52 protein-coding genes and 1 riboswitch (1 of these 53 running past the window's edge) are annotated in these 56,387 nt (G+C 72.4%); of the genes, 25 read left to right on the forward strand and 27 right to left on the reverse strand.

Annotation, left to right across the window (positions count from 1 at the left end):
- Positions 1–276: 276 nt before the first annotated feature.
- Entirely contained in the window at positions 277–909 is a 633-nt protein-coding gene (locus tag ACFV8T_RS31765; RefSeq protein ID WP_385334548.1) for a response regulator, read from the forward strand.
- A gap of 82 nt (positions 910–991) precedes the next feature.
- Here ACFV8T_RS31765 and ACFV8T_RS31770 read toward each other — a convergent pair whose 3' ends face one another.
- The 4 genes from ACFV8T_RS31770 to ACFV8T_RS31785 form a co-directional block, all read right to left on the reverse strand.
- Positions 992–2,422, reverse strand: a complete 1,431-nt coding sequence (locus ACFV8T_RS31770) for an MFS transporter (protein ID WP_385334338.1) — start codon at positions 2,420–2,422, stop codon at positions 992–994.
- Positions 2,423–2,462: 40 nt separating this feature from the next.
- Positions 2,463–3,659, reverse strand: coding sequence for a lipid-transfer protein (locus ACFV8T_RS31775; protein WP_385334550.1), 1,197 nt, complete (start codon positions 3,657–3,659; stop codon positions 2,463–2,465).
- A gap of 47 nt (positions 3,660–3,706) precedes the next feature.
- Positions 3,707–5,887: an acyl-CoA dehydrogenase gene (locus ACFV8T_RS31780; protein WP_385334340.1), complete on the reverse strand. Its 2,181-nt coding sequence runs from the start codon at positions 5,885–5,887 to the stop codon at positions 3,707–3,709.
- Between the two features lie 247 nt (positions 5,888–6,134).
- Complete coding sequence (locus ACFV8T_RS31785; protein WP_385334342.1) at positions 6,135–7,580, reverse strand: DUF4157 domain-containing protein; 1,446 nt, start codon at positions 7,578–7,580, stop codon at positions 6,135–6,137.
- A 561-nt stretch (positions 7,581–8,141) separates the two neighbouring features.
- On the opposite strand from ACFV8T_RS31785, the gene ACFV8T_RS31790 reads away from it, so the two are divergent.
- Positions 8,142–9,938 carry an MFS transporter gene (locus ACFV8T_RS31790; protein WP_385334344.1) on the forward strand — a complete coding sequence of 599 codons (1,797 nt, stop codon included), beginning with the start codon at positions 8,142–8,144 and terminating at the stop codon, positions 9,936–9,938.
- Here the strand turns inward: ACFV8T_RS31790 and pepE are convergent.
- Positions 9,901–10,629, reverse strand: a complete 729-nt coding sequence (pepE, locus tag ACFV8T_RS31795; protein ID WP_385334346.1) for a dipeptidase PepE — start codon at positions 10,627–10,629, stop codon at positions 9,901–9,903. The two genes, ACFV8T_RS31790 and pepE, sit on opposite strands and share 38 nt — an antisense overlap.
- Positions 10,630–10,655: 26 nt before the next feature.
- A complete protein-coding gene (locus ACFV8T_RS31800) occupies positions 10,656–11,486 on the reverse strand; it encodes an IclR family transcriptional regulator (protein WP_385334348.1) in 831 nt (276 codons plus the stop codon).
- Between the two features lie 149 nt (positions 11,487–11,635).
- Here ACFV8T_RS31800 and ACFV8T_RS31805 point away from each other — a divergent pair, with 149 nt between their 5' ends.
- From ACFV8T_RS31805 to ACFV8T_RS31835, 7 genes are all read left to right on the forward strand, one after another.
- Complete coding sequence (locus ACFV8T_RS31805) at positions 11,636–12,589, forward strand: DUF1177 domain-containing protein (RefSeq protein WP_385334350.1); 954 nt, start codon at positions 11,636–11,638, stop codon at positions 12,587–12,589.
- A complete protein-coding gene (locus ACFV8T_RS31810) occupies positions 12,589–13,965 on the forward strand; it encodes a cytosine permease (RefSeq protein ID WP_385334352.1) in 1,377 nt (458 codons plus the stop codon). Before ACFV8T_RS31805 ends, ACFV8T_RS31810 begins: the two co-directional genes overlap by 1 nt.
- Entirely contained in the window at positions 13,962–15,293 is a 1,332-nt protein-coding gene (locus ACFV8T_RS31815) for a M20/M25/M40 family metallo-hydrolase (RefSeq protein WP_385334354.1), read from the forward strand. The genes ACFV8T_RS31810 and ACFV8T_RS31815 overlap by 4 nt, the downstream gene beginning before the upstream one ends.
- A 145-nt stretch (positions 15,294–15,438) precedes the next feature.
- The gene (locus ACFV8T_RS31820; RefSeq protein ID WP_385334356.1) at positions 15,439–16,095 is read left to right on the forward strand and encodes a class I SAM-dependent methyltransferase; all 657 of its coding nucleotides are present in this window, start codon (positions 15,439–15,441) and stop codon (positions 16,093–16,095) included.
- Positions 16,096–16,130: 35 nt separating this feature from the next.
- Positions 16,131–17,072, forward strand: a complete 942-nt coding sequence (locus tag ACFV8T_RS31825) for an N-acetylmuramoyl-L-alanine amidase (protein ID WP_385334358.1) — start codon at positions 16,131–16,133, stop codon at positions 17,070–17,072.
- A 194-nt stretch (positions 17,073–17,266) separates the two neighbouring features.
- Positions 17,267–18,112, forward strand: a complete 846-nt coding sequence (locus ACFV8T_RS31830) for a DUF5336 domain-containing protein (RefSeq protein ID WP_385334360.1) — start codon at positions 17,267–17,269, stop codon at positions 18,110–18,112.
- 119 nt (positions 18,113–18,231) lie between these two features.
- On the forward strand, positions 18,232–19,239 hold the full coding sequence (locus tag ACFV8T_RS31835; protein ID WP_385334362.1) for an LLM class F420-dependent oxidoreductase: 1,008 nt from the start codon (positions 18,232–18,234) through the stop codon (positions 19,237–19,239).
- On the opposite strand, the gene ACFV8T_RS31840 is transcribed toward ACFV8T_RS31835, so the two are convergent.
- From ACFV8T_RS31840 to ACFV8T_RS31870, 7 genes are all read right to left on the reverse strand, one after another.
- Positions 19,232–19,810, reverse strand: a complete 579-nt coding sequence (locus tag ACFV8T_RS31840) for a VOC family protein (protein ID WP_385334364.1) — start codon at positions 19,808–19,810, stop codon at positions 19,232–19,234. The two genes, ACFV8T_RS31835 and ACFV8T_RS31840, sit on opposite strands and share 8 nt — an antisense overlap.
- 4 nt (positions 19,811–19,814) lie before the next feature.
- On the reverse strand, positions 19,815–20,891 hold the full coding sequence (locus tag ACFV8T_RS31845) for a PHP domain-containing protein (RefSeq protein ID WP_385334552.1): 1,077 nt from the start codon (positions 20,889–20,891) through the stop codon (positions 19,815–19,817).
- Positions 20,892–21,026: 135 nt separating this feature from the next.
- The gene (locus tag ACFV8T_RS31850) at positions 21,027–21,803 is read right to left on the reverse strand and encodes a maleylpyruvate isomerase family mycothiol-dependent enzyme (protein WP_385334366.1); all 777 of its coding nucleotides are present in this window, start codon (positions 21,801–21,803) and stop codon (positions 21,027–21,029) included.
- A 40-nt stretch (positions 21,804–21,843) separates the two neighbouring features.
- Positions 21,844–22,395, reverse strand: coding sequence for a hypothetical protein (locus ACFV8T_RS31855; protein WP_385334554.1), 552 nt, complete (start codon positions 22,393–22,395; stop codon positions 21,844–21,846).
- Positions 22,396–22,550: 155 nt separating this feature from the next.
- Positions 22,551–23,624, reverse strand: coding sequence for a prenyltransferase (locus tag ACFV8T_RS31860; protein ID WP_385334368.1), 1,074 nt, complete (start codon positions 23,622–23,624; stop codon positions 22,551–22,553).
- Positions 23,621–24,376, reverse strand: coding sequence for a class I SAM-dependent methyltransferase (locus ACFV8T_RS31865; RefSeq protein ID WP_266419810.1), 756 nt, complete (start codon positions 24,374–24,376; stop codon positions 23,621–23,623). The genes ACFV8T_RS31860 and ACFV8T_RS31865 overlap by 4 nt, the downstream gene beginning before the upstream one ends.
- 62 nt (positions 24,377–24,438) lie before the next feature.
- Complete coding sequence (locus tag ACFV8T_RS31870; RefSeq protein WP_385334370.1) at positions 24,439–25,770, reverse strand: glycosyltransferase family 4 protein; 1,332 nt, start codon at positions 25,768–25,770, stop codon at positions 24,439–24,441.
- A 230-nt stretch (positions 25,771–26,000) separates the two neighbouring features.
- Between ACFV8T_RS31870 and ACFV8T_RS31875 the strand changes: the two genes are divergently transcribed.
- From ACFV8T_RS31875 to ACFV8T_RS31910, 8 genes are all read left to right on the forward strand, one after another.
- Complete coding sequence (locus ACFV8T_RS31875) at positions 26,001–26,612, forward strand: TetR family transcriptional regulator (RefSeq protein WP_385334372.1); 612 nt, start codon at positions 26,001–26,003, stop codon at positions 26,610–26,612.
- A 114-nt stretch (positions 26,613–26,726) separates the two neighbouring features.
- Entirely contained in the window at positions 26,727–27,077 is a 351-nt protein-coding gene (locus tag ACFV8T_RS31880) for a DUF4190 domain-containing protein (RefSeq protein ID WP_385334374.1), read from the forward strand.
- Between the two features lie 212 nt (positions 27,078–27,289).
- Entirely contained in the window at positions 27,290–28,531 is a 1,242-nt protein-coding gene (locus tag ACFV8T_RS31885; RefSeq protein ID WP_385334376.1) for a substrate-binding domain-containing protein, read from the forward strand.
- 3 nt (positions 28,532–28,534) lie between these two features.
- Positions 28,535–29,326: an ABC transporter ATP-binding protein gene (locus tag ACFV8T_RS31890; protein ID WP_385334378.1), complete on the forward strand. Its 792-nt coding sequence runs from the start codon at positions 28,535–28,537 to the stop codon at positions 29,324–29,326.
- Positions 29,323–30,069, forward strand: a complete 747-nt coding sequence (locus ACFV8T_RS31895) for an ABC transporter ATP-binding protein (protein WP_385334380.1) — start codon at positions 29,323–29,325, stop codon at positions 30,067–30,069. Before ACFV8T_RS31890 ends, ACFV8T_RS31895 begins: the two co-directional genes overlap by 4 nt.
- Complete coding sequence (locus ACFV8T_RS31900) at positions 30,069–30,956, forward strand: branched-chain amino acid ABC transporter permease (RefSeq protein ID WP_385334382.1); 888 nt, start codon at positions 30,069–30,071, stop codon at positions 30,954–30,956. Before ACFV8T_RS31895 ends, ACFV8T_RS31900 begins: the two co-directional genes overlap by 1 nt.
- Positions 30,953–32,107 (forward strand): branched-chain amino acid ABC transporter permease, encoded by a 1,155-nt coding sequence (locus ACFV8T_RS31905; RefSeq protein WP_385334384.1) that lies wholly within the window; start codon positions 30,953–30,955, stop codon positions 32,105–32,107. Before ACFV8T_RS31900 ends, ACFV8T_RS31905 begins: the two co-directional genes overlap by 4 nt.
- Positions 32,104–32,988, forward strand: a complete 885-nt coding sequence (locus ACFV8T_RS31910; RefSeq protein WP_385334386.1) for an alpha/beta hydrolase — start codon at positions 32,104–32,106, stop codon at positions 32,986–32,988. Before ACFV8T_RS31905 ends, ACFV8T_RS31910 begins: the two co-directional genes overlap by 4 nt.
- 33 nt (positions 32,989–33,021) lie before the next feature.
- Here the strand turns inward: ACFV8T_RS31910 and ACFV8T_RS31915 are convergent, their stop codons facing one another.
- From ACFV8T_RS31915 to ACFV8T_RS31925, 3 genes are all read right to left on the reverse strand, one after another.
- Positions 33,022–34,998: a helix-turn-helix domain-containing protein gene (locus ACFV8T_RS31915; protein WP_385334388.1), complete on the reverse strand. Its 1,977-nt coding sequence runs from the start codon at positions 34,996–34,998 to the stop codon at positions 33,022–33,024.
- A 30-nt stretch (positions 34,999–35,028) separates the two neighbouring features.
- Positions 35,029–35,838: a 3-hydroxybutyrate dehydrogenase gene (locus ACFV8T_RS31920; RefSeq protein WP_385334390.1), complete on the reverse strand. Its 810-nt coding sequence runs from the start codon at positions 35,836–35,838 to the stop codon at positions 35,029–35,031.
- Positions 35,839–35,946: 108 nt separating this feature from the next.
- A complete protein-coding gene (locus ACFV8T_RS31925; RefSeq protein ID WP_385334392.1) occupies positions 35,947–36,933 on the reverse strand; it encodes an aldo/keto reductase in 987 nt (328 codons plus the stop codon).
- A gap of 234 nt (positions 36,934–37,167) precedes the next feature.
- Here ACFV8T_RS31925 and ACFV8T_RS31930 point away from each other — a divergent pair, with 234 nt between their 5' ends.
- Entirely contained in the window at positions 37,168–38,637 is a 1,470-nt protein-coding gene (locus tag ACFV8T_RS31930) for a PHB depolymerase family esterase (protein WP_385334394.1), read from the forward strand.
- A gap of 123 nt (positions 38,638–38,760) precedes the next feature.
- On the opposite strand, the gene ACFV8T_RS31935 is transcribed toward ACFV8T_RS31930, so the two are convergent.
- The 9 genes from ACFV8T_RS31935 to ACFV8T_RS31975 all read right to left on the reverse strand — a co-directional run bounded on the left by ACFV8T_RS31935 (position 38,761) and on the right by ACFV8T_RS31975 (position 46,852).
- Positions 38,761–39,702, reverse strand: a complete 942-nt coding sequence (locus ACFV8T_RS31935) for an urease accessory protein UreD (RefSeq protein ID WP_385334396.1) — start codon at positions 39,700–39,702, stop codon at positions 38,761–38,763.
- On the reverse strand, positions 39,699–40,340 hold the full coding sequence (ureG, locus tag ACFV8T_RS31940) for an urease accessory protein UreG (protein ID WP_385334556.1): 642 nt from the start codon (positions 40,338–40,340) through the stop codon (positions 39,699–39,701). Before ureG ends, ACFV8T_RS31935 begins: the two co-directional genes overlap by 4 nt.
- Positions 40,341–40,445: 105 nt before the next feature.
- The gene (locus ACFV8T_RS31945) at positions 40,446–41,144 is read right to left on the reverse strand and encodes an urease accessory protein UreF (RefSeq protein WP_385334398.1); all 699 of its coding nucleotides are present in this window, start codon (positions 41,142–41,144) and stop codon (positions 40,446–40,448) included.
- Positions 41,145–41,199: 55 nt separating this feature from the next.
- A complete protein-coding gene (ureC, locus tag ACFV8T_RS31950) occupies positions 41,200–42,924 on the reverse strand; it encodes an urease subunit alpha (protein ID WP_385334400.1) in 1,725 nt (574 codons plus the stop codon).
- Positions 42,924–43,337 (reverse strand): urease subunit beta, encoded by a 414-nt coding sequence (locus ACFV8T_RS31955; protein WP_385334402.1) that lies wholly within the window; start codon positions 43,335–43,337, stop codon positions 42,924–42,926. Before ACFV8T_RS31955 ends, ureC begins: the two co-directional genes overlap by 1 nt.
- Before the next feature lie 18 nt (positions 43,338–43,355).
- A complete protein-coding gene (locus tag ACFV8T_RS31960; RefSeq protein WP_385334404.1) occupies positions 43,356–43,661 on the reverse strand; it encodes an urease subunit gamma in 306 nt (101 codons plus the stop codon).
- A gap of 4 nt (positions 43,662–43,665) precedes the next feature.
- Positions 43,666–44,652, reverse strand: coding sequence for an urea transporter (locus tag ACFV8T_RS31965; RefSeq protein ID WP_385334406.1), 987 nt, complete (start codon positions 44,650–44,652; stop codon positions 43,666–43,668).
- Positions 44,653–45,158: 506 nt separating this feature from the next.
- Positions 45,159–45,392, reverse strand: coding sequence for a ferredoxin (locus ACFV8T_RS31970; RefSeq protein WP_385334408.1), 234 nt, complete (start codon positions 45,390–45,392; stop codon positions 45,159–45,161).
- Positions 45,392–46,852, reverse strand: a complete 1,461-nt coding sequence (locus ACFV8T_RS31975) for an aldehyde dehydrogenase (RefSeq protein ID WP_385334410.1) — start codon at positions 46,850–46,852, stop codon at positions 45,392–45,394. Before ACFV8T_RS31975 ends, ACFV8T_RS31970 begins: the two co-directional genes overlap by 1 nt.
- 225 nt (positions 46,853–47,077) lie before the next feature.
- On the opposite strand from ACFV8T_RS31975, the gene ACFV8T_RS31980 reads away from it, so the two are divergent.
- A complete protein-coding gene (locus tag ACFV8T_RS31980; protein ID WP_385334412.1) occupies positions 47,078–48,118 on the forward strand; it encodes an MBL fold metallo-hydrolase in 1,041 nt (346 codons plus the stop codon).
- A 48-nt stretch (positions 48,119–48,166) separates the two neighbouring features.
- On the opposite strand, the gene ACFV8T_RS31985 is transcribed toward ACFV8T_RS31980, so the two are convergent.
- Positions 48,167–48,736: a DinB family protein gene (locus ACFV8T_RS31985; protein WP_385334414.1), complete on the reverse strand. Its 570-nt coding sequence runs from the start codon at positions 48,734–48,736 to the stop codon at positions 48,167–48,169.
- 105 nt (positions 48,737–48,841) lie between these two features.
- A riboswitch (cobalamin riboswitch) is annotated at positions 48,842–48,977 on the forward strand.
- 109 nt (positions 48,978–49,086) lie between these two features.
- Between ACFV8T_RS31985 and ACFV8T_RS31990 the strand changes: the two genes are divergently transcribed.
- From ACFV8T_RS31990 to ACFV8T_RS32015, 6 genes are all read left to right on the forward strand, one after another.
- Positions 49,087–50,361 carry a prenyltransferase/squalene oxidase repeat-containing protein gene (locus tag ACFV8T_RS31990; protein WP_385334416.1) on the forward strand — a complete coding sequence of 425 codons (1,275 nt, stop codon included), beginning with the start codon at positions 49,087–49,089 and terminating at the stop codon, positions 50,359–50,361.
- Positions 50,358–51,041, forward strand: a complete 684-nt coding sequence (locus tag ACFV8T_RS31995; protein WP_385334418.1) for an SCO2322 family protein — start codon at positions 50,358–50,360, stop codon at positions 51,039–51,041. The genes ACFV8T_RS31990 and ACFV8T_RS31995 overlap by 4 nt, the downstream gene beginning before the upstream one ends.
- Positions 51,038–52,195 (forward strand): energy-coupling factor transporter transmembrane protein EcfT, encoded by a 1,158-nt coding sequence (locus ACFV8T_RS32000; protein WP_385334420.1) that lies wholly within the window; start codon positions 51,038–51,040, stop codon positions 52,193–52,195. The genes ACFV8T_RS31995 and ACFV8T_RS32000 overlap by 4 nt, the downstream gene beginning before the upstream one ends.
- Positions 52,192–53,904 (forward strand): ABC transporter ATP-binding protein, encoded by a 1,713-nt coding sequence (locus tag ACFV8T_RS32005; protein ID WP_385334422.1) that lies wholly within the window; start codon positions 52,192–52,194, stop codon positions 53,902–53,904. The genes ACFV8T_RS32000 and ACFV8T_RS32005 overlap by 4 nt, the downstream gene beginning before the upstream one ends.
- Entirely contained in the window at positions 53,901–54,719 is an 819-nt protein-coding gene (locus ACFV8T_RS32010) for an ECF transporter S component (RefSeq protein WP_385334424.1), read from the forward strand. Before ACFV8T_RS32005 ends, ACFV8T_RS32010 begins: the two co-directional genes overlap by 4 nt.
- 494 nt (positions 54,720–55,213) lie before the next feature.
- Positions 55,214–55,963 (forward strand): hypothetical protein, encoded by a 750-nt coding sequence (locus tag ACFV8T_RS32015; RefSeq protein WP_385334426.1) that lies wholly within the window; start codon positions 55,214–55,216, stop codon positions 55,961–55,963.
- Between the two features lie 99 nt (positions 55,964–56,062).
- Here the strand turns inward: ACFV8T_RS32015 and ACFV8T_RS32020 are convergent, their stop codons facing one another.
- Positions 56,063–56,387, reverse strand: the 3' portion of a protein-coding gene (locus ACFV8T_RS32020; RefSeq protein ID WP_385334428.1) for an alpha/beta hydrolase. The gene runs 953 nt beyond the window's last position; only the last 325 of its 1,278 coding nucleotides appear in the window; its start codon lies off the right edge, out of view; the stop codon is at positions 56,063–56,065.

Here is a 56,387-nt window from a genome sequence, read left to right on the forward strand (position 1 = left end):
GTCCACACAGTCGGCAAACCAGGCCCCTCGAAGCGACGGACGAAGAAGTCAACGACCCCACGTCCACGCCGCACAGGTTAAAGACCAAGCTAAGGGCTGTCCCATAATCCCTGGTGGATCAGCGTGCGGCGTCGGATGCGGTGCGTCGCAAGGCGGAGGGACGCCCGAATACTGGATGTATTCGGGCGTTCCGACAACGCGGCGAGGTGCCGTAGCTGACGTCGCACGCCCGCCAGGGATTACGGGACAGCCCTTAGTCTGTTCTCCGTGAACGAGATGCCGCAGGATCATCGTCCGACCAAGTCCGTACGGGTCCTGCTCGCCGAGGACCAGGGCATGATGCGCGGTGCGCTGGCCCTGCTGCTCGGTCTTGAGCCGGACATCGAGGTCGTGGCGCAGGTGGCCGCCGGGGACGGGATCGTGGACGCCGCGCTGGCGTCCCGCCCCGATGTGGCGCTCCTGGACATCGAACTCCCGGGCCGCAGCGGGCTGGACGCCGCCGCCGATCTGCGCGAGGAGGTGCCGGACTGCCGGGTGCTGATCCTCACCACGTTCGGCCGCCCCGGCTATCTGCGCCGGGCGATGGAGGCCGGGGCGGCGGGGTTCCTGGTCAAGGACGGTCCCGTCGAGGAGCTCGCCACCGCGATCCGCCGGGTGCTCGGGGGCGAGACGGTGATCGACCCGGCGTTGGCCGCCGCCGCGCTCAGCGCCGGGCCGAGCCCGCTGACCGCGCGGGAACGGGACGCGCTGAACGCCTCGGTGGACGGGGCGACGGTCGCCGACATCGCGGCGAAGCTGCATCTGTCCGAGTCGACGGTGCGGAACTATCTGTCGTCGGCCATCGGCAAGACGGGCACCCGCAACCGGATGGAAGCGGTCCGGGCGGCGCGGCAACAGGGGTGGCTGTAAGGCCTTTCGCCCGGATCGGGCCGGACCCCGCGCGCCCGGCACGACCCGGGCGAGGGGCCCTGCGTCCCGCGGGCCGTGCGCCTCAGCGCCGGTCCGACCGGTGGCGGGGCAGCCAGAGCGCCATCAGCAGCAGTCCGCCCAGCAGTACCGTGCCGGCCGTCCGGAAGGCGAGTGCGAAGCCGGCCGTGAGCTCCTCCGGTCCGGTGCCGCCCGCGGTGCGGGCCGCCGCGACGGTGGAGAGCACGGCGAGACCGAGCGCACCGCCCATCGTGCGGGAGGTGTTGACGAGGCCGGAGACCAGACCGGATTCGCCGGGGGCCGCGCCGGCGATGGCCAGCGAGGCGAGCGGGGTGGCCGCCAGGCCCGTACCGGCCATCATCAGGACGCCGGGCAGGCAGACCGAGGTGAGGTACGAACCGTCGGGTCCCATCGTGGACTGCCAGCCGAAGCCCGCGGCGGCCATGGCCGTACCGATGAGCGCCAGGTTCTTCGCGCCGGTCACGGCCATCACCCGGGGCGCGCACTTCGAGCCGAGGACGACGGCCAACGACGTGGGCATCAGGGCGAGTCCGGCCTCCAGCGGGGTGTAACCCAGCACGGCCTGGGCGTACACGGTCATGAAGTACCACATCGAGAACGTCGCCGAACCGATCACGAGCATCGCCGCGTTGGCCGATGTCACCGCCCGCGTCCCGAGCACCCGGAGCGGCATCAGCGGCTCCGCCGTCCGGGCCTCCACCGCCACGAAGACGCCCAGCAGGGCCACCCCGCCGAGCAGCGGCGCCAGGGTCGCCGTCGCGGTCCACCCCGACTCCTCGGTCTGCACGATGCCGTACGCGACACAGGCGAGGCCCACCGTGACGAGTACCGCGCCCAGCAGGTCGATCCGCCGCCGGTCCCCGGCCCGGCCCTCCGCGAGCCGGACGGCGGCGCCGGCCAGGACGAGCACCCCGACCGGCACATTGATCAGCAGCACCCAGCGCCAGGAGAACAGATCGGTGAGCACCCCGCCGATCAGCCCGCCGGCCGCGCCACCGCCCGCGCCGACGGCCATCCAGGTGCCTATCGCCTTCGTCCTGTCCGGGCCCTCGGGGACGGCGGTGGTGAGCAGGGTCAGGGTGGCGGGGGCGAGCACGGCGGCACCGAGCCCCTGCGCGGCGCGGGCGGCGAGCAGCTGCCAGCCCTCCTGGGCGAGCCCACCGGCCAGGGAGGCGGCGGTGAACAGGCCGAGGCCTATGAGGAACATCCGCTTGCGGCCGTAGATGTCCGCCGCGCGCCCGCCGAGGAGCATGAATCCGGCGAACGCGATCGAGTAGGCGTTGAGCACCCACTGGAGTCCGGTGGCGCTCATCCGGAGGTCGGAACGCATGGACGGCAGGGCGACGTTGACGACGGACACGTCGAGCACGACGAGGAACTGACCGACGCAGGCGGCGAGCACCGCCGCCCAGGTGTGGGTACTGGTCCGCTCTCGCGGCGGCACGGGCGTCTTGAGGTCAACCATGCCCGTCATGCTCGCACCCGTGCTTCGCCCCGCGCATCGGGATTCGGGTCTACCGCCGCAGCAGCGTCACCACCGCCGCTCCGCCGAGCCCGATGTTGTGGGCCAGGCCGACCCGGGCGTCCTTCACCTGCCGGTTCCCCGCCTCGCCCCGGAGCTGCCAGGTCAGTTCGGCGGCCTGGGCGATTCCGGTGGCGCCGAGCGGGTGCCCCTTGGAGATCAGCCCGCCGGACGGGTTGACCACCCAGCGGCCGCCGTACGTGGTGGCCCCGGACTCGACGAGCTTTCCGGACTCGCCCTCGCCGCACAGCCCGAGCGCCTCGTAGGTGAGGAGCTCGTTGATGGAGAAGCAGTCGTGCAGTTCGATGACGTCCAGGTCGGCGGCCGAGAGCCCCGACGCCTCGTAGACCTGCCGGGCGGCGGCCCGCGACATCGGCAGGCCCACCGCGTCGATGCAGGTCCCCGAGGCGAAGGACTCGCCGGTGTCGGTGGTCATGGCCTGGGCGACGATCTCCACCGCCCGGTCGCCCAGACCGTGGCTCTCGACGAAGCGTTCCGACACGACGACGGCGGCTGCCGCGCCGTCGGAGGTGGGTGAGCACTGGAGCTTGGTCAGCGGGGTGTGGATGGTCTTCGCGGCGAGGATCTCCTCGACCGTGTACGGGTCCTGGAACTGGGCGTACGGATTGTTCACCGAGTGCCGGTGGTTCTTGGCGCCGACGGCGGCGAGCTGTGCCCCGGTCGTCCCGTACCGCGCCATGTGCTCGCGGGCCGCGTTGCCGAATATCTGGGCGGTGGGCGGGCTCATCCCGAAACCGTGGGCGGCGGCCATGATCCCGTAGTGCCGGGCCACGGGTGACGTCTTGAAGTCGGCGGCACCGCCGTCCGCCCCACCGCCGCCGAGTGCGCCGCGCGTCATCTTCTCGAAGCCGAGCGCGAGGACGCAGTCGCTGCCGCCGCCCTCGACGAACTGCCGGGCCATCATCAGGGCGGTGGAGCCGGTGGCGCAGTTGTTGTTGACGTTGTAGACGGGGATCCCGGTCAGGCCGAGTCCGTACACGGCGCGCTGACCGGCGGTGGAGGCCTGGAAGCAGTAGCCGACGACGGCCTGCTGGATCTGCTCGTACGCGAGGGAGGCATCGGCGAGCGCCGCCGTCCCGGCCTCCTTCGCCATGTCCCAGTACTGCCAGTCGCGCGTCTCGGGCTTCTCGAACTTCGTCATTCCGACACCGACGACGTACGCCTTCATGAGCTTCATGGGCTTCGCGTGCTTCTCGGGCTTCATGGCAAGTCCCTTCAATCGCGCGGGAGGCCGAGGATGCGCTCGGCGACGACATTGAGCTGAACCTGGGTGGTGCCGCCCGCGATGGTCAGGCAGCGGGACATCAGGAAGCCGTGCAGGCCCCGCTCCCCCGGCCCCTCGCCGGCCGCGCCCGCCGGGCCGAGGAGTTCGAGGGCGAGTTCGGCGACCTTCTGCTGGTGGGTGGTCTGGACGAGCTTGCGGACGGAGGCTCCCGCGCCGGGTTCGAGCCCGGAGACCTGTCGCATCGTGGTCCGCAGTCCTATGCAGCCGAGCGCGTGGGCCTCGGCGGCGAGTGCTCCGATGCGGGCCCGGCAGGCGCCGTCGAGGTCGCGGGAGCGGGCGATCAGTGCCTCCAGGCCGGTGTCGAAGGTCATCTGGTCGGCCATGTGGACGCGTTCGTTGCCCAGGGTGTTGCGGGCGACCCGCCAGCCGCCGTCGGGCTCACCCACGACGGCGTCGGCGGGCAGCAGGACGTCGTCGAAGTACACCTCGTTGAAGAGGGAGTCGCCGGTGATCTCCTTCAGCGGCCGGATGTCGATGCCCGGGGTGTTCTTCATGTCGACGAGGAAGTAGCCGATCCCCTGGTGCTTGGGGGCGTCCGGGTCGGTCCGGGCGAGCAGGATCCCGTGGTCGGCCCATTGGGCGGCGCTCGTCCACACCTTCTGTCCGTTGATCCGCCAGCCCTCCTCGGTCCGCTCCGCCCTCGTGCGGAGCGAGGCGAGGTCGGATCCCGCGCCGGGCTCCGAGAACAGCTGGCACCACAGGAGTTCGCCGCGCAGGGTGGGCAGCAGATAGCGGTCCTGCTGCTCGGCCGTCCCATGGGCGAGGAGCGAGGGCACCACCCAGGTGGCGATCCCGAGGTCGCTCAGCCTCACCCCTTGCTCCGCCAACTCCCGCTGTATGGCCAGTTGCTGGACGGGACCGGCGCCCAGGCCGTAGGGGGCGGGGAGGTGCGGTGCGGCGTAGCCGATCGGGGCGAGGGCGCGGCGGGCGGCCTTCGGGTCGAGGCCGCGGGCGGCGGCGACGGCCTCGCGCGCGGCGGCCCGGTGGGCGGCGGCCCCGGCAGGGAGTTCGAGGGCGAGTTCGCGGCGCGCCCCGCCCTCGGCCAGCCGGACCGCCCGCAGCCGGTGGGTGTCGCCGGTCCCCAGCAACTGCCGCGCCACCAGGGCCCGGCGCAGATACAGATGGGCGTCGTGCTCCCAGGTGAAGCCGATGCCGCCGAGGATCTGGACGCAGTCCTTGGCGCAGCCGTACGCGGCGTCCAGGGCGTCCGACGCCGCGAGGGCGGCGACCATGGACCGTACGTCCGGGTCCGCCTCCTCGTCGGCGGCGCGGGCCGCGTCCCACACCAGCGCACGGGCCCGCTCGACCCGTACGAGCATGTCGGCGCAGAGGTGCTTGACGCCCTGGAACTGCCCGATGGGGCGGCCGAACTGCTCGCGGACCTTGGCGTGTTCGGCCGCGGTGTGCAGTGCCCTGGCCGCGGTACCGCAGGCTTCCGCGGCGAGGAGGACGGCGGCGAGGTCACGGACGCGCGTGGTGTCGGTCCGTACGAGGCGGGCGGCGGGGACGAGCACCCCCTCGGCGTGGATCGCGGCGGTGGGCCGGGTCGGGTCGGCGCCGCGGTGCGGGCGGGCGGTCAGCCCTTCGGTGGCGGAGTCGACGGCGAACCAGAGGGTGCCGGTGGCCGATTCGGCGGGGAGGAGGAGCAGGTCGGCATCGGCGCCGGAGAGGACGGGCGGTGCCGTGCCGTCGAGCAGGTGGCCGTCCCCGTGCTCGACGGCGGTGAGGGTGCCGGGGCCGAGGGCGACGGCGCCGATGCGCGCACCGTCCGCGAGCCCGCGCACCAGGTCGTGCGGCCCTGCCTCGCGCAGTACGGCGGAGGCGAGGGAGCTCGACAGGTACGGGCCGGGGAGCGCGGCCCGGCCCGCTTCTTCGAGGACCACGGCCAGGTCGAGGAGCCGGCCGCCCCCGCCCCCGTACGCCTCGGGCAGATGGATGGAGAGCAGGCCCTGTTCCGCGAGCCCGTCCCAGTACCCGGGGCGCACGCCGGGGGTATCCGGGGCATCCGCGTCGAGCAGCTTGCGGATCTCCTGCGGTGGGACGGCGCGCGCCAGCCAGCCTCGTACGGCCTGCGCCAACTCCCGGTGCTCTTCGGTGATTCCGATGCCCATGCGGATCCTCGCCGGTCGCAGCCACTGGAACGGCGCAAGAGTAGAACACGTTCCATTCTGACGGAAGGTCAGATGACGGCCGGATCTTCGCGCACCTCGAACCGAGTGCGCCTGGTGAAGACGGCCGGCCGGACTCGACAGGCCGTAGCCGCGCCCTCGCGGGGCGGCTACGGGCCGGCTTCGGGTTCTGCGGGCGGGCGCCCAGGGTCAGGGCAGGTCAGGGCAGGTCGGGTCGGGTCGGGTCGGGTCACATGAGCTTCCGGCGGCCGGTCTCCTTCCTGAGACCGCCCACGTTGATCGGCTGGAGGATGACGGTGATCGCGCCGACCGAGAAGTGCTGCACCGGAGCGCCGGTGTTTCGCCCGTGGAAACTGTGCGGCAGCGCCTGCCCGTTGGTCGGGTCCGTGCCCGCCGTATACATGTCGACGATGCCCTCGTGCCCCTGGCGGGCCTTTGCGTCGGTGCCGTCCGCGGCCTGCTCCACGGTGATGCGGTCATCGCCGTCCACGGCGACCACGGCCGCCACGTGGTAGGGCCACCCACTGGTGTTGGCGGGCAGCTCGTAATCCTCGTCCCACGCGGTCTCCACGATGGCGAACGCCTGGCCGGGGGCCGGCCGCTCCTCGCCGTTCGCGTGCGGGCCGCCGGGCCTGGCATTCGCGTAGGCCAGGGCGCCCTCCGCGTTCTCCCTTTCGCCCAAGCCGAACTGGCTCCCGCCCAGGGCGAATTCGCTGGCGTCCTGCCCCAGGGCCAGCCGCTGCTGGTGCATGATCTCCTCGGCGGTGTGGGCACAGTCCGCGAGGAAGGACGTCGACGGCTCGTACTCCGCGTACGTGCGCCCCCCGATGTCCCCGCTCTGCCCGGTCGGCGTGCAGTACCTGGGCGTCGGGGCGCCCTCCGCGACCCAGATGACGGTGGTGTCCGCCCCGGGAGTGACGGTCATGAGATAGAGACCGTTCTCCGAGACCCGTGCGGCCCCCAACTCCACGGTGTTGACCTGGGAGAAGCGCTGGAGGACCGTCGCGTCGGTGCCGCGCGCCGTGCCCCGGGCCATGGCGTCCGCTTCCCGCTGTACGGGGGCACCTCGGGGGCCCTGGTCGCTCTGCTCGGGCGTCCGCCTCATCACCCGGACCGCGTTGGCCTCGGCCTCGCGCTCGAAGCGGTCGCCGGGGTCGGAGACGCTCAGTCCCGACCCGTTGTCCGTACCGGCCACCGGCCCCCGGCGCTGCTGGATGACATGCGTCAGCTCATGGGCGAGGGTGTGCTTGTCGCCGCCGCCGTCGCCGATGACGACATGGCTGCCGGAGGTGTACGCACGGGCACCCACCTCGGCAGCGGAGTCGCGGGCCGCGGAGTCCGTGTGCAGGCGGACGTCGGAGAAGTCGGCTCCGAGGCGGGATTCCATTTCCTGGCGCAGCGGTCCGTCCAGCGGCTTGCCCGGCGCGCGCAGCACGTCGTGCACGGCGGAGCGCTGCACCGGCTCCGCCGTGGGCTGTTGGTGGCCGCAGCCCGCGCCGTGCTGGTGCCGGTCCCGCTGGAGCATACGGACGACGGCCTCGTTGCCGATGGTGCGCTGCAGTTCGAGAAGCTCATCGGGCGCCCGACTGCTCGGGGCCTCCCCCGGCCGCGCGACCGCGCTCTTGGCGGGGCCCTGCGGCTGCTTTTCGTTCTTCTTCGGCTCTTGCGCGTGCATGGACTTCCGCTCGTAGGGCCGGCAGTTTCGCTGTGCTCTCCCTGCCTACCTGGTGCAGTGGTCGCGGGTAAGGGACGTACGGGCACGATGCGGTAGCCCGTATGGGCAGCGCGTCCGCCTCGCGGGTATCGGCGGGGGCTGCCCGGGGCGTGGGTACGACCAGCGCGCTCCGGGCCCGCTTCAGCCGGCATGCCCGCTGCAGCGCCGCCTCCGCCTGCCGCTGACGGGGAAGCAAGCTGCTGCCGGCTGCCCCGCCGACCTGTGCGAGCTCGCCCTCCACACGCTCCGCGAGAGCAGCTCGACCTGGTCCGACGCACCCCGCCCGAGGCCTGTTCCGCACCTCCTCGACTCCCAACAGACCGCCGATTGAGCAACGTTCGGTCGGACAGGGCACGAGTGCGCCGTCGTGCGCCCTCGTGCCCCGTTCGTACCGCGTTCACCGGAATACCTTGGGCGCAGGGAAGGTTTCAGCCTGCACACACTTGGCGGTCGGCGCTGCCCGCCCGCACCGCCCGCACGCCTCTTCCAGACCCTCGATCACGCCGCCCGGAGGCCACACGCATGCCACAGACGACGAACGAACAGCACGCCGGGGAACTCCCCGATCCGCGGCCGCGCAAGGCGGGCGGCGGGGTCGTCCCCGTGCTCGCCTTCGCGGGTATCACCGTCGCGGTGATGCAGACCCTGCTCGTCCCCGTCATCAAGGACCTGCCCGCCCTGCTGCACACCGCCCCGTCGAACGCCACCTGGGTGATGACCGCGACGCTGCTCGCGGGGGCCGTCGCCACCCCGATCATGGGGCGGCTCGGTGACCTCTACGGCAAGCGGAAGATGCTGCTCGCCAGTCTCGCCGTGATGGTGATCGGCTCCCTGATATGCGCCTTCACCGAAGATCTCGTGGTCATGATCGTGGGACGTGCCCTCCAGGGCTTCGCCATGGGCGCCATCCCGCTGGGCATCGGCATCATGCGCGACGAGCTGCCGCGCGAACGGCTCGGCTCGGCGATGGCGCTGATGAGCTCCTCGATCGGGGTCGGCGGCGGCCTGGCGCTGCCCGCCGCCGCGCTGGTCGCCCAGCACTCCGACTGGCACACCCTGTTCTTCGGCGCGGCCGGTCTCGGTGCGCTGTCGATGGCGCTCACCGTCCTGTTCGTCCCGGAGACCACGCTGCGCGCCCCCGGCCGGTTCGACCTCGTCGGCGCGCTGGGGCTCTCGCTCGGACTGGTCTGCCTGCTGCTGCCCATCACCAAGGGCAGCGACTGGGGCTGGACCTCGGGCAGCACGCTCGGACTGATCGGCGCCGCGCTGGTGATCCTCGTCCTGTGGGGGCTGTTCGAGCTGCGCAGCCCGGCCCCGCTGGTCGATCTGCGGACCACGGCCCGGCGCGAGGTGCTGCTCACCAACCTCTCCTCGATCATGGTCGGGGTCGCCTTCTACGCCGTCTCGCTGGTCCTGCCGCAGCTGCTCCAGCTGCCGACGTCGACGGGGTACGGCCTCGGGCAGTCGATGGTGGTCGCGGGGCTGTGCGTGGCGCCGCTCGGCCTGACGATGATGTTCGTCGCCCCGCTGTACGCCCGGCTCTCCGCCCGCCGTGGCCCCAAGGTCTCCCTGATGCTCGGCATGCTGATCATCGCGATCGGTTACGGGGCGGGGCTGGGGCTGATGAGCGCCGCCTGGCAGACCGTGGTGATCGCGGTGATGCTCGGGGCCGGCATCGGGCTCGCGTACTCCTCGCTGCCCGCGCTGATCATCGGGGCCGTCGATCCGTCCGAGACCGGTGCGGCCAACGGCCTGAACACCCTGATGCGGTCGATCGGCACGTCGGTGTCGAGTGCCGTGATCGGCATGGTGCTGGCGAACACCTCGGTGCGCGCGGGCGGGGTGTCGCTGCCCTCGATGGAGGGGTTCCGCATCTCGTTCCTGATCGCGACGGGCGCGGTGGTGATCGGGCTGGTGCTGGCCTCGTTCCTGCCCTCGCAGCGCGACGCGATGCGCCCGGCGCTGCTGGCGAGCAGCGACGAGGACGCCCCGGCCCCGGTGCCGGGCGCCTCCCGCCCGGTCGCCGGTTCGGGCGGCTTCCGCGGCCGGGTGCTGGACGCGGACGGCGCCCCGGTGGCCCGCGCCAATGTCACGCTGATCGACCACCGGGGCCAACAGGCCGGTCTCACCGTGGCGGACGAGGAAGGCCACTACACGCTGGCCGCCCCGCACGGCGGCAACTTCGTGCTGGCCGGTTCGGCCACCGGGCACACGCCGAACGCCCGCCCGGCCGCCTACCCGGGCGACGGCCTGCCGGTCGACGCCGATCTGGTGCTGGGCGTCAGCGCACCGGAGCGTCGAACCGCGGTGTCGTCATGAGCAGATGAGAGACGTCCGACCCCACCGCGAGCTCCTGCGGCTGCGCGCCGCGGGTGAACAGCCGGGCGGGTCGGGCGCCCTGCACCCGGGCCTGGCGTCCGTCGACCCGCAGCCATGACCCTTCGCGCAGGCCGAGCACCGGCACGTCGTTCTCCTCCAGGAATTCGGTGAGCCGCTCCTCGCGGGTCTCGCCCTTGTGGGTGCTGGCCGGGTCCGGGTCCAGGTAGTGCGGGTTGATCTGGAACGGGACGAGGCCGAGCGTCTCGAAGGACGGCGGCTGCACGATGGGCATGTCGTTGGTGGTACGCAGGGTGGGCGCCGCCATGTTCGTCCCCGCGCTGGCCCCCATGTACGGCAGCCCGTCCCGCACCGCCTCGGTCACGGCGTCCCGCAGCCCGGTCCGGTACAGCGCGCTCAGCAGCCGGAAGGAGTTGCCGCCGCCGATGAACACGGCGTCGGACGCGGCGAGTTCGGCGACCGGGTCGGCGTTCTCATGGACCCCGCGGACACTGATGCCGGACGGTGCGAGGGCCTCGCGGACGCGTGCGGTGTACGCGGTGTAGTCGGCGAGCGCGTAGGGGACGAAGGCCAGCCGGGCGCCGGAGGGCAGGAACGCGGTGACGGTGTCGAGAGCGTGCTCCAGATAACCGCGGCCGTGCTGGGTGGAGTTGGAGAGCAGCAGCAGATTCATGGGCTTCCTCTTGGTTCTCTTCCGGTTCATCGGTCGGTACGGGGGCGTCGGGTGCGGGACTTCGGTCGCTGCGGGGGGTGGGTGAGCCGCCGCTCCAGCAACTGGGCCGCGTGGCGCAGCGCGTCGAGCCGGTCCTGCGGCGCGCCCTCGAAGAGTTCCTCGGCGCCGCCGAGGCTGAGGCTGCCGTACGGTTCGCGCCCGAGGAAGACCGGTACGGCGACGGTCGCGATACCGGTGTCGTACTCGCCGACCGTCCAGGCGTACCCCTGGGCGCGGACCTTGAGGAACTCCTCCTCCAGCCGGTCCGGGTCGGTGACCGTCCGGTCGGTGAAGCGGGCCATCGGGCGGCCCCGGAAGAGCCGGTGGCGCTGCTCGTCGGGCAGGTATGCGTAGTACGACTTGCTGGTCGCTCCGGCGTGCGCCGGGTAGAGCTCGCCGACCAGCGGGTAGTAGCGCAGCGGCCCGGCCTCCCCTTCCTCCGCGGCGACGCACCGCATGTGGAAGCTGTCCGGCAGGCAGAACAGGACGGTGTCGCCGGTGACCCTGCGCAGCTCCTCCAGGACCGGTCCGGCCAGCAGCTCCAGCGATCCGGAGCGCTCCCAGAGCCTGCCCAGGCGCAGCACGGCGGGGCCGATGCGGTAGCGGCGGGTGACCGGGTCGGAGACCAGGAAGCCGCGCCCGGCGAGGGTGGCGAGCAGCCGCTGGGCCACCGAGGTGTCCCAGCCGAACTCCTCGGCGACCTCGGTGACGCCCCAGTCGGGTCTGGTCCGCTCGAAGGCGAGCAGCACGAGGAGCGCCCGGTCGACGGTTTGCAGGGCTCCGGCGGGGGTGCGCCGGTCCAGATCGAAGTCCGCCATCGTCATCTCACCATTCAGACCTGAATTGCAAATAACGGGAAACAGTTGCGTTCAACGCTATCCGATCCCGAATGTGGCCTCAGCACCCCGCCCCGCGCTTCCCCGTCGAGCGCCGGCCCGGGTGCCCGGATGAGCGAGAAAGGCCCCCCATGTTGAAGTACGTACTGGACATCGTCGATCTCCTGGACGATCCCCAGGTCAATGGCAAGACGGTCGTCGAGTACCTCGACTCCGTGAGCGGGACCGAGGGCTCGTCCGCGAAGGTCACCACGGTCGTCGGCGAGCAGGGCTCGACGGACTTCGTGATGGTCCGCATCCCGGGCGCCCGAGGGCGTACGTCCGGGGGCAGTGCCCGCACGCTGGGCGTGGTGGGCCGGCTCGGCGGCATCGGCGCCCGGCCCGAGGTGACCGGCCTGGTCTCCGACGCCGACGGCGCGGTCTCGGCCATCGCCACCGCCGCCAAGCTGCTCGACATGCGCCGCCGCGGCGACGTGCTGCCCGGCGATGTGATCGTCGCCACCCATATCTGCCCGAACGCGCCGACCGAGCCGCACGACCCGGTGCCGTTCATGGGCTCGCCCGTGGACATCGCCACCATGAACCGCCACGAGGTGACCGGCGAGATGGAGGCCGTGCTCTCCATCGACACCACCAAGGGCAACCGGATCATCAACCACAAGGGCCTCGCCCTGTCGCCCACCGTCAAGGAGGGCTGGGTGCTCCGGGTCAGCGAGCAGCTCGGCGAGCTGCTGGCCGTGGTGACCGGTGAGCCGTTGGTCACGTACCCCGTGACCACGCAGGACATCACCCCGTACGGTAACGGGGCACACCACATCAATTCGATCCTTCAGCCCTCCACCTCGACGGCCGCCCCGGTCGTCGGTCTGGCCATCACCTCGGCCGCCGCGGTGCCGGGCTGCGGTACGGGCGCGAGCCACGAGGCGGACATCGCGTCCGCCGCCCGCTACGCCGTGGAGGTCGCCAAGGCCTTCGGCGGCGGCCAACTGGACTTCCACGACGCGGTGGAGTTCGACAACCTCGTCAGCCGCTACGGGTCGCTGGCTCACCTGCAGACCTTCGGCCGTACACCCCAGGAGTCCTGATGGCAGCCACCCCGCAGGCCGAGGCCAAGGCCATCGGCAGCGACGACTACTCGCTGTCCCGCGTCCCGCGCGACAAGCGCTTCGGCTTCTGGTCGATGCTGCTCCAGTGGCTGGCCCAGTCCGGCTCGATCTCGCAGTTCACCCTCGGCGCCACCATCGGCGTCGGCATGACCTTCGGGGACGCCTTCCTCGCCTTCACGCTCGGCGCGGTGATCCTGGAGGTCGTGATCTTCGCGATCGGCCTGGCCGGTATGCGCGAGGGCCTGGCGACGCCGATGCTGACCCGCTGGGTCGGCTTCGGCCGCAACGGCTCGGCGCTGGTCAGCTTCGTCATCGCGGTCAGCCTGGTCGGCTGGTTCGGCGTCCAGAACACGATCTTCGGCAACAGCGTCTCGGCGCTGGTCGGCGGCCCGTCCTGGATGTGGTGCGTGCTGGCCGGCATCGCCATCACCGCACTGGTGATCTTCGGCTTCAAGTACATGGCCGTCTTCGCCAAGATCGTGACGCCGCTGTTCTTCGCGATGGTCGCCTGGTCGATCGTCTCGACGCTGAAGGACCACTCGCTCAGCGAACTGATCCACTCGCCGCCCCCCGGCCAGACGATCCCGCTCGCCGTCGCCGCCACCGCCATCGCGGGCGGCTACATGACCGGCGCGATCGTGTCCCCGGAGATGACCCGGTACAACCGGAAGGGCTCGCACGTCTTCCTGCAGAGCGCCTCGTCGATGATCCTCTCCGAGTACATCGTCGGCATGACCGGTGTGCTCCTGGGCCACCTGGTCAAGAGCAACGAGGTCTCGCACATCGTGCTCTCCACCTCCGGCGCCTTCGGCGTGATCGTGGTCCTGATGTCCACCGCCAAGATCAACGACTGGAACCTGTACGGCTCCTCGCTCGGCGTCGTCAACTTCTTCCAGGTCGTCTTCGGCAAGCGGGTCCACCGCGGCGCGGTCACGATCGTCCTCGGCGTCGCGGGCACGGCCCTGTCGGCGGTCGGGATCATGACCCACTTCACCGAGTTCCTCTCGATCCTCGGCGTCGCCATCCCGCCGATCGGCGGCATCATCGTGGCCGAGTACTGGGTCGTCAAGCGGATGCGCAAGCCGCTGGACGAGACCCGGGAGTCGGAGACCCTGCCGAAGTCCTCGCCGACCTGGGTGCCGATGTCCATCGCCATCTGGATCGCGGCGTTCTGTGTCGGCAAGTTCTACGACGGCGGCATCCCGGCCCTGAACTCGCTGGCCACCGCCTTCATCCTGTACAGCGTCCTCGGCCTGCTGGGCTGGGTGAAGCCGTACGGCACCTCCACCCTGGACGACGAGGACGACACCGCCGCCCCCGCCGCCCCCGCGACAACCCCTGTGGGAGCAGCATGACCCCCCTCGACCCCACCGCCCCCTCCTTCGTCCCGGCGTCCGACGAGGCCCAGGACGAGGTCATCGAACTCTGCGCCGAACTGATCAGGTTCGACACCTCCAACCCCACCAGCAACGAGCGCGCGAGCGCCGACTGGGTGGTGGGCCGCCTCGCCGAGGCGGGCATCGAGTCCGAGCTGGTCGAGTCCGCCCCGGGCCGCGCCAATGTCGTCGCCCGGATCGCCGGCACCGACCCGGAGCGCGGTGCCCTGCTGGTCCACGGCCATCTGGACGTGGTCCCCGCCGACGCCTCCGAGTGGCAGGTCCCGCCGTTCTCCGGCGAGATCCGCGACGGCTACCTCTGGGGCCGCGGCGCGATCGACATGAAGGACACGGTGGCCGTCATGCTGGCGACCGCCCGCCACTTCGCCCGCACCGGCACCAGGCCCTCGCGCGACCTGGTCCTCGCCTTCCTCGCCGACGAGGAGGCGGGCGGGAAGTTCGGCGCCCACTGGCTGGTCGAGCACCGCCCGGAGCTGTTCGCCGGGGTCACCGAGGCGATCGGCGAGGGCGGCGGCTTCTCCTTCGCCATCGACGACACCCGTCGCCTCTACCCGATCGAGAACGCCCAGCGCGGCATGGCCTGGATGGAGCTCACCGCCACCGGCCGGGCCGGCCACGGCTCGTCCCCCAACGACGAGAACGCGGTCACCGACCTCGCGGAGTCCCTGACCCGGATCGGCCGCGAGACCTTCCCCATCCGGCTGATCGAACCGGTCCGCGCCCTGCTCGTAGAGGCCGCCCGCCTCTACGGTGTCGAGTTCGACGAGAACGACATCGAGGGCAGCCTCGCGAAGCTGGGCCCGGTCTCCGACTTCATGCAGGTGGTGCTCCGCAACTCCGCGAACCCCACCATGTTCGACGCCGGCTACCAGACCAACGTCATCCCCGGAAAGGCGACCGCCCGGGTGGACGGCCGCTTCCTGCCCGGCCACGAGCAGGAGCTGATCGACACCATCGACAGGCTCCTCCTCCCCTCGGTCAGCCGCGCGTGGGTCAACCACGACATCGCGCTGGAGACCCCGTTCGACGGCCCGCTGGTCGACGCCATGTGCGAGGCCGTGCGCGCCGAGGACCCGGACGGCCACCCCGTCCCGTACTGCAACCCGGGCGGCACCGACGCCAAGGCCTTCACCCACCTCGGCATCCGCTGCTTCGGCTTCAAGGGCCTCAAGCTCCCGCACGACCTGGACTACGGCCGGCTCTTCCACGGCGTGGACGAGCGCGTCCCGCTGGAGGGCCTGCGCTTCGGCGTCCGGGTCATGACCCGACTCTGGCAGAGCTGCTGACCTCCATATCGCACCCCTGCCAGGGGCGCCCCGACCCGGGCTCACCCCTCGTACGCCCCCGCCGACTCCTTCGGCGGGGGCGTACGGCACGATGGGGCGCCGTCGAACGCGTACCCCTCACCACCGCCCCCACCAGGAGGAACCCGTGCCCGCCGAGTCCGCCGTCGAGCCGTCGCCCGAGATTCTCGCCGCCTTCCAGGCCGCCAAGGGCTTCATGCCGGTGGGCGAGGGGCTCGCCCTGTACGCGGCCGCCACCGAGGCCGCCGCGCTGGGGCTGCCGGTCCTGGAGGTCGGCACGTACTGCGGGCGCTCCACGATCCTGCTCGCCGATGTCGCGCGGGCGGCCGGTGTGACGGCCCTCACCGTCGACCACCACCGCGGCAGCGAGGAGCAGCAGCCCGGCTGGGAGTACCACGACCCGACCGTGGTGGACCCGGAGGTCGGCCGGATGGACACGCTGCCGACCTTCCGCAGGACCCTGCACGCGGCGGGCCTGGAGGACCACGTCGTGGCGCTGGTCGGACGGTCCCCGCAGGTCGCGGCGGTCTGGGGCGGGAAGCTCGGCTTCGTCTTCATCGACGGCGGCCACACCGACGAGCACGCCAACGGCGACTACGAGGGCTGGGCCCCGCATCTCGCCGAGGGCGGGCTGCTGGTGATCCACGATGTGTTCCCGGACCCCGCGCACGGCGGCCAGGCGCCGTACCGCGTCCACCTGCGGGCACTGGCCTCCGGTGCGTTCACCGAGATCTCGGTGACGGATTCGCTGCGGGTGCTGCGGCGTACCGGACCCGGCATCTGAGGGCGGCCGTCCGAAGGCCCCGATAGCATCGCGTGGTGCCGTACGACGAGAGTGTTCCCCCCACCCGGCGCCGCCGGTCCCTGCTCGCCGCCACCGCGTTCGTCGCCGTGTGCCTGAGTGCCGCGGGCTGCGGCGCGGGCGACGTCGTCGGCGGAGCACAGGCCGAGCCCCGGCAGGGCGGCAGCGGCACCTCTGCCCCGCCACCGTCGAAGAGCGCTCCGGCGCCGGCGAGGACGACCGCCTCCCCCACCCCGTCCGCGAAGCCCTCGAAGCCGTCGAAGCCCACGGGCGGCGGGGCCACCGGGCCGCTGTCCGGGAAGACCGTCGTCATCGACCCCGGGCACAACCCGAACAACCACCTGCACACCCGCGAGATCAACCGCCAGGTGGACATCGGCACCACGCACAAGGAGTGCGACACCACCGGGACGTCGACCAACTCCGGTTATGCCGAAGCCCGGTTCACCCTCGATGTCTCGCACCGGCTGCGCACACTGCTGCAGGCGCAGGGCGCGAAGGTCGTGCTGACGTACGACGACGACCGCCCGTACGGGCCGTGCGTGGACGAGCGGGCCCGGATCGGCAACCAGGCGCGGGCCGACGCGGTGGTGTCGGTGCACGCGGACGGCTCCGCGGTCGGCAACCGCGGATTCCATGTGATTCTCCCCGGGCCGGTGCGGGGCGGGGCGGCGGACACCTCGAAGATCGTCGAACCGTCGCGCGACCTCGGTACCCGGATCGCGGGGCTATTCGTCCGTGCTACCGGAAGTGCGCCTTCCAATTACGTCGGTGGCAATACCGGATTGGACGTTCGCAAGGACCTGGGCGGACTTAATTTGTCGACCGTGCCCAAAGTGTTCATCGAATGCGGCAATATGCGTGATCCGAAGGATGCCGCCCTGCTCACCAGCGCGGGCTGGCGTCAGAAGGCGGCACAGGGGATTGCCGACGGCATCAGCAGCTACCTCAACGGGTAGCAAGAGGTAGTTCTGAGGCGAAATCGGGGGGATGTGCATCCGGCGTCCGGGCAGGGACACAACCCACCCGGTCAGACGATAGATTCATCCGTACGATGGGGGCCGCGCCCCCCGAGCTTCGTGCCGTGCCCGCCGCACCCGTGCAGGCGGCAGCGACGACCGCCCCGACGAGACGATCGACTAAGGACCTTCACGTGAATATCCGCTCCCTCACTCGAGGCGACGGCGTGGTGATCGGAGCAGCGGTCGTGCTGTTCATCGCCTCTTTCCTCGACCTCTCCGGTTTCGACTGCCCTGCGGGCATCAACTGCTCCAGCTACAGCGCCCCGAACGCCTGGGACTCGCTCGGGCTCCTGATGAGCGTCTACCTGGCCGGAATCATCGCGGCGGCGCTGGTCATCGTGAGCCGCGCCACCCCGGCCCGCAAGGTCGTCGGCTTCGACCTCGGTCAATTCGGCGCCGCTTTCAGCGTCTTCGCGGTGTGGACGGCCTTCTGGACCACCATCGACGCCAGCAACGCGGGCGCCGGAATGATCCTCGGCCTGCTCGCCACGATCGTGCTCGCGGGCGGCGCGGTCGCCACCCCGCTGGTCCCCGCGCTCAAGGCCCCGCTGGTGAGCGCCTCGGGCCCGAGGGGCGTGCAGCCCCCGTTCGGCGGTCAGCCGCAGCCCGGCCAGGGATACGGCTACCCCGGTGCCCCGCAGCCGTCGTACGGCGGCCAGCCGGGTCAGCAACAGCCCTACGGTGCCCAGCCGCAGCCCGGTCAGCCGCAGCCCGGTCAGCCGGAGCCGCAGCCCCAGGCGGGTGCCCAGCAGGCCCCCGCCGCGGGTGCGCCGACCGGTGACTTCACCCCGTTCTGGTTCGCGGTGCCGGTGGCCCGCCCGCTGTACGGGGAGGACGGTTCGCCGTCGCCGATCGCCGAACTGGCGCCCGGCACCTGGTACCTCGCGGTGGAGCAGCGCGGTCCGGGCCTCATCGCCCAGACCCAGGACGGCCGTCGCGGTGTGCTCCAGGACACCACGGGCATCCAGCGCGGCTGAGCCCGCGCACCGGCAGTACGACAGCGGCCCTCCGCCCCTTCCGGGCGGGGGGCCGCTGTCGTACCCTCCGTCCGTGCGTCTTTCTGACGCTACGTCAGAACTGCTGGGAGGCGGCGGAGATGAGGCTCGGACTCGCGCTCGGATACTGGGGCCGCGGCCCGAACCCCGCCCATCTGGAGCTCGCCAGGCAGGCCGAGGCGCTGGGGTACGCGTCGGTGTGGACGGCGGAGGCCTGGGGATCTGACGCGTTCACCCCGCTGGCCTGGATCGCCGCACACACCTCCCGGATCCGGCTGGGCACCGGCATCGCGCAGATGGCGGCGCGCACCCCGACCGCGACCGCCATGCACGCCCTCACCCTCGACCATCTCTCCGGCGGCCGGATGATGCTCGGCCTGGGACTGTCCGGGCCGCAGGTGGTGGAGGGCTGGTACGGGCGGCCGTTCCCGAGCAGCCCGCTGACCGCGACCCGCGAATACGTCGACGTCATCCGCCAAGTGCTCCGCCGCGAGGCCCCTGTCGAGCTGGACGGCCGCTTCCACTCCCACCCGTACAACGGTCCGGACGCCACGGGTCTGGGCAAGCCGCTGAAGCCGATCACCCATCCGCTGCGCGCCGAACTCCCCGTGCTGCTGGGGGCGGAGGGGCCGAAGAACATCGCGCAGACGACGAGGATCGCCGACGGCTGGCTGCCGTTGTACTGGTCGCCGCTGCGCACCGATGTGTACGAGGCGTCGCTCACCGATCTGCCCGACGGGTTCATGATCGCGCCGATGGTCCGTGCGCAGGTCTGTGACGATGTCGCCGAGGGGCTGCTGCCGGTGAAGGCCATGCTCGGCTTCTACATCGGGGGCATGGGGCACGCGGCCCGTAACTTCCATGCCGATCTGATGGCGCGGATGGGTTTCGAGGAGGAGGCGCGGCGGATCCAGCAGCTGTTCCTCGACGGGCGCAAGGCGGAGGCGGTACTGGCCGTGCCGGATGCGTTCGCCGATGAGATCTCGCTCGTCGGGCCGCGGCAACGCATCGCTGAGCGGCTGGAGTTGTGGCGGAAGGGGCCGGTGACCGATCTGTTGGTGACGGCGCCGGACCCACACACGCTGCGGGTGCTCGCGGAGCTCAACTAGGGCCTGGGCGCGCCGGGTCGGTGGGCCAGGTGCCGGTGTCGCCGGGTGCGGGGCGGGCGCTCCGCCGTGACGTGGCGCGCTCCCAGGGCTGGGGGTCGGGATACGTGAGGAGTTGCAGGGTGCTGCCCCACGGGGTGCGCAGATACGCGAACCGGTTGTGCTCCCCCGCCTCGGGGCCCGGCAGCGGCTGCGCCCCGGCGAGCAGCGTGGCACCCGCGGCCACGCAGTCCCGGACGGCCGCGTCCAGGTCGTCGGCGTACAGCGCCACGTGCTGCCAGCCGAAGTCGCAGGGCAGCGCCGGGGGTTCGCGGCGGGGGCCCTGGAACTCGAACAGCTCGATGCCCGGCCCGCCGCCGGGGAGGGTCAGCATTCTGATCGCCAGCTGCTGGGTGCCCGCCGGGACGCCGAACCGCCGCTCGATGTCGGGTCCGCCGTTCGGTCCGTCCTGGCGGCGCAGGGTGTCGTAGAGCACCGTGGCGCCGAAGGCCCTCGCGAGGAAGAGGGTCGCGGTCTCCAGGTCGGGGACCGTGACCCCGATGTGGTCGATGCCTCGCACGCTCGTGGCCGTCATGGCTTCACCGCTCCTGTCCCGGGGCTGCGCCGACGGCCCCGTCCACCCCGGAGCGGGCCCGCTCCGGGGTCGTGCCCCCGCGCGACCAGGCCAGGAGCTCGTCGGCCGGCCACGTGGTGACGACGCGTTCCGCCGGGACCCGGCACTCCTCGGCGCGGGCGCAGCCGTGGATCTGCCAGTCCAGCTGTCCGGGCGCGTGGGCATCGGTGTCGATGGCGAAGAGGGTGCCCGCCTCGACGGCCCGGCCGAGCAGCCGGCGGGGCGGGTCGAGCCGTTCCGGCCGGCTGTTGATCTCCACCGCGGTGCCCGCCTCGGCGCACGCGGCGAAGACCTTGTCCGCGTCGAACCGGGACTCCGGGCGCTTGCGGTCAGCGATCAGCCGCCCCGTGCAGTGCCCGAGGATGTTCGCCCGCGGGTGGCGGACGGCCGCGAGCAGGCGTCTGGTCATCGGGGCCGGGTCCATCCGCAGCTTGGAGTGGGCGGAGACCACCACGACGTCCAGCTGTGCCAGCAGCTCCTCCTCCTGGTCGAGGGAGCCGTCGGGGAGGATGTCGCACTCGATGCCGGTGAGCAGCCGGAACGGCGCCCACCGCTCGTTGAGCTCGGCGACCGCCGCCAGCTGCCGGCGCAGCCGGTCCGGGGAGAGTCCGTTCGCGACGGTCAGCCGGGGCGAGTGGTCGGTGAGGACCGCCCACTCATGCCCCAGCTCCGCCGCGGTGCGGCCCATCTCCTCGATGGGGCTGCCGCCGTCCGACCAGTCGGAGTGCAGATGGCAGTCGCCGCGCTGGAGCGCGCGGAGGTCCGCGCCGCCCTCGGCGGGCCGGGCGGCGGCCTCCTCCTCCAGCCGTGCCAGATAGCCGGGTACGTCCCCGGCCACCGCCTCCCGGACCACCTGCGCGGTCTTCGGCCCGATGCCCTTGACCGCCTCCAGCGAACCGGCCGCCGCCCGTCGGCCGGCCTCGCCGTCCGCCATCGCGGCCACCGCTTCGGCGGCCGTGCGGAAGGCGTGCACACGGTAGGTGTCGGCCCTGCCGCGTTCGAGCAGGAAGGCGATCCGTTTCAGGGCGCGGACGGGCTCCATCGGCACCTCCACGGGGCCGCCGGACACTATGTGCTCTCTCCTCCAGCTTCGCTCAGCCCGGCCCGGCCCGCACAACGGGCCCGGCCGTAGCCGACCGCGGCCGGCGGCACCGGGTGGGCGGCACCGGGTGGCCGCTCAGCCGAACGCTGCGCGCTCCAGCCAGAAGTCCAGCAGCTCCGCGTCACCGAGCACCTCGACCCGGTCGCTGTCCGCCGCCAGGCGCCGGTTGAAGACCAGCATGACGTCGGTGAGGGGGCCGCGCAGCGCCACGGTCGCCTTCTCGTGGGCGCGCCGCCAGGTGAAGCCGTCCTCGCCGAGCTCGATCAGCCATTCGGCGCCCGGCGCGTCCGTGGCGTGCAGATGGATGGAACGCCCGGCGCCGGTCAGCCCGGCCGCCCGCTCGTCGCCCGCGGCCCGCGCGAAGGCGACGATCTCCAGCCACTCCTCGATCGTGTCGGCGGCCAGCTCCGGCGCCACCTCGTACCCGGTCCTCGCGGTGAGCGCCGCGTCGGCGTGGTGGACGATCGTCTCGTGTGCCATCCGGCGTGCCCAGAAGCCCGTGCTCCGCTCCCACGCCCAGGACCACACCTTCTCGTCCGGGCCCGCGGCCCGCAGCGCCTCGGCGGTCCGCGCCGCGCCCTTTGCCAGCCAGGCGTCGAGCGCGGCGGGGTCGTCGTTCCCCGGGGTGAACTCCGGTACCCGCTCCGGCGGGACCGCCTCGGTGGCCCGGGTGCCTACGATCTCGCCGACCCAGCGATGGGCGCCGCCGAGATGGACGGCGAGGTCGCGCAGGGTCCAGTCGGGGCAGGTCGGGACGGTCGCGCCGAGGTCCGCGCCGCGGATCGCGGCCCTCAACACGTCGGTGCGGGCGATGATTTCGTCGCAGTAGAGGTCATGTGTGAGTCGACTCATGCCACGCACCCTAGTTCGATCATGCATCGAACCCCACTGGCTACCCGCCGAGTTGCGAGGTGGTGGGCACCTTGTCCTTCACGTCGGCGCCCGCGCTGCTGCCGGCCGACTTGATGCTGTTGATCACGCTCTCGAAGGCGCCGATGTCGCCCTCGCCCGCCTCGCCCTTGCGGAGCTTGCTGCCGAGCCCCTTGAGCGATTCGATGCCCGCCGTCAGTGGCGCGACCGCCTTGGACAGCAGCGGATCGCCCTTGGCGTTGGTCACCGCCGCCTTCAGCCGGTTGTAGGTGAAGCCGCCCGCGAGCCCGGCCTTGACGAGCGCGAACGTCCGCCCGTCCGCGCCCTTCTTGAACTTGCCCGCCCGGTACGGCTTCACGATCCACTGGTACGTCGCACCGGCCGCGAGCCCCGCGTTGGTGATGAACCGCGTCTTGGCGAACTTCTGCGCCTCGGCCGACGACGTACCGCTCGGGGACGCGGAGCTGCTCGCGCTGTTGCCGCCGCCTCCGCCGCACCCGGTGGCGCCCACGACCAGGGCGCAGGACAGCAGCAGCGGGACGAGCAGACGACGGAACGGTACGGAACCGGTCACGGCGGAACTGGGCACAGCGGGCCTCCCTGGCCGGGCGCATCGAGGCGACCTCTACGATGAGTGACGCTTTCGGCCACTCTCGGTAAGGTTCGCCCGACCCGGAACGGCGTGCCACTCGGGAAACGCCGTCCGGGTCTGCCTCTGCCGCCCAGGACCTAACGGCAGCAGTCCGGCTCCAGCCCGTGCGGCAGGTGCTCGCCGCCGAAGACCGCCGTGGTCGCCTCGTCGCCGCCGAGCGCGGCCACGGCGAGCAGCAGCGATCCGGCCGTCCAGGTGGTGAGCTCCTGGGGCCAGAAGGCCCGGTCGCCCTCGAAGACGTACCCGGTCCAGTACATGCCGCCCTCGGCGCGCAGATGCTGGATGGACTGGAGGATCTCCAGCGCCCGGTCGGACTCGCCCATCACCCAGAGGGCCAGGGCAAGTTCGCAGCTCTCGCCGCCGGTCACCCATGGGTTGGGCAGCACGCAGCGCACCCCGAGGCCGGGGACCACGAAGCGGTCCCAGCCCTCCTCCATCCGCTCCTTGGCGGCCGTCCCGGTGAGCGCGCCGCCGAGGACCGGGTAGTACCAGTCCATCGAGTAGCGGCTCTTGTCCAGGAAGCGTTCCGGGTGGTGGCGGATCGCATGGCTCAGCGCGCCCGTCGCCAACTCCCAGTCGGGCTGCGGCTCTTCGCGCCGTTCGGCGATGGCGAGCGCGCAGCGCAGCGCCTGGTGGATGGAGGAGCAGCCGGTCAGCAGCGCGTCGTCGACGGGGGTTCCGTCGGCTTCGCGCTTCCAGCCGATCTGGCCGCCGGGCCGCTGGAGCCGCAGGACGAATTCGACGGCGGCGAAGACGGTCGGCCACATCCGGTCGACGAACGCGTCGTCGCCGGTGGCGAGGTAGTGGTGCCAGACGCCGACGGCCACGTACGCGCAGAAGTTGGTCTCCAGCGAGCGGTCGGTCGGCCGGTCCGGGTCGCCGTCCTGGTACGCGGCGTACCAGGAGCCGTCCTCGTTCTGGTGCCGGGCCAGCCAGTCGTACGCGCGTTCCGCGGCGGCGTGCTCGCCCGCCGCGTCGAGGGCCATGGCGGCCTCGGTGTGGTCCCACGGGTCGAGGTGGTGGCCGCGGAACCAGGGCAGGGCGCCGTCCTCGCACTGCACGGCGAGGAGGGCGGCGACGGTCTCGGCGGCCTCCTCGGCGGTGAGGACTCCGGGCAGCACGAGGTGTTCGGTCTGCTCGGGAACGGTCACGCCTCGGCCTTGGTGAGGTCCTCGGCGGCGGCCACGGGCAGGTGCGGCTTGGTCGCGTACGCCACGAAGCTCTTGCCGACGACCGGGTTGAGCAGCTGCTCGGCGACCCGGGTCGCCATCGGCTTCTTCATGATGTCCCAGACCAGCAGCTTGTGGTACGCGCGGACCGGCAGCGCCTTGTCGTTGTCCACCCCGAACGCGCACTTGAGCCACCAGTACGGCGCGTGCAGGGCGTGGGCGTGGTGGGTGCCGTACGGCTTGAGGCCGGCGCCGCGGATCTTGCCGAGCAGTTCGTCGGCCTTGTAGATGCGGATGTGGCCGCCCTCGACCTCGTGGTAGGCGTCGGAGAGCGTCCAGCAGACCTTCTCGGGGCCGTACCGCGGCACGGTGATCGCGATCCGGCCGCCGGGCCTGAGGACCCGGACCATCTCGGCGAGGACGCCCTTGTCGTCGGGGATGTGCTCCATGACCTCGGAGATGATCACGACGTCGAAGGACTCGTCGGGGAACGGCAGGTTGAGCGCGTCGCCCTCCATCGCGGTGGCGGTGGCGCCCTCGGGGGCCTCGCCGGCCTCCTTCATCGCGGCGAACCACTTCGCGACCTCGCGGATCTCCTCGCCGTTCTGGTCGAGGGCCACGACCTGGGCGCCGCGCCGGTAGCACTCGAAGGCGTGGCGTCCTGCGCCGCAGCCCAGGTCGAGCACTCGGTCACCTGCGGCGAGCGGGAAGCGGGTGAAGTCCACGGTCAGCACGAATGCCTGCTTTCGCGGTCGAGGGGGTCAGGGGGCGGGGACGACGGGAACGGGCGGCGGGGTCAACGTCGGCCGCCGGGGCGCGTGGCGCCGGACCGGGCGGCAATCGCCTCGCGGTAGAGGGCGGCGGTGCCGATGGCGGCCTGCTTCCAGGTGAAGCGGGAGAGCACCCGGTCGCGGCCCGCGGCGCCGAGCCGGGCGCGCAGCTCCGGGTCGCCGAGCAGCCGGGCGAGCGCGTCGGCCAGTGCCCCGGCGTCGGCGGGCGGGACGGCCAGGCAGGTCTCGCCGTCCGGGCCCGCGACCTCGGGGATCGCCCCGCCGGTGGTGGCGACGAGGGGGGTACCGGTGGCCATGGCCTCGGCGGCGGGCAGCGAGAAGCCCTCGTACAGCGAGGGGACGCAGGCGATCTGGGCGCCGCGCACCAGGTCGACGAGTTCGGCGTCGCTGATGCCCTTGACGAACTCGACGGCGTCCCGGAGTCCGTGCCGCTCGATGGCCTGGGCGACGGGCCCGTCCTCGGCCCGCTTCCCGACGACCACGAGGTGCGCCTCCGGGTTCCCGGCACGGAGCTTGGCGAGTGCGTCGACGAGGTGGACGAGGCCCTTCAGCGGTACGTCGGCGCTGGAGGTGGTGACGATCCTGCCGGGCACCTCGGCGACCGACGGGTCGGGCGACCAGAGGTCGGTGTCCGCGCCGATGTGCACGACGTGGACCCGGTCCTGGCGCACCCCGAGGTGGTCGACGATCTCCTGCTTGGAGGAGCCGGAGACGGTGAGCACCGACGGCAGCCGGCGCGCGACCCGCTTCTGCATGCGGGTGAAGCCGTACCAGCGGCGTACGGAGGCGCGCCTGCGGCGGGTCTCGGCGGCGTCCAGGTCCAGCTGCCGGTCGACGGTGATGGGGTGGTGGATCGTGGTGACGAGCGGGGCGCCGAGGTCCGCCAACAGCCCGTAGCCGAGAGTCTGGTTGTCGTGGATGACGTCGAACTCGCCGCGCCGGGCGGCGAGATGGCGGCGGGCGCGCAGGCTGAAGGTGAGCGGTTCCGGGAAGCCGCCGGTCCACATGGTGGCGACCTCGGCGGCGTCGATCCAGTCCCGGTACTCACCGCGCTTCGGGGTGCGGAACGGGTCGGGCTGGCGGTAGAGGTCCAGGCTCGGCAGCTCGGTGAGCGGGACGCCCTCGTCGAGCACCGGGTAGGGCTGGGCGCCGATCACCTCGACACCGTGGCCGAGCCGGGCGAGCTCGCGGGCGAGGTGGCGTACGTAGACGCCCTGGCCGCCGCAGAAGGGGTTGCCCTTGTAGGTGAGGAGTGCGATGCGCAACGGACGGTCGCCGGCGGCGCCGGACGTGTCGCCGCCCGTGCGGGGGCCCGACTCTACGGCCTCAGCGGTCACACTCGGCCCCCTTCTCACTGCGTGTTCGCCGGAGCGTAACCGCTCACGCTAATCTAGAACAAGTTTCAGACTGGATCGTTCAATGAGCTACGAATCTACCGGCAGGTAGCGTCGGTGCAACGGCCGGATCAGGTGATTCGCGCCACCACCGGGCACGCTGGCATGCTGTGCGCCCCCGGGAGACCGAGCGCCTCCCTCCGGTCGCGGACAGAAGCCATGGATGGGGACACATGACAGCGGAAGCCAAGCCGGCATCGCCGCCCCTGACCGAACGGCAGGAGGCCCGCCGCCGCCGCATCCTGCACGCCAGCGCCCAGCTCGCCGGCCGCGGCGGCTTCGAGGCGGTGCAGATGCGTGAGGTGGCGGAGGAGGCCGGGGTCGCCCTGGGCACGCTGTACCGCTACTTCCCGTCCAAGATCCATCTGCTGGTCGCCACCATGCAGGACCAGCTCCAGCACATGCACACGACGCTGCACAAGCGCCCCCCGGCCGGGCAGGACCCGGCGCAGCGGGTCGCCGACACCCTGATGCGGGCGTTCCGCGCGCTCCAGCGCGAGCCGCATCTGGCGGACGCCATGGTGCGGGCGCTGACCTTCGCCGACCGCAGCGTCAGCCCGGAGGTGGACACCGTCTCGCGGATCACGACGGCGATCATCCTGGACGCGATGGGACTGGAGCATCCGACGCCGGATCAGCTGTCCGCGGTCCGGGTCATCGAGCACACCTGGCACTCGGCCCTGATCACCTGGCTGTCGGGGCGGGCGTCGATCGCCCAGGTGAAGATCGACATCGACACGGTGTGCCGGCTGATCGACCTGACGAAGCCGTCGGACACGGCCTAGCACATCCGGGGGTCACTCCGCAGCGTTTTCATTACATACCCCTCACCGTTCCGACCGAAAGGGCCACAAGCCGCTCCTTATCATGGTCATGACAGCACCGATGGAGAGGAAGTCATGACTGACCAGTCAGGCATTGCGGGCGGCACGGCAGGGACGCAGGCCCCGGGCGGACCGGGATACGGCGTTCAGCCGCCGGCCGGCTACGGGTACCCCGGTGGTGCCCCGCTGCCCAGCGGCAAGGCCACCGCCTCGATGGTGCTCGGCATCCTCGGCCTGTTGCTCATCCCCATCATCCTGCCGATCATCGCGCTGTGCCTCGGCATCTCGGCCAAGCGCATGGCCGACCGCGGCCAGGGCGGCGGTCGCGGCCAGGCGGTCGCCGGCATCGTGATGGGCAGCGTCGGCATCGCGTTCGCCGCGCTCGGCATCTTCGCGGCCACGGTCCAGGGCATCAGCGCGATGTGACGGGCCACCGCCCGCGACGCACGCACCGAGTGCCGGGCCGCGCCGAAGGAACCGTACGATCCGGTTCCCCGGCGCGGCTTTCGCTTTCCGGTCCCATGTGCGGCCGCCACATGCGCACCGCGCCAGGTGGGGTGTCCTGCACCATGTCGACGGCGGCACGGTGTCCATACGGTTCGGCGACATCACATGAACACGCCGAGGAGCCGGTCACCATGCGTCGCAGAGCCACGGGCACCGCCCACCACCGCAGATCCCTCTCCGCCGTCGTCGCGCTGACCGCCGCCGGTCTCGTGCTGACCGGGTGCACCGCCGCCGGGAAGGCGGGCGAGAGCGATTCCGGCGGGGACGCGAAGGGCGGCACCGTCAAGGTCGGCCTGGTGTACTCCCGGACCGGGCTCCTCGCGGACTACGGGAAGCAGTACCGCGACGGATTCATGGCTGGCCTGGACCACGCCACGAAGGGCACCCGCGAGGTGGCCGGGCACCGCATCGAGGTCACCGAGCAGGACGACGCGGGCGATCCGGGCAAGGCGGTCTCCGCGGCCAAGAACCTGATCGGCAAGGGCTACAAGGTGCTGGCCGGCACCACCGATTCCGGCGTGGCGCTCCAGATGGCGCCGCTCGCCGCACAGAACAAGGTGCTGTACATCAGCGGCCCGGCCGCCACCGACGCCGTGACCGGCATCAACGACTACACCTTCCGTTCGGGCCGGCAGTCCTACCAGGACATCCTCACCGCCGGGACGATGCTCGGCGAGGCCAAGGGCAAGAAGGTCACGGTGCTGGCCCAGGACTCCACGTTCGGCCAGGCCAATGTCGCCGCCGTGAAGGCCGTCCTCGGTTCCAGGGGTGCGAAGGTCGGCTCCGTACTGGCTCCGCCCAGCGCCACGGACCTGACCCCGTTCGCCCGGCAGGTGAAGGCGGGCGGACCCGATCTGGTCTTCGTCGCCTGGGCCGGTTCGACCGCGCCGGCGCTGTGGACCGCGCTGGACCAGCAGGGCGTGCTGGGGGCGGGCAAGGTCGTCACGGGCCTGGCCGGAACGGCCTCGTACCCGGTCTTCGGCGACGCCGGTTCCAAGGTGTCGTTCCTGGCGCACTACTTCCCCGGCGCGGGCGGCGGCAACGCCGTGGAGAAGTCCATGCTCGACTCGGTCACGAAGGCCGGCGGCACCCCGGATCTGTTCACCCCCGACGGCTTCACCGCCGCGCAGATGGTGGTGCGCGCCATCGAGAAGGGCGGCGCCACCGACACCGCCGCCATGGTGAAGGCCCTGGAGGGCTGGAGCTTCGACGGGGTGAAGGGCAAGGAGCAGGTCCGGGCCCAGGACCACGCCCTGGTGCAGCCGATGTTCGTCGCGAAGCTCAAGGGGACGGGCGCCGGTGCCCGGCCGGAGCTGGTGTCCACCGCGCCGATGGACGAGGTGGCACCGCCCGCGAAGCCCTCGGCGGGCTGACCGATGGGCGTACCGGACATCACCGCACAGCGCGCGGCCGGTCCACGGACCACCGCCCCGGTGCTCCGGCTGGCCGGACTCGGCTGGGGCGTCGGCGGCGCGACGATCGTCGAGGACGTCGCACTGAGCGTCCACGAGGGCGAGTTCCTGGCCTTCATCGGACCCAACGGGGCGGGCAAGACCTCTCTGTTCAACCTGATCAGCGGGCTGACCGCGGCGACCTCCGGCACCATCGAGCTGGACGGCACGGACATGACGGCCAGTCCCGCGCACGCACGGGCGCGGCGCGGCATCGGCCGCACGTTCCAGACGTCCAGCCTCTGGCCGGCCATGAGCGTGGCCGATCACGTCCGGCTGGCCGCGCAGGCGGCCCGGGGCGGCTCCTTCCGGCTGTGGCGGCGGGCGTCCGCGTACACCGCCGAGGTCGACGGCGTACTGGAACGCACCGGTCTCGGCCACCGGGCGCGGGCGACGGCGTCCGAGCTGTCGCACGGCGAGAAACGGAAGCTGGAGCTCGCGGTGCTGCTGGTGGGCGAGCCGCGGCTGATGCTGCTCGACGAGCCGATGGCGGGAGTCAGTGCGGAGGAGGTCCCCGCGCTGACCGAACTCATCCGCACCCTGCACCGGGACGAGGGCCGCACCGTCCTGATGGTCGAGCACCACATGGACGTCCTGCTGGGGCTGGCCGACCGGCTCGCCGTGATGCACCACGGGCGGCTGCTGGCGCTGGACACCCCCGAGGCAGTGACCGCCGACCCGACCGTCCAGCAGGCCTATCTCGGGGAGGGGCTGTGACGACCGGGACCCTGCTCGCCGTACGGGACCTGCGGGTCCTGATCGGCGGCCGGCACATCCTGCACGGCGTCGACCTGGACGTCGCCCGGCACGGAGTGACCGCGCTCCTCGGCCGGAACGGCGCCGGGAAGACCACGACCGTACGCGGCGTCCTCGGCCTCGTCCCGCGTACCGGCAGCGTGCGGCTGGACGACGAGGAGACCGTGTCGATGCCCACCCACACCGTGGTGCGCCTCGGCATCGGTTACGCCCCCGAGGACCGGGGTGTCTTCGCCTCGCTGACCGTCGCGGAGAATCTGCGCCTGGCCGAGCGGCCCGGCGCGGACGGGCCCGCGTACGCGCTCGTCCATGAACTCTTCCCCGAACTGAAGCGCCGGGAGAGGCAGTTGGCGGGCACGCTGTCCGGCGGGCAGCAGCAGATGGTGGCCATCGGCCGCACCCTGCTCAACGGGAACCGGCTGATCATCGCCGACGAACCCACCAAGGGACTGGCGCCCAAGGTGGTCACCGAGGTCGCCCAGGTGCTGGAGCGGGCCGCCGAGGCGGTGCCGGTGCTGCTCGTGGAGCAGAACCTCGCCGTCGTGCGGCGCCTGGCCCGGCACTGTGCGGTACTCGCCGACGGCCGGACGGCCCACCAGGGGCCGGCCGCCGAGCTGCTGGGCGACGCGGAGACGGCACGGCGGCTGCTGGGTGTCGGACACGGCCCGGCCACCGAAGCACTTTCCGTGGAGGCGGATTCCTGATGTCCACCGTCGTTCTGCTCACCATGACCGGACTCGGTCTGGGAGCCCTCTACTTCCTGATCGCCTCGGGACTCTCGCTGATCTTCGGCCTGATGGACGTGCTCAACTTCGCGCACGGGGCGCTGCTGTCCATCGGCGCGTACGGCACCTGGTGGGCGGCCTCCGGCCATCTGCCCGGCGCCGGTCCGGGCGGGGCGGGCTTCGCCCTCGCGGTCCTGTTCGGTACGGCGGTGGGCACCGCCGCCGCCGTGCTGCTGGAACTCGCCGTCGTCCGGCCGCTCTACACCCGGCCGCGCGAGCAGGTGCTCGCCACGGTCGGGGTGGGGCTCGCCGTCCCGGCCCTGCTGTCGGGCATCTGGGGCTCGGACGCCCGTACCTTCCCGGGCCCGGAGGCGCTGTCCGGCACCTTCGGCCTGTTCGGCGCCCAGGTGCCGGTCAACCGGCTGGTGCTGGTCGCGGCGGCGGTCGTGGTCCTCGTGGCGCTGCGGCTCTTCCTCGGCCGCACCCGGCACGGTCTGGTGGTACGGGCCGGGGTCGAGGACCGGGCGATGGTCACCGCGCTCGGCATCGACGTGCGGAAGGCGTTCACGCTCGTCTTCGCGATCGGCGGCTGCGTGGCCGCGCTCGGCGGGGCGCTCGGCGGCCTGTACTTCGGCTCGGTCGACCCGCGTCAGGGCACCTCGCTGCTGATCTTCGCGTTCGTCGTGGTGGTCACCGGGGGCATGGGGTCGGTGAGCGGCGCCGCCGTGGCGTCCGTCGTCATCGGCCTGGTCCAGCAGTTCGCCAACTACTACACCGCAGCGGGCCTCGGCGATCTGGCGGTCGTCGTCCTGCTCGCCGCGCTGCTGCTCGTACGGCCGCGCGGACTGACCGGGAGGCTCGCGTGAGCACCGCCACCGAGACACACCGCCGCACCGGCGAGGAACACACGGCCGTGCAGGCCCCCGGGAACACCGCCCGGCTGCTGCGCCGCTGGTGGCCCGCCGCCGCACTGCTGGTCCTGGCCCTCGCCCCCTACAGCGCGCTGCCGCTGCCCGGCCTCCTGGACGGTCCGCTCGGCAGCCCGGGAAGTCTCCAACTGCTCGCCACCTGCCTGCTGTTCGGTGCGCTGGCGACCGGGTACGACCTGCTGCTCGGCCGCACCGGGCTGCTCTCCTTCGGGCATGCGCTCTACTTCGCGGCGGGCAGCTACGCCACGAACATGTTCCTGCTGGAGGCGGGCCTCCCGTTCGCCGTGTCCGCGCTGCTCGGCGTCGGCTGCGGGATCGCGCTCGCACTGGTCCTGGGCTCGGTGAGCCTGCGGGTCACCGGCATCGGCTTCTCCATGGTGACGCTGGCGTTCGCCCAGGCGGGATCGATCCTGGTCTCCCGCAACCCCGGCGGACTGACCGGCGGCGAGGAGGGCCGGGCCGCCCCCGCCGAACTGCTGCCGTCCGGGCTCGTGGGCATCGAGCACACCGCGAACCTCTACTGGCTGGCGCTCGCCTATCTGGTCCTCACCCTCGCCGTCGTCCACCGGGCGGTCAACTCCCCCACCGGACGCGTCTGGGAGGGCATCAAGGAGAACGAACGCCGGGTGGAGGTGCTGGGGCTGAAGCCGTACGGGTTCAAGCTCACGGCCTTCGTCCTGGCGGGCGCCCTGGCCGCGCTGGGCGGTCTGGTGCACCTGCTGCTCACCGGCGGCTCGACCCCTCAGACGACCACCTCCGACTTCACCCTCTCCCTGCTGGTGATGGTGGTGCTGGGCGGATCCGGCACCCGGTGGGGGCCGATGGCCGGCGGCATCCTCTACACCTGGGCCGATCACCGGCTCGGAGATCTGGCCGGTTCGGGCGCGGTCGCCGATCTGCCCGCGGTGCTGCGGGTGCCGCTCTCCCAGCCGCTGTTCCTGCTCGGTGTGCTGTTCGTGGCCGTGGTACACCTGCTGCCCGGCGGCCTGGCCCGGCTGCCGTCCCGGCTGAAGGCGGTACGCCGCAGGCCGGCCGCGACCGAAGAACCCACGGACGAGAAGTCCCGGAAGGAGAGCGGACGCCCGTGATCGCTCACGAAGAAATACGAGTCCCCGTGACCGGCGGCGAGCTGGCGGTACTCCGATGGCCGGCCCGGGACCCCGGGGCGCCGGTCGTCCTCGCCCTGCACGGCATCACCGCCAACGCGCTGTCCTGGGGGCCGGTGGCCAGGCTGCTGGACGGGCGCGTCACCCTGGTCGCGCCGGATCTGCGCGGCCGGGCCGGGAGTTCGGCGCTGCCGGGTCCGTACGGGATCGCCGCGCACGCCGACGACGCGGCCGCCGTGGCCGCGGCGCTGGCCCCGGGCCGGGTAGTGCTGGCGGGCCATTCGATGGGCGCGTTCGTGGCGGCGCTGGCCGCCGTACGGCACCCGGACCGGTTCGGGCCGCTGCTGCTGGTCGACGGCGGCATCGGCTTCCCCGCCCCCACCCACCTCGCCCCGGACGAGCTGATGACCGCCGTGATCGGCCCGGCGATGGACCGGCTGTCGATGGCCTTCCCCGACCGGGCGGCGTACCGCTCGTTCTGGCAGGCGCACCCCGCCTTCGCGGACGCCTGGTCGGACGAGGTGGACGCCTACATCCAGCGCGATCTGACCGGGGACGAACCCGCCCTGCGCTCCACCTGCCGGATCGAGGCGGTGCGCACCGACGGCATCGGCCTCTTCGACGAGGAGGTGCTGACGGCGGTACGGAAGCTGCCCGTTCCGGCGACGCTGCTGTGGGCGCAGCGCGGTCTGATGGACGAGGAGCAGGGCCTGTACGACGAGACCCGGCTGGCGGCGGCGGACCTCGGGGGCACGCGGGTGACACCGGTGGCGGTCCGGGGCGTCAACCACTACACGGTGCTGACGGGGGACGCGGGCGGCACGGAGGTCGCGCGCCGCCTGTCGAACCTGGCGGGCGTCTGAGGACGGCCTCCGCCGAGGGCGGCCGGACGGCCTCTACCGTTCCCGGCCGCCCGCCAGCAGATGCAGGCGCAGGGCGAGTTGCAGCTCCAGGGCCCGGCCCGGCTCGTTCCAGTCACGCCCCAGCAGCACCTGCACCCGGTCCAGCCGCTGCACCACCGTGTTGACGTGCACGTGGAGTTCGTCCTTGGCGCGGACGAGACTGCCCCCGGCCCCGAAGTAGGCGCCGAGGGTGCGCACCAGGTGGGTGCCGCGCTGCGCGTCGTACTCCAGCAGCGGCCCGAGCGTCGCCGAGACGAAGCCGTCGACGTCCTGCGCGTTGCCCAGCACCACGCCCAGGAAGCCGAGTTCCTCGACGCAGGCCCCTTCCCCGGTGCGCCCGAGGACCCGCATCGCGCGCAGACAGCGGGCGGCCTCCCCGTACGCGGCGGCCAGCTCCCGGGCACCGCGGGCCGGGCCGGTGGCGGCGACGGTGACGGGGGTCTGGGCGAGCCGGCCGAGCTGGGCCGCCGCCGCGCGGGCCGCGTCGCCCGCGGCCGGTCCACAGTCGCCGGCCGCCACCAGCAGCACCACGCTCCCGGCGTGTTCCGCGCTCACCCCGTGGATGTCCCCGCCGAACAGATAGCGCACCGCGGCGGGGGCCAGCCGCTCCCGGGTCCCGCCCTCGGCCACCAGCAGCAGATGCGGGCGGTCGAGGTCGATGCCCAGGCGCCGGCCGCGTTCGGTGAGCCCGGCCGGGTCGCGGTCCGCGTCGGTCAGCAGATCGGTGATCAGCTCCCCGCGTATCCGGTTCTCGGTCTCGGCGACCGTGCGCCGCAGCAGCAGAAGCAGTCCGGTGACCACCGAGGCCCGCTCGAACAGCCGCCGGTCGGAGTCGTCGAGCTGTCCGCGCCGGTGCAGGACCAGCCCAGCCAGCAGTTCCCGCCCGGCGAGGACCGCGCAGATCCACCGGCCGTCGCGGTGCACGGCGCGGGCGCCGGTACGGGATTCCTCGGCGGTCTCGGCCAGCCAGCCGGCGTCCATGCTGTCGGCGGCGAAGTCCGTGCCGTCGGGCCGGACGGCCGCCAGGGGCCGGCCGCCCGGGTCGTGGATGGTCAGCGGGGAGTCCAGCAGTCCCGCGACCGCCGCCGCGACATCCTTGACGTCCCGGCCGCGCAGCACCAGGTCGGTCAGCCGGTCGTGGGACTCCTCGGCCCGCCGCATGGCCGCCGAATGCGCCCGTACCGCCGCGTTCGCCTCCGCCAACTCGGCGTTGGCCCCGGCCAGTTCGTCCAGCGCGGAGCGGGTGTCGGCGAGCGCGCGGGCGGTGTCGATGGCAATCGCGGCATGCGCGGCGAGCGAGCAGAGCAGCGCGACCTCGTCGGGGCTGAAGACACGGGCCGCGCGGTCGGCGGCGAAGAGGACGCCGATGACCTTCCCCGTGCCGCCGCGGCTGGAGCCGAGCAGCAGCGGCACGCCCAGGATGGCGACGAGCCCGTCGTCCAGCACCGCGGAGTCGATGTTGCGGGTGTGGTGGAAGCGGTCGTCCGTGCGGTAGTCGTGGGTGGCGTACGGGCTCGCGGTCTGCGCCACCAGCCCGCCGAGCCCTTCGCCCAGCTCCAGCCGCAGGCACTGGAAGGGCACCGACACCGATCCGTCGGTGACCCGCATGTAGGTGTCCCCCGCCTCCTCGTCGGGGAGGGTGAGATACGCCGTGTCCGTGCCGAGCAGCATCCGGGCCCGGCGGACGATCGCCTTCAGCACCTCGTCCAGGTCGCGCGAGGCGGCCAGGTCGCCCGCGGTGTCGAAGAGCGCGGTGAGCTGGAGCTCGCGGCGGCGGTGCTGGCGCAGGGCGCCCCTGATCCGCAGGGCGGTGGCGGTGGCCCGCTCCACCTCCGCCAGATCGCCCGCGGGCACCCCGGCGGCACGCGCCCGGGAGGAGACGGCGCCCAGCGCCTCGGCGGGGGCGTCGTCGGCCAGCAGATCGAGCAGGCGGCGCAGATGGGGCGCGGCGGAGGCGGACGGTTCAGACATGGGCGGCCGGCAATCGTAGGGGGCGGGAGGTCAGTTGGCGGTCCAGCCGCCGTCCATGGAGAGCGAGGTTCCGGTGATGTGCCCGGTACGCGGTCCGCAGAGCCACAGCACGGCCTCGGCGACGTCCTCGGGGTCGATCAGCCGCTTGATCGCGCTGCGTTCCAGCATGACCCGGCCCACCACCTCCTCCTCGGAGATGCCGTGCGTACGGGCCTGGTCCGCGATCTGGTTCTCGACCAGGGGGGTGCGTACGTACCCGGGGCAGACGCAATTGCTCGTCACCCCGTGCTCCGCCGCTTCGAGCGCGACCACCTTGCTGAGTCCCTCCAGTGCGTGTTTGGCCGTCACATAGGCCGATTTGTAGGGGCTGGCCCGCAGTCCGTGCACCGACGAGATGTTGACCACGCGCCCCCAGCCGCGTTCGTACATGCCCGGAAGGGTCCGGCGCAAGATGCGGAACGGGGTCTCCACCATGACGCGCTGGATCAGCGCGAAGCGGTCCGGCGGGAATGCGTGCACGGGCGCGACGTGCTGGAGCCCGGCGTTGTTGACCACGATGTCCACGTCGGCGGGCAGGCTGTCCACCGCGTCGGGGACGGAGAGATCGACCACCCACGCCGTCCCGCCGATCGCCTCCGCCAGGCTCTTCGCCGCGTCGGCGGCCTTGTCCACCACGTGCACATGGGCGCCGGCCGCCGCCAGGGTCTGGGCGCAGGCCCGCCCGATCCCGCTCGCGGCACCGGTCACCAGGGCGGTGCGCCCGGCGAGCGGCGGGTCCGCGGGCGGCGGGACGGTGGGCGGGGCGGCGGGCCCGGGGTCCGGGCGCTGAGGAGTCTCCATGGCCGTCACCGTAAGGAGGCCGGAGCCCCCGTCACACGGGGTCGGTGCACACACCGTCGCACCCCGGCGTGGTGGTGGCCCACATGGTGCCGGTCCGGCGGCGGGCCGTCAGTGCGCCGCGTCCAGCGTCGCCCGCTGCTCCGTGGTCAGCTCCAGGTCCACCGCGGCCAGGCTCTCGTCCAGCTGCGCCACCGAGGAGGCGCCGACCAGCGGGACGAACGGGATCTCGCCGCCGATGAGCCAGGCCAGGACCACCTGGTTGACACTCGCCCCGGTCTCCTCGGCCACCGCCCGCAGCGCGGCCTGCCGGGCGCGGGTGCCCGGGTGGTCGAAGTCCGGGCCCAGCGGCTTGTCCGCGCGGACGTAGCCGCCGGACAGCAAGGGCGAGTAGGCGACCGGCACGAGTGCGGGTTCGGCCCGCAGATAGCCGAGCAGGTCCCCGCCGGCCACGCCCTCCTGGCCGTCCGGGGAGAACAGGCCGGGCGAGTCCGTGCGCCGCCGCAGATAGCTGTGGTGGTACTGGAGGACCTCGTAGCCGGGCAGACCGGCGGCCGCGGCGACGGCGCGGGCCCGCTCCACCTGCCACGCCCAGTGGTTGCTCACACCGAGCAGTCCGACGGTGCCCTCGGCGACCAGTTCCCCGAAGGTCTCGACGGTCTCGGCGAGCGGCACATCCCGGTCCTGGACGTGTGCGTACAGCAGGTCCAGCTTCTCCACGCCGAGGCGTTCGCGGCTGCGTTCCGCGGATTCCCGGATCACCTCGGCCGAGAGGCCCACGATGCCCTGGGAGAAGTCGGTGCCGGGGACCTTGGGCCGGGCCCCGAGCTTGGTGGCGATGACGATCCCGTCGCCGATGCCGCGGCTGCGGCGCCAGTGGCCGAGCAGCTGCTCGCTCTCCCCTCCCCTCGTGCCGTCGACCCAGAACGCGTAGTTGTCGGACGTGTCGATGAAGGTGCCGCCCGCCTCCACGTACCGGTCGAGGATCGCGAACGAGGTCGCCTCGTCGGTGAGGGTGCCCATCAGCATGGCGCCGAGGCTGAGCACACTCACCTCCCGGCGGGTGGCGGGGTCCGTGCCGATGGTGCGGTAACGCATGGCGGGTCCTTTCCCGGCGGCCCGTCTCCGTGCGGGCGTCGACCGGGAGTCTGCATCTTGGAGTGCGCTCCAGGTCAAGGGAGCCCCCGAGGCGCAACGGCGGTGCCGCACACAGCCGGGAGCGGGGAGTGTCCGCCGGGCCCATGGGCGCGTGCGCCCCGGCCCTTTAGCGTCCGCCCCACAGTCGCTGCCCGCGCTGTCCGAAGAGCCGGAACAGCCCAACAGGAGGCACCCGTGCGCCCATCGTTCCTGCGACGTCTGCTGCGGCGCGTCGCCTCCACGGCCGCTCTCGCCCTCGTCGCGGCGACGCTGAGCACGGCCGCGGCCGTACAGCCGGCCGCTGCCGCCGGTGGTCTGCAACAGGTCACCGGCTTCGGCTCGAACCCCGGCAACCTCCAGATGTACGAGTACGCCCCCGAGGCCCTGCCCGCGAACGCGCCGCTGGTCATCGCCCTGCACGGCTGCACACAGACCGCGAACGACTACTACACGGCCTCGGGCTGGCCGAAGTACGCCGATCTGTGGCGCTTCGCCGTGGTCTTCCCGCAGACCACGACCGCCAACAACGCGCTGTCCTGCTTCGGTTGGTTCGATCCGGCCGAGGACAGCAGGGGCAAGGGCGAGGCCGCCTCGATCGTGCAGATGGTGGAGTACGCGAAGCAGCAGTACGGCTCGGACGGCCGCCGGGTGTACGTCACCGGCCTCTCGGCGGGCGGCGGCATGACGGCCGACCTGCTGGCCGCGTACCCGGACGTGTTCGCGGGCGGCTCCGTGGCCTCGGGGCTGCCCGCCCAGTGCGCGACGAGTCAGGCGGGCGCGTCCGGCTGCCAGACCGGGCCGCAGAAGCTGACGCCCGCGCAGTGGGGCGACAAGGTGCGCGCTGCCCATCCCGGGTACTCGGGGCCCTGGCCCCGGGTGGCGATCTGGCAGGGCACCTCCGACTACACCGTGTACCCCGCCAACGCCACGGCCCTGCGCGACCAGTGGACGGACGTCTGGGGCATCGGCCAGTCTCCGTCGGCCACGGACAGCCTCCCCGGCAGCACGACGCGCAGCGTGTACGACGACGCCTCGGGAAATCCCGCGGTGGTGACGTACTCCGTCGCCGGCATGGGCCACGGTCTGGCCGTGCGCCCCGGCTCGGGCGCCGAGCAGTGCGGGACGACGGCCGCGTACTTCCTGAACGCCATCTGCTCGACGTACCACACCGGCGTCTTCTGGGGCCTGGACCGGGACGTTCCCGGCGGCGGGGAACAGCTTCCCGCCCCGTCCGGCCTGCGGGTCACGGGCGTCACGGCGGACAGTGTCTCGCTGTCCTGGGACACGGTCGCGGGCGCGGGTTCCTACGCGGTGCACCGCAACGGCACGAAGGTCGCCACGACCGCCGGCACGACGTACACGGACCCGGGTCTCACCGCCGGCACGGCGTACCGCTACACGGTGGCGGCGATCGACGGATCGGGCACGCCCGGCACCGCCTCGCCCCAGGTGACGGCGACCACGACCGGCGACGCACCGGCGCGGTGCTTCACGGCGACCAACTACGCGCAGGTGGCGGCGGGCCGGGCCCGTACCGCGGGCGGCCATGTGTACGCCAACGGCTCCGACGAGAACATGGGCCTGTACAACGTCTTCGTCACCCACACCCTGAAGGAGTCGCCGCCCGGGTACTTCGTGATCGCGGACACCGGGTGCACGGCCTGAGCGGTGTCCGGCGCGAGGGCCCGCCCTGCGCGGTCAGGTCCTGCGCGGTCAGGTCCTGCGCGGTCAGGTCCTGCGCGGTCAGGTCCTGCGCGGTCAGGTCCTGCGCGGTCAGGTCCTGCGCGGTCAGGTCTTGCGCAGGTCCGGGGCCGGGACGCCGATGAGCGACTGCCGCAGGGCGTCCCACGCGGTGCGCATCGCCCGGGTGAGGGCGGGCGGGTCGCTGCCGACGACCCGGACCCAGGCCCCGCAGTCGTCGGGCAGGGTGCTCGCTCCGAAGGCCAGTCCGGTCGGCGCAAGCGCCTCGTGGAGCGTGTCGGCGACCCGGGCCGCGGGGGCGAGCGGGGTGACCGCGTACAGGGTGGCCATCAGGTCGTGGTCCGCGAAGACGGCGGGCCCGGTGACCGGGCCGGGTCCGTGCGGATCGAGGCGGACGGTGTCCACGGCCAGGAGCGTCCCGTCGGGGCGCTGGATCTCCAGGTCGCTGAAGAGCATGCGGTAGGCGTGCCGTTCACCGCGGGCCAGCCGTCCGGCCGCGATCGTCTCGCCCAGCAGCACGGTGGCGGTCGGGTCGACGGTCACCCGGGTGTGCTGGTAGAAGCGGGCGTCCCGGTAGGGGATCAGGGAGTCCGGCAGGTATTCGACGTAACTCCCCTCGCCTGCCGTGAGGTTGACGATCTGGGTCGCGTGGTCGAACTCCATCCGGTGCACCTTGGTGGCGGCCTGCGTGGTCAGGTGGACCGAGGTGCCGGGGCCGCAGTCGATGTCGATCCGGTTGCGGTCGGCCTGGATGACGCCGCCGCCGGTCGACATCAGATAGGTCACCGGGAGGTCGGGCCGCGCCGGGTCGATGTACAGCGGGCGCATGATCTGCAGCGGTGACTTCTGGTACCGGTCGACGAGCTCGGTCCGCCCGCCCACCCGCACGTAGCGCAGTTCGAGCAGACCGACCTTGCCGGGGCGCCCGGCGGCCAGGGTGTCCGGGGTGCCGGTGAGGTCGAGCATCCGGGCCGGTACCCGACGGGGTTCGTAGTGCGCGGGATCCAGCCGCGCGGGCGCCTCGGTCATGCGGAAGCCGTCTCCTGGGCGGCTTCGTGGGACAGGAGGAAGTCGGCGATGGTGCCGAGGCCCTCTCCGGTGAGCGAGTTGGTCAGCACCACCGGCCGGCCGTCCCGGACGCGGTGGGCGTCCGACTCCATGACACCGAGATCGCACCGCACATAGGGGGCGATGTCCACCTTGTTGATGACGAGCAGTTCACACTCGGTGATGCCCGGACCGCGCTTGCGCGGCATCTTGTCGCCCTCGGCGGTGTCCAGCACGAACAGGAACAGGTCGACCAGCGCGGGGCTGAAGGTGAGGGTCAGGTTGTCCCCGCCGCTCTCGAAGAGCAGGGTGTCCACTTCCGGGAAGCGCTCCAGGAGTTCGTCCGCGGCCGCCTGGTTCATCGTCGGGTCGTCACGGACGGCGGTGTGCGGGCAGGCCCCGGTCTCCACGCCGACGATCCGGTCCGCGTCGAGGATTCCGGCCAGGGTGCGACGCACATGCGCGGCGTCCTCGGTGGTGAAGATGTCGTTGGTGATGACGGCGGGGGTCCGGCCGCGTTCGATCAGCACCGGGACGAGCGCCTCGATCAGGGCGGTCTTGCCGGAGCCGACCGGTCCGGCGACACCGACGCGCAGTACGCCGTCCTTCGGCCGCCGCATGAGCTCGTCGTGGTCGTGGTGGTGGTGCCTGGCCTGCATGGGGTCGTGCATGGTGATCCTGTCCTGGTGGTGTAGGTGCGGTGGAAGGGGTACGAGGGACAGCCCTTAGCTGGCGAACAGCCGTGCCTCGGCGCGCTCGTGGCGGCCGGCCATGACGTCCGCCACCGGGACGCAGCCGCCGATGTCGGCCGGTTCCCGCCCCAGGGCCGCGTCGACGGTCTCCTCGATGACCGGCGCGGCCCCGTGCAGGACGACCTGCGCGCGGCGGTGGTCGGTCAGCCGCAGCCGCATGGCGGCCCCCACGAAACTGGCCGCGAAGGCGAACAGTTCGCAGGTGACCGCCTGGCGGACGGGCAGCCCGTTGCCCGCGTGGACGACGGCGGCGACGACCGGCTGGCAGCCGCGTACGGCGCCGTCCCGGTAGAGGCCCCGGTACCGCTCGATCGGCTCGGTGCCGTACACCTCGCCGGCCAGGTCCAGCAGCTGCCGCCCGGTGCGGACGGCGGCCTGCCGGGCCTCCCGGCCCAGTTTGGTGGCGTGCAGCCGTTGCTCCACGGCCACCACCTGCGCCCAGTCGTCGGCGGTGACCGCACGGTGGGCGAGCGCGAGGGCGGTGGCGTCGGCCGGACCCACGCTGTGGCGCAGCAGGTCGTGCAGGAGCGCCGGCAGGCCGGACGGGGTGACCGCGCGGGCCTGCTGGAAGCCCTCCAGGCCGTGGGAGAGGGTGTAGTAGCCGCTGGGGAAGGCCGAGTCGGTGAGCTGGAGCCCGGTCAGCAGGGCGGGGATCGGTATCGGGTCGTTCACACCGGGGTTTCCGTTCGGGCGGGTCGTCGGACGACGTCGTGCGTTCGGGCCGTCGTCAGACGATGTAGAAGAGGTGGTTGAGCGGGAGCCGCTCGGCCGGCTCGATGGTGGCGGGCTCTCCGTCGACGGTGACCTTGTACGTCTCCGGGTCCACCTCGATGCGCGGCAGCGCGTCGTTGCGCACCATGTGCTGCTTGCCGATGGTCCGGCAGCGCTGCACGGGTTCGATCCGCCGTTGCAGCCCCAGCTCCTCGGGGACCCCGGCGGCGATGGACGCCTGCGACATGAACGTCACCGAGGTGCGCTGCTTCGCGCGGCCGTGGGTGCCGAACATCGGCCGGTAGTACACCGGTTGCGGCGTCGGCAGGGAGGCGTTGGGGTCGCCCATCAGGGCCCAGTTGACCATGCCGCCCTTGATGATCAGCTTGGGCTTGGCGGCGAAGGAGTGGATCGGCCAGAGCACGATGTCGGCGAGCTTGCCGGGCTCCAGGGAGCCGATCACGTCCGCGGCGCCGACCGCCGTCGCGGGGTTGATCGTCAGCTTGGCCAGGTAGCGCAGGACCCGCGCGTTGTCGTTGCGGGAGCTGTCCTGCGCCAGCGGACCGCGCATCTCCTTGCAGTGGTGCGCCGTCTGGAAGGCGCGGACGAAGGACTCGCCGACCCGGCCCATGGCCTGGGAGTCCGAGGAGAAGATGCTGATGACCCCGAGGTCGTGCAGCACGGTCTCGGCCGCGATCGTCTCGGCGCGGACCCGGCTGTCGGCGAACGAGACGTCCTCGGGGATGTCCCGGGACAGGTGGTGACAGACCATCACCATGTCCAGCAGCTCGTCCACCGCGTTGACCGTGTACGGCAGGGTCGGGTTGGTGGAGGCCGGCAGTACGTTGGCCTCGCCCGACACCCGGATGATGTCGGGGGCGTGGCCGCCGCCCGCGCCCTCGGTGTGGAAGGTGTGGATGGTCCGGCCGTCGATCGCCGACAGGGTGTCCTCGTAGAAACCGCCCTCGTTGAGGGTGTCGGTGTGGATGGCCATCTGTACGTCGTGCTCGTCGGCGACCCGCAGCGCGGTGTCGATCGAGGCGGGGGTGGCGCCCCAGTCCTCGTGCACCTTCAGCCCGGCGGCCCCCGCCTCGACCTGCTCGCGCAGTGCCTCGGGCAGGCTGCCGTTCCCCTTGCCGAGCAGCCCCACGTTGACCGGCAGGTCCTCCACGGCCTCCAGCATCCGGTGGATGTTCCAGGGGCCGGGGGTGCAGGTGGTGCCGTTGGATCCGTCGGTGGGGCCGGTGCCGCCGCCGAAGAAGGTGGTGATGCCGTTGGACAGGCCCTCCTGGGCCTGCTGGGGCGCGATGAAGTGGATGTGCGTGTCGACGCCCCCGGCGGTGGCGATGAGGTGCTCGCCGGATATCACCTCGGTGCCGGGGCCGATGACGAGCTTGGGGTCGACGCCGCTCTGGAGGTGCGGGTTCCCCGCCTTGCCGACGCCGACGATCAGGCCGCCGCGGACCCCGATGTCGCCCTTGACCACGCCGAGGACCGGGTCGAGGACGACGACGTTGGTGATGACGAGATCCAGGGCGCCCTCGCGGTTGAGCGCGGACGGGTCCTGGGCCATGCCGTCCCGGATGGCCTTGCCACCCCCGTAGACGGCCTCCTCCCCGTAGGAACCGGCGTTGTGGTCGTACTCGACCTCGACGATCAGGTTGGTGTCGGCCAGGTGGAACCGGTCGCCCACGGTGGGACCGAACAGATCCGTGTACTGCTTGCGCGGGATGATCGCCATCAGGCCCGGTCCCCTTCGTTCTCGGTCTCGGTGCTGTCGGCGTCGCAGTGGACGAAGCCGAGTTCCGCGGCGCGGCGGAGTGCGTCGCGCCGGGTGTCCGGGGCGGACAGGCCCCCGTTGACGAGTCCGGCGAAGCCGGTGAGCCGGCCGGTGCCGGCGAAGGCGCACAGCTCCACCTCGCGGGTGTCGCCCGGCTCGAAGCGCACGGCGGTTCCGGAGGGGATGTCCAGGCGCATGCCGTAGGCGGCCTCGCGGTCGAAGCGCAGCGCGCGGTTGATCTCGAAGAAGTGGTAGTGGGAACCGATCTGGACGGCACGGTCACCGGTGTTGGCGACGGTGAGCCTGGTCCTGGCCCGGTTGGCGTTGATCTCCACGGGGTCGTCCCCGTAGAGGTAGTGGGCTCCGCCCGACATCTGTGTCTCCTCGGTCTTTCAGGCGCTGATCGGGTCGTGGCAGGTGACCAGCTTCGTCCCGTCGACGAAGGCCGTCTCGACCTGGAGGACGGTGAGCATCTCCCGTACGCCGGGCAACACGTCGTCGCCGGAGACGACCCTGCGGCCCAGCTCCATGCATTCGGCGACGGTGTGGCCGTCGCGGGCGGCCTCCAGGACGGCCTCGGTGATCAGGGCGGCGGCTTCGCTGTAGTTGAGCTTCGTTCCCCGGTCGCGGCGGCGGCGGGCCAGGTCCGCGACCACGTAGACATGGAGTTTGTCGATTTCCCGCGGTGCGAGGTTCATGACGTCACGTCTGCTTTCTCGAAGGTGCTTGTCCGAAGGAGAGCCCGGGGCGGCCCAGAGCCGGACCGGCCGCCAGGAAGAGCCAGGTCGTCACGGTGAACGGCCAGGTGAAGGGGGTTGTGCCGAACGACTGGGCGAAGGCTTCCCAGGCGGCGGCGAAGGGGACCGAGGCCACGACCGCGAGCGCGGCGTACCCGGCGGTCCAGGGGGTGAGGGTCAGGAAGGTGGCCGCCAGCGCAATCGCGCAGAGCACCGCGTTGTAGCCGTACAGCCCTTCGGTGATCCGGTCGGCGGGCAGCCCCGTCGCGCAGGCGGTCAGCAGGGCGACGGCGCTGGCGCCCACCGCCGCGAGGGCCGCGATCCGGGAGGCGACGAGGAGCCCGGCGAGCAGGATCAGGCCGGCGTACCACTTGTCCAGGAAGAAGATCTGGCCGATGTTGTTGCAGAGCGCGCGTCCGGCCTCCGCGGCCGTCAGATCGGTGAACCCCGGGACGCGGGCGGCCGCGCCCGCGGTGACCGGGGCCTTCGGCAGCGCGATCGTCAGGGCGCTGACGACCAGGCAGTAGGGAGCCGTCAGTACGGGCAGCCCGAGCGGGGTGAGGAGGCGGCCGGCGGCGGCGCTCAGCACCGAGCAGACCGCCGCGCCGAGCACGGCCAGCACCGCGGTCTGCCAGGAGGCACCGAGCCGCACGACGAGGGCGATGCCGGTGAGGCAACCGCAGTAGCCCTCAAGCCCTTTGCCCACACCCTGCCGGTCGGCGCCCAGCAGGACCGCCGCACCGGCGGACGAGGCGGCGCCGAGCAGTCCGTACACACCGATCCGCCATCCGCCGACGAACAGCGCGACGGTGAACAGCAGTCCGGCCCATGGGCTGGAGGTGAGTGCGACCTGGGCAATGCCGCGCAGTTGTACGAGTCCGGCACGGGGAGAGACCCAGTCCTGTGCCTGCACCGCCTGTTCCGCCTGTTCCGCCTGTTCCGCTGCAGGCATGCCTTCTCCTTTGAGGACACAGCGAATGAGGACATGACGAATTCACCCGGATCTCCCGTATCCCGGAAGATCGGGTCCTTGATCAACAATCTGTCGAGACGGTACGCCCGGTAACAACACGGAAACAGCACCAAGAGAAAACACTTGAAGTGAGCAGACAGGCACGCTCAGCCATGCTCGCTGATCAACGCGGCATCGGGCGACGGATTTCGCCCCGTCGCCCGCATGAATCTTGGTCAGAGGTTGAACATTTCGTACCTGTCATTTGACCGAACGAGGCAGCCGCACCCACGCATGGCATACCTTCCACACAGACCGGAAGCCGGAGAGGTCGCGAATACCCGGAACGCTTGCGTGTAGCACACACGAATAAATTCCAACAGGAAACAGATGCATAATTTTAGGTATATGGGAGATTTCCCGGGCACGGAACGGCGGGAGGGCTCACAGGCCTCTCCCGCCACCCACGACCGACCGACTCCCCTTCCGACTCCGCCGGACGGGCCCTAATCCTCCGGCGGGAAGACGACTTCCCCCGAGCCGGTCAGCGTGATCGTGATCGCCTCGACCGGGCACTCCTCGGCAGCCGCGAGGACCTTCTCGTCGGCATCGGTCTCCGGGGCCGACGGGCGGGACTGCCGGGCGGTGTCCAGCGCGAAGCGGCCCGGCGCGTGGTTCACACACATCCCGGAGCCGATGCAGACTCCCCGGTCGACCTCCACGGCCCAGCGGTCCCCCATCACGCCCCCTCGTATCCGGCCGGCAGGTGGATCATCTTGTGCTCGAAGTACTCGCCGTACCCCTCGGGGCCGAACTCCCGCCCCAGTCCTGAGTTCTTGTACCCGCCGAACGGGCCGAGCATGTCGAGGCTGAAGGTGTTCACGCTGTACGTGCCCGTCCTGACCCGGCGGGCGATGTCGATGCCGCGTTCGGTGTCGGCGGTCCAGACGCTGCCGCTGAGGCCGTACTCGGAGTCGTTGGCGATCCGTACCGCCTCGTCCTCGTCGCCGTACGGCAGCAGGCAGATGACGGGGCCGAAGATCTCCTCGCGGGCGATGCGCATGGAGTTGTCGACGTCCCCGAAGAGGGTCGGTTCGACGTACCAGCCCCGTTCCTGGGAGGCCGGACGGCCGCCGCCGGTAAGGATCTTGGCGCCTTCGTCCTGACCGATCCGGATGTAGTCGAGCGAGCGCCGCTGCTGGCGCTGCGCGACGAGGGGGCCGAGTTCGGTGGCGGGGTCGAGCGGATCGCCGACCTTCAGCGCACCGGCCGCGGCGGCGAACGCCTCGGCCGCCTCGTCGTAGCGGGAGCGCGGGACGAGGATGCGGGTCTGGGCCACGCACGCCTGGCCGTTGATCATCCAGGCGAAGGGGACGATGCCCGCGACGGCGGCGTCCAGATCGGCGTCCGGCAGGATGACGGCGGCGGACTTGCCGCCCAGCTCCAGGGTGACCCGGGTGAGGTTGCGCGAGGCGACCTCCATCACCCGGCGCCCGGCGGCCACGGACCCGGTGAACGACACCTTGTCGACGCCGGGATGCCCGACCAGGTACTCGCTGACCTCGCGGTCGGCCGGAAGGATCGACAGCACGCCCTCCGGCAGCCCGGCCCCGGCGGCGATCTCGCCCAGGATGTAGGCGTCCAGCGGGGATTCGGGCGAGACCTTGAGCACGGCGGAGCAGCCGGCCAGCAGCGCGGGCGCCAGCTTGGCGGCGGCAGTGAACTGCGGAACGTTCCACGGCACCACGGCCGCGACCACCCCGACCGGCTCCCGGCGCACCAGCAACGGCCCGAGCGCCCCGGCCCGCCGCTCCTCGTACGGGAACTCGCGGGCGACGGTGATCGCCGAGTCCCACACCATCATCGCGGCCAGCGCCTGCACCATGATGCTCGACGTGTACGGGGTGCCGTTCTCCGAGCTGATGACCCGGGCGATCTCCTCGTACCGCACGGCGAACGCGTCCTTGATCCGGGTGACCACCGCGATCCGCTCGTCCGGGCTCATCCGCGCCCAGGGCCCCTCGTCGAACGCCCGCCGCCCGGCGGCGACGGCCCGGTCCACGTCCGCCTCGCAGGCGTGCGGCACCCGGCCGATGACCTGTTCGGTGTGCGGCGAGACAACCTCGATCGTGTCCCGGCCCAGCGGATCGACCAACTCCCCGCCGATGAACAGTTTTCCGTGTTCGACAAGCTCGGTCATGGCTGCTGCCTCCCGCGGCCCGGCGCGTTGCCCGAATCGGTATCCGACTCGACATCTGACTCTGTGTCAGAACTGATACCAGTTCCAGTTCCAGGAGTCCACGGCCGCGACAGCACCCCGGACGAGATGGTCGACCAGGGCTACTACTGGAACAAGTTCTCGTTACAGTGGGGGCGGCGCATCGGAGCCGCAGAGCCGCACGCCGTCTGGAGAGATGGGGACCTCATGACGCAGGTGACCGACCACGGTGGGGGCGTGCACAGCATCAAGGTGCCCATCCCGGACAATCCACTCGGCCATACCCTCGTGCACGTCCTGGACACCGATCGGGGACCGGTCCTGATCGACACCGGATGGGACGATCCCGAGGCGTGGGACACGCTCGGTGCCGGGCTCGCCGCCGTCGGTACGGAGATGGCCGACATCCACGGGGTGGTCATCACCCACCACCATCCCGACCACCACGGGCTCTCCGGGCAGGTGCGCGAGGCCTCCGGGGCCTGGATCGCCATGCATGCGGCGGACACCGCGATCGTGCGCCGTACCCGGGAGTCCGAACCCGGCAGGTGGCTGACGTATCTCACGGCCAAGCTCACCACGGTCGGTGCGCCCGAGGAGCATCTCGCGCCGTTGCGGGCCGCCGCGGCCGGCGGGGGGCGGACGCGTACATTGCCGGGGTCGCGGGCCGCGCTGCCGGACCGGGAGATCGTGCCCGGTGAGCTGCTCGATCTGGCGGGGCGCAGGCTGCGGGCGATCTGGACGCCGGGGCACACGCCGGGGCATGTGTGCCTGCACCTGGAGGAGGAGCATCCGGGGAATCTGCCGGGCCGGGGACGGCTCTTCTCGGGGGACCACCTGCTGCCGGGGATCAGTCCGCACATCGGGCTGTACGAGGACCCGGACGACGCGACGGTCACCGACCCCCTCGGCGACTACCTCGACTCGCTGGAGCGCATCGGCCGGCTCGGGGCCGCCGAGGTGCTGCCCGCGCATCAGTACGCCTTCACCGACGCGGCGGGACGCGTACGGGAGCTCCTCGGCCACCACGAGGAGCGGCTGACCGGGCTGCTGGGACTGCTGGCGGAGCCGCTGACGCCGTGGGAGCTGGCCGAGCGGATGGAGTGGAACCGGCCCTGGGCGCAGATCCCGCACGGCTCCCGGAACATCGCCGTCTCGGAGGCGGAGGCGCATCTGCGGCGGCTGGTGAAGCTCGGGCGCGCGGAGGCGGTGCCGGGGAGCGAGCCGGTGACGTACATCGCAGTGTGAGGCGGGGCGGGCGGGCCGCCCCGCACGGTTCAGCTCACCGGCCGGAGCTCACTGGCCCACCCGTCCGTCGATGCACTCGCGCAACAGGTCGGCCTGCCCGCAGTGCCGGGCGTACTCCTCGATCCTGTGCACCAGCAGCTCCCGGACGGAGATCTTGTCCTTGCCCAGCCGCTCACCCAGGTCCGGGTGCCCGGCCAGCGCGGCGTCGGTCGCGGCCTGCTCGCGCCCCAGATCGGCGTAGGCGGCGTCGACCACGGCCTGATCGGCGACGGCTCCGTCGAAGTCCGCGTCACGCTTGCCGTACAGCTTGGGCAGCGGTTCGCCGTCGGTGATCCAGTTGCGCCAGTCCCGTTCCACCTCGGCGAGGTGGCGCAGGAGGCCGAGCAGCGACAGCGTCGACGGCGGGACCGACCGGCGGGCCAGCTGCTCCGCGTCCAGGCCGTCGCACTTCATCCGCAGGGTCAGCCGGTAGTCGGTCAGATACTCGGCGAGCGTCGCGAGCTCGCCCTCCGGGCTCGTGCCCTCCTTGCTGCGGGGGTCGTCGTCCGGGTCCGCCCACATGTCGGGGTAGACGGTCGCCTGGGTCCAGCGTGCGGGTTGATCGCTCATGCGGGACATGGTCGTCCGTTCGGGGCCGAACTCGCCAGTGAGTTTCCCCCGTTGCCCGCCAGTGGGTTCTCCGCGTCGCCGGCGGGCCGAAGCCGCCCCGGGCCCGGCCGGGGCCGCCCGGTAGAGTGTGCGGGTCGTCATCATGCCCGTTCAGGGGGAAGCCGGTGCGAATCCGGCACTGACCACGCAGCCGTGAGCCGTCGTCGCAGACGGTGAGTCGGAATGCCCTGTCCGCGGTCGTGACCGGCTCGGACCACCGGACCCACCGGTGGTCGGCACCGTCGAGGTATACGGAGCCGGAGCCTGGTGCCTGAGCGTGCCTGTGCCCGGTTCACCCCGCAGGAGAGGCCCCGCCCGCCATGACCGTACGCCGCAGCGCAGCAACGCTCGCCGCCACCGCCGCCGTGCTCTGCGCGGCCGCAGCGCCGGTCGCGGTCGCAGCGCCGTCCCCCTCGCCCTCGCCGTCCGCCGCGTTGCCCGCCGGGCTGTACGGCACGAAGGACCCCACCTACGACGGGGTGTGGCGGCAGTCGCTGGCCTTCCTCGCCCAGCGGCTCGAAGGCGTCACACCGGCCGCGAAGTCGGTGGACTGGCTGATCTCCCAGCAGTGCGCCGACGGCTCCTACGCCGCGTTCCGGCCCGATGTCTCCAAGCCGTGCGACGCGAAGACGGTGCGGGACACCAATGCCACCGCGGCCGCCACCCAGGCGCTGGTCGAGGTCGGCGGGCACCGGGAGACCGTCAACAACTCGGTGCGCTGGCTGAAGTCCGTGCAGAACGAGGACGGCGGCTGGGGCTACACCGCGGGCGCGCCCAGCGATGCCAACTCCACCTCCCTGGTGATCGGCGCCCTCGCCCGGCAGGGACAGCGGCTCGCGGACATCACGACCCCCGGCGGCAAGACCCCGTACGACCCGCTGCTCGCGCTCGCGATCCCGTGCGGCGGCAAGGACGGCGGCGCCTTCGCCTACCAGCCCGACAAGAAGGGGAAGCTCGTCGCGAACGCGGACGCCACCGCGGCCGCCGTGCTCGGCACGATGGGCAAGGCGATGGCCGTCGGGAACAACGCCGCGGGCAAGGCGCCCGGCTGCCACCCCGGTTCCGGCCTCACGCCCGAGCAGGCCGCCCAGAACGGCGCCCACTACCTCACCGGCGCCCTCGCCGGGAACGGCCACCTGAACCAGGCGCCGATGCCGGGTGCCACCGACTCCACCCCGCAGCCCGACTTCGGCAACACCGCGGACGCGGTCGTCGCGCTGTCCGCGGCCGGGCACCAGGACAAGGCGGCCGGGGCGATCGGCTGGCTGAAGAAGAACTCCGCGGACTGGGCCGCCCAGAACGGCCCCGCCGCCTACGCCCAGCTCATCCTGGCCGCCCACTCGACCGGCGACAACGCCCGGGACTTCGGCGGCGTCGACCTGGTCGCCCGGCTGAACGCGGCCGGCCCCGCGCCCGCCGCCGTCGTGACGCCCGACCCGTCCGCCGACACCGGCTACGAGGCCACCGAGAAGGACCAGGTCCACAGCGGCGACGACGTGATCGGGGGCGTGTGGTGGTACATCGGCATCGCCCTCGTCCTCGCCGCAATCGCGTTCTTCCTGATCAGCGGTCGCCGGAAGAACCGGCAGCTGTGAGGCGCACGGGAAGGGCCACCGCGCTGCTGGTGGTCCTGGGCGCCGTCCTGGCCGTGCTCGGCGCGGGACCGGCCCAGGCGGCCGGCTACCGGTACTGGTCGTTCTGGGAGGGCTCCGGCTCCGGCTGGACGTACGCCGCCCAGGGCCCGTCCCTGGTCCGGCCCGACGACGGGACGGTGCAGGGTTTCCGGTTCTCGGTGAGCGAGGACTCCCAGGACTCGGCGAAGCCGCGCCGCGCCCCCGACTTCACGAAGATCTGCGCGGACACCCCGGCCGAGGACGGCACCAAGCGGATCGCGCTCGTCATCGACCCGGGCACGGCCGGTGACGCCCCGGCCGGTGGGACACCGCCCGCGCTGCGCACCGCGTGCGCGCGGGTCGACCCCGACGCGAGCGCCGCGGAGGCGCTCGCCTCGGTGGCCAAGCCCTTGCGGTACAGCAGCGACGCGATGCTCTGCGCGATCACCGGCTACCCGGCCTCCGGCTGCGGCGAACAGGTCTCCGGCGACGGGCACGGCATGCCTGCCGCGTCCGCCTCCGCCTCACCGGCCGGATCCGCGGCCACGACCGGCTCGGGCGGCTCCGGCGGCGGCCCGTCCGCCGGGGTGCTCGTCGGTGTCGGCGCCGTTCTCCTCCTCGGCATCGCCGCGGTCGTGCAGGCCCGCCGCCGCCGCGGATGACCGCCTCGACCGGCTCCGCGGTCCTGGCGCGCCGCCGTCCGCTGCGCGCCCCCGAGACGAACCGGAGCAACGCCCTGCCCGCCGGGGCCTGGTGGCTGTGGGCGCTCGGCCTCGCCACCGCCGCCTCCCGGACCACCAATCCGCTGCTGCTCGGGCTGCTGGTGGGGGTGGCCGGCTACGTCGTGGCGGCGCGCCGCACGGACGCGCCGTGGGCCCGTTCCTACGGGGCGTTCATCAGGATCGGGCTGTTCGTCGTCGCCGTGCGGCTGGTCTTCTCCGTCTTCCTCGGTTCGCCGATCCCCGGCACGCACCTGGTGTTCACGCTCCCCGAAGTGCCGCTGCCCGACTGGGCGAAGGGAGTCAGGATCGGCGGCCGGGTCACCGCCGAGCAGTTGCTCTTCGCGCTCTACGACGGGGCGAAACTGGCCACGCTGCTGATCTGTATCGGTGCGGCGAACTCGCTCGCCAACCCGGCCCGGCTGCTGAAGTCGCTGCCGGGCGCGCTGTACGAGGCGGGCGTCGCCGTCGTCGTCGCGATGACGTTCGCGCCGAACATGGTCGCCGACGTGCTGCGGCTGCGCACCGCACGGCGGCTGCGAGGCCGCCCGACCGGGGGCATCAAGGCGGTCCTCCAGATCGGGCTGCCGGTCCTGGAGGGCGCGCTGGAGCGGTCGGTCGCGGTGGCGGCGTCGATGGACGCGCGCGGATACGGGCGTACCGCCCAGGTCCCGCCCGCCGTCCGGCACACCACGAACGTCCTCACGCTCGGCGGGCTGCTCGGGGTGTGTGCCGGTACGTACGGCCTGCTGGCCGCGCAGGGCGCGGTGTACGGGCTGCCGCTGCTGATCACCGGGCTCGTCGCCGCGATGGCCGGGCTGCGGCTCGGCGGGGCCCGTTCGGTCCGTACCCGCTACCGGCCCGACCGGTGGGGTGCGCGGGCCTGGCTGGTGGCGGGTTCGGGTGTCGTGGTGGCGGTGGCCATGATCTGGGCGGGCGGTGTCGACGGGGCGGCGCTGCACCCCGGAGTCGTACCGCTGGTCGCGCCGGTGCTTCCGCTGTGGCCCGCGGCCGCTGTGCTGGTCGGGCTGCTGCCCGCGGTGGTGGCGCCGGTGCCGCCGTCGGCGGGCGCCCCGAATTCCAAGGAGATCCAGTGATCCGGTTCGAGCAGGTCTCGGTGCGCTACGAGGGGGCGGAGCGCCCCACTCTCTCCGGGGTCGATCTGACCGTCCCCGAGGGCGAGTTGGTGCTGCTCGTCGGTCCGTCCGGGGTCGGCAAGTCGACGCTCCTGGGTGCCGTTTCGGGTCTGGTGCCGCACTTCACCGGTGGCACGCTGAGCGGCCGGGTCACGGTCGACGGGCGCGACACCCGTACCCATAAACCGCGCGAACTCGCCGATCTGGTCGGCACGGTGGGCCAGGACCCGCTCTCCCACTTCGTCACCGACACGGTCGAGGACGAGCTGGCGTACGGCATGGAGTCGCTGGGCCTGGCCCCCGACGTGATGCGGCGGCGGGTCGAGGAGACCCTGGACCTGCTGGGGCTGGCCGGGCTGCGCGACCGGCCGATCGCCACGCTCTCCGGCGGCCAGCAGCAGCGGGTCGCGATCGGTTCCGTCCTCACCCCGCACCCGAAGGTGCTGGTCCTCGACGAGCCGACGTCCGCACTGGACCCGGCGGCGGCCGAGGAGGTCCTCGCCGTGCTGCAACGGCTGGTGCACGACCTGGGCACGACGGTCCTGATGGCGGAGCACCGGCTGGAGCGGGTGGTGCAGTACGCGGACCGGATCATCCTGCTGCCGTCGCCGGGGGCCGCCCCGGTCATGGGCGCGCCCGCGGACGTCATGGCCGTCTCCCCGGTCCACCCGCCGGTCGTCGCGCTGGGCAGGCTGGCGGGGTGGGAGCCGCTGCCGCTCTCGGTCCGCGACGCCCGGCGCCGGGCGGCGGACCTGCGCGAACGGCTGGCATCGGTGCGCCCGCCCGCCCCGGAGCCGGTGGCCGCTCCCGCCCCGCTGCCCCTCGCGCCCACCCCGGTGCGGCGCGGCGCCCTCGCCCGGCTGCTGGGCCGCGGCGCGCGGACCGCCGACGTTCCCGAGCCGACCGTCGACACCACGGCCCGGGTCGAGCGGCTCGGTGTACGGCGCGGGCGCGTCGAGGCGCTGCGCCGGGTGACGCTCACCGTCGCCCCCGGCGAGACCGTGGCCCTGATGGGCCGCAACGGCGCGGGCAAGTCCACCCTGCTGGCCACGCTCGTCGGCATGGTCGAGCCCACCACCGGCACCGTCCTGGTCGGCGGCCGGACCCCGCACCGCACGCAGCCGCGCGAGATGGTGCGCCGGGTCGGGCTCGTACCGCAGGAGCCACGCGATCTGCTGTACGCGGACACCGTCGCCGCCGAGTGCGCCGCGGCCGACAGCGACGCCGGCGCCGCCCCCGGCAGCTGCCGGGCCCTGGTCTCCGAGCTGCTGCCGGGCGTGCCGGACGAGACCCATCCCCGCGATCTCTCCGAGGGCCAGCGCCTCGCGCTCGCCCTGGCCGTCGTGCTCGCCGCACGGCCCCCGCTGCTGCTCCTGGACGAGCCGACCCGCGGTCTGGACTACGCGGCGAAGGCCCGGCTGGTCGGGGTGCTCCGCGGCCTCGCGGCCGACGGCCACGCGATCGTCCTGGCCACGCACGATGTGGAGCTCGCCGCCGAGCTGGCGCACCGGGTGGTGATCCTCGCCGACGGGGAGACCGTCGCGGACGGGGAGACCCGGCAGGTGGTGGTCTCGTCGCCGGCGTTCGCCCCGCAGACCGCGAAGATCCTCGCCCCGCAGGAGTGGCTGACCGTGCCACAGGTGCGCGCCGCGCTGGGAGAGCCGTCGTGAACGGGCGTCGGGCGCGGCCGGTACGGCTCGGGCCGCGCGCGGTCGCCGCGCTCGTCCTCGTCAGCGCGATCGGGGTGGTCGCGTTCGGCTGGCCGCTGCTGGCCGGCCCCGGCGCCGGTCTGGCGCACTCCCAGGACGCGCCGTGGCTGTTCGCCGCGCTGTTGCCGCTGCTGGTCGGGGTGGTCGTCGCGATGATCGCGGACTCCGGTCTCGACGCGAAGGCGGTGGCGATGCTGGGGGTGCTGGCCGCGGTCGGCGCGGCGCTGCGCCCGCTGGGGGCGGGCACGGCGGGGCTGGAACCCATGTTCTTCCTGATGGTGCTGAGCGGCCGGGTGCTCGGGCCCGGCTTCGGCTTCGTGCTCGGCTCGGTGACCATGTTCGCCTCGGCACTGCTCACCGGTGGCGTGGGGCCGTGGATGCCGTTCCAGATGCTGTCGATGGGCTGGTTCGCGATGGGCGCGGGCCTGCTGCCGGGCCCGGACCGGCTGCGCGGGCGGGGCGAGCTGCTGATGCTGGCCGGGTTCGGGTTCGTGGCGTCGTTCGCGTACGGCACGGTGATGAACCTGTACGGCTGGACGATGGTGCCCCCGGCCGGCTCGGGCATCTCGTTCCACGCGGGCGATCCGCTGGCCGACAACCTGGTCCGTTTCCTCGCGTACTGCGCGGCCACCTCGCTCGGTTGGGACCTGGGCCGGGCGGTGCTCACCGCGGTACTGACCCTGGCCGTGGGTCCGGCGCTGCTGAAGGCGCTGCGCCGGGCCACCCGCCGCGCCAACTTCGAGGCCCAGGTCACATTTGACGGCCCCCGCGAGTGAGGGCTCCCACAGGACCATGGGCCCCACTGTCGGAGGTAGTAGCCGTCCCGGTGCCCGGCCCTTCGCCCGGCGTCGGCGCCGGACTGCCACGACGCCTGCCGGACGGCCCGGGTGGGCCGGGTCGTCCGGGTCGTCCGGGTCGTTCGGGTACGGGACAGCCCTTGGGCGGGCTCGTACCCGGGGTCGTTGCCATGGTCGAAAGCCGCCGCTGACACTGGACGAGTCGCCGAGCACCGCCGGGTCCGCCGAACCGGACCGCGGTCGACGAAGACCGGTCCACCCGCACGGCCGCGCCGCCGACTTCCCGCACGAAGGCCCCGACCACCGGTCGGGGCCTTCGCCGTACCCGTCCCCGCCCCCGCCCCCGCCCCGGTCGCCCGTCAAGCGAATAGGGCACTTAATATCACTTGGCCAACTTAATTACCTGTTAGGCCATTTAGGCGCAATTGGCTTGTCCATCCGTTCCCGGCGGCCACCGGCGCGTTGTGATTCTCGTGGAACCACGAGAATTCTGGGAGCGGAACACCGTCCTGGCGGAAGCTTTCTGCGCCAGCGACGAACGCATGCGCCAGGCACAGGCGTTGCTGGACGAGACGCAGGCGGAGCGGAGCAGGACGCTGGCCGCCTTCGCCGTCACGGTCGGTGACGACGGATCGATCGCGGACTTGATGGGCCTGAACGAACGCGAAGTGCGATTAGCTCGACGCACCGTCGGCCGCACCGACGCACGGTCCCTTGCCGACGAGCTCCTGAGCCGCTCACAGTCCGCGGCGGGCAGACCGGCCCGGGAGCCTGCCGCCACGCCGGACAACGCCCTGCCGCACCCGGCCGACGAGCCCCCTTCCCCGCCACCGGACGCACCGCAGCCCGCCCCACCACCGGCTGCACCCCCGGCCCCCGCGCCGGCCCCCGCGCCGGCCACGACCGGGACCCTTGCCTACATCCCGTCGCCGTCCCCGCCCGTCGAGATGGAGAACACCGTCATCTGGTCGCCGAGCATGGACTCCGTGCTGCTGTGGAGCTGGGAGTCCGGTCTCGATCTGCAGACGGTGGCCGCCGAACTCGGCCTGGAGGTACGCGCGCTGCTGATGCGCGTACAGGAACTCGCCAACGACGGGCTGCTCACGCTCGCGACCCCGGTCGCGGACGTCGGCCGGTCCGGGCGGCACCGCCGCCACCACGAAGAGGGATACGCGGCGCTGTTCAGCCCCACCGCCACCTTCCCCACCCACGTGCCGTACTGAGGCACGCCCCCGTCGCCCCGGCGACGCGGGCCCCGGCCGGACGACCGGCCGGGGTTCCCCCCACCCCCCGCCTCGTCCCGCCCGACGGGCCCGCCGCGCTCAGCGGCGCGCGGCCACCGTGTCGAACCAGCGGACGATCTGCGGCCCCGACTTCATGTACGTGGTGTTGTGGTTGGCCGATCCCTGGTCGATCAACGGGGCGTCGACGCCCCGGGCGGCCAGATCGGCGGCGCAGTTACGGGCGTTGGCGATCGGGACATCGGTGTCGCCGGACGAGGAGTAGAGCCGTACCGGGACGTCCGGCTTCCAGGCGCAGTTGCCGTCCTGGGCGCGCGCCGCGTCCAGCAGACCGCCGGTGAGGTGCTGGAGCCGGCGGTAGTAGTCGTCGGTGAGCAGCTCCTTCAGCGTCGCGGGCAGTGCCGGG

The sequence above is a fragment of the Streptomyces sp. NPDC059832 genome, from assembly GCF_042731715.1.
GTDB lineage: Bacteria > Actinomycetota > Actinomycetes > Streptomycetales > Streptomycetaceae > Streptomyces.

Bases quoted from the DNA above. Each gene is read 5' to 3' on its own strand.
- ACFV8T_RS31980 (WP_385334412.1), top strand. From the start codon at position 47,078: ATGACGCAGGTGACCGACCACGGTGGGGGCGTGCACAGCATCAAGGTG.
- ACFV8T_RS31890 (WP_385334378.1), top strand. From the start codon at position 28,535: ATGGGCGTACCGGACATCACCGCACAGCGCGCGGCCGGTCCACGGACC.
- ACFV8T_RS31875 (WP_385334372.1), top strand. From the start codon at position 26,001: ATGACAGCGGAAGCCAAGCCGGCATCGCCGCCCCTGACCGAACGGCAG.
- ACFV8T_RS31885 (WP_385334376.1), top strand. From the start codon at position 27,290: ATGCGTCGCAGAGCCACGGGCACCGCCCACCACCGCAGATCCCTCTCC.
- ACFV8T_RS31925 (WP_385334392.1), bottom strand. From the start codon at position 36,933: ATGCGTTACCGCACCATCGGCACGGACCCCGCCACCCGCCGGGAGGTG.
- ureC (WP_385334400.1), bottom strand. From the start codon at position 42,924: ATGGCGATCATCCCGCGCAAGCAGTACACGGATCTGTTCGGTCCCACC.
- ACFV8T_RS31955 (WP_385334402.1), bottom strand. From the start codon at position 43,337: ATGTCGGGCGGAGCCCACTACCTCTACGGGGACGACCCCGTGGAGATC.
- ACFV8T_RS31975 (WP_385334410.1), bottom strand. From the start codon at position 46,852: ATGACCGAGCTTGTCGAACACGGAAAACTGTTCATCGGCGGGGAGTTG.
- ACFV8T_RS31770 (WP_385334338.1), bottom strand. From the start codon at position 2,422: ATGACGGGCATGGTTGACCTCAAGACGCCCGTGCCGCCGCGAGAGCGG.
- ACFV8T_RS31900 (WP_385334382.1), top strand. From the start codon at position 30,069: ATGTCCACCGTCGTTCTGCTCACCATGACCGGACTCGGTCTGGGAGCC.
- ACFV8T_RS31775 (WP_385334550.1), bottom strand. From the start codon at position 3,659: ATGAAGGCGTACGTCGTCGGTGTCGGAATGACGAAGTTCGAGAAGCCC.
- ACFV8T_RS31990 (WP_385334416.1), top strand. From the start codon at position 49,087: ATGACCGTACGCCGCAGCGCAGCAACGCTCGCCGCCACCGCCGCCGTG.
- ACFV8T_RS31765 (WP_385334548.1), top strand. From the start codon at position 277: ATGCCGCAGGATCATCGTCCGACCAAGTCCGTACGGGTCCTGCTCGCC.
- ACFV8T_RS31845 (WP_385334552.1), bottom strand. From the start codon at position 20,891: ATGGAGCCCGTCCGCGCCCTGAAACGGATCGCCTTCCTGCTCGAACGC.
- ACFV8T_RS31935 (WP_385334396.1), bottom strand. From the start codon at position 39,702: ATGACCGAGGCGCCCGCGCGGCTGGATCCCGCGCACTACGAACCCCGT.
- ureG (WP_385334556.1), bottom strand. From the start codon at position 40,340: ATGCGGCGGCCGAAGGACGGCGTACTGCGCGTCGGTGTCGCCGGACCG.
- ACFV8T_RS31780 (WP_385334340.1), bottom strand. From the start codon at position 5,887: ATGGGCATCGGAATCACCGAAGAGCACCGGGAGTTGGCGCAGGCCGTA.
- pepE (WP_385334346.1), bottom strand. From the start codon at position 10,629: ATGAATCTGCTGCTGCTCTCCAACTCCACCCAGCACGGCCGCGGTTAT.
- ACFV8T_RS32000 (WP_385334420.1), top strand. From the start codon at position 51,038: ATGACCGCCTCGACCGGCTCCGCGGTCCTGGCGCGCCGCCGTCCGCTG.
- ACFV8T_RS31915 (WP_385334388.1), bottom strand. From the start codon at position 34,998: ATGTCTGAACCGTCCGCCTCCGCCGCGCCCCATCTGCGCCGCCTGCTC.
- ACFV8T_RS31985 (WP_385334414.1), bottom strand. From the start codon at position 48,736: ATGTCCCGCATGAGCGATCAACCCGCACGCTGGACCCAGGCGACCGTC.
- ACFV8T_RS31790 (WP_385334344.1), top strand. From the start codon at position 8,142: ATGCCACAGACGACGAACGAACAGCACGCCGGGGAACTCCCCGATCCG.
- ACFV8T_RS31920 (WP_385334390.1), bottom strand. From the start codon at position 35,838: ATGGAGACTCCTCAGCGCCCGGACCCCGGGCCCGCCGCCCCGCCCACC.
- ACFV8T_RS31835 (WP_385334362.1), top strand. From the start codon at position 18,232: ATGAGGCTCGGACTCGCGCTCGGATACTGGGGCCGCGGCCCGAACCCC.
- ACFV8T_RS31810 (WP_385334352.1), top strand. From the start codon at position 12,589: ATGGCAGCCACCCCGCAGGCCGAGGCCAAGGCCATCGGCAGCGACGAC.
- ACFV8T_RS31960 (WP_385334404.1), bottom strand. From the start codon at position 43,661: ATGAACCTCGCACCGCGGGAAATCGACAAACTCCATGTCTACGTGGTC.
- ACFV8T_RS31815 (WP_385334354.1), top strand. From the start codon at position 13,962: ATGACCCCCCTCGACCCCACCGCCCCCTCCTTCGTCCCGGCGTCCGAC.
- ACFV8T_RS31785 (WP_385334342.1), bottom strand. From the start codon at position 7,580: ATGCACGCGCAAGAGCCGAAGAAGAACGAAAAGCAGCCGCAGGGCCCC.
- ACFV8T_RS31965 (WP_385334406.1), bottom strand. From the start codon at position 44,652: ATGCCTGCAGCGGAACAGGCGGAACAGGCGGAACAGGCGGTGCAGGCA.
- ACFV8T_RS31970 (WP_385334408.1), bottom strand. From the start codon at position 45,392: ATGGGGGACCGCTGGGCCGTGGAGGTCGACCGGGGAGTCTGCATCGGC.
- ACFV8T_RS31880 (WP_385334374.1), top strand. From the start codon at position 26,727: ATGACTGACCAGTCAGGCATTGCGGGCGGCACGGCAGGGACGCAGGCC.
- ACFV8T_RS31850 (WP_385334366.1), bottom strand. From the start codon at position 21,803: ATGAGTCGACTCACACATGACCTCTACTGCGACGAAATCATCGCCCGC.
- ACFV8T_RS31800 (WP_385334348.1), bottom strand. From the start codon at position 11,486: ATGGCGGACTTCGATCTGGACCGGCGCACCCCCGCCGGAGCCCTGCAA.
- ACFV8T_RS31805 (WP_385334350.1), top strand. From the start codon at position 11,636: ATGTTGAAGTACGTACTGGACATCGTCGATCTCCTGGACGATCCCCAG.
- ACFV8T_RS31840 (WP_385334364.1), bottom strand. From the start codon at position 19,810: ATGACGGCCACGAGCGTGCGAGGCATCGACCACATCGGGGTCACGGTC.